Below are 57,671 nucleotides of genomic sequence, written 5' to 3' on the forward strand. Positions count from 1 at the left end.
GTGCCCTCTATCAAAAACGCGGCGTACAGTTAAAACCCGATAACACCAAAAAAGCGGACGACCCTTGGGGCGATGCCTTCGATATTACCGGTACCGCATTGGATGGCCGCGCCTTACCCACATTCAACATTGAAAAGAAGATCAAATCCCAGGAAGTTGAGAGCTATCAAGGGCAACATCCGATTTACACAGTGCCTTTAATGGATCGCAGCGCAGGCGGTTACGGCCTGGAATGGCGCAACGAAATACCGGTACAGGTGCGCGCCGGGGAACTGCTCGGGTTGCGTGAATACGGGCGCAACAAATGGTCTATCGGCGTGGTGCGCTGGGCACATCAAATCAAGGGCGCAACGCAACTGGGTATTCAGATACTCGCACCGCAGGCATTGCCGGTGGGCTTGGCTGTGGTGCACAAAACTGGAGGCTTTGCAGAGTATTTGCGCGCATTACAAATTCCTGAGCTGCGCGCCATCAACCAGCCCCCCAGCCTGATTACTAATGCCATCTCATTCCATGAATACAGCAAAGCGCGGCTTTATGCACAAGCACAACCGGGGGTCAGCTACGAGGGGGACAAATCCATCCAATTAACCCAGCGGCTATTTGCTACCGGCTCCTTCAGCCAATTTGGCTTCCGCGAGTTGGCAACAGCCAAGCCTGAATCCAAAACCAGTAAGGACGATTTTGATTCAGTCTGGGAGTAATTTAGGCAACCACTTGTGAACCAGGGCACAAAACCCTCGACCAGATCGCATAAATGGTATGACAAGTTGAGTGAACCTTGGGATTCAGTAATATAACCCGCATCCGGCTCGGTTAATCAAACCACCACGCCAACGCAAGCAGTTGGCGACACAAGGCTGGCTTTTTTGGATTACTGGCAGGTTTTGGGTGCCCATCAGCACATAAGTTGACTAAAAAGTTGCTGCAAACCCACCCCAAACCCTGTGTAAACGGACTCATATGCAAAAAAACGCGCTATAGTCAAAAACACCAAGCGCAGACTATCGCCTTAGCCAATTAGAAGATATATGACCACCACCGAAACAATCCGACTCTTGATCCTCAACAACCAGCGCTCAGAAGCCGAGCGGCTGATTAGTATGTTGCATGCATCCGGCCACCCTTGCCGCGCACAACATGTCGAAAGCGAAGAGGCACTGGTAAAACTCCTGCAAGAGCAAAGCTGGGATTTGTTAATTGGCCATAGCAACACCACAGCGCCAACACCCCAAACTGCCATCAAACAAATCCGCCGCCTGAATAAAGATGTCCCTGTTATCCTCCTCTATGAAGAAGATGAAGACGAAAGCCCGTTTGCCGTAGTAGAAGGACTGCGCATGGGCGCAACCGATGTGATTAATCTGGACGATGACCAGCATTTGCTGCTGGTGATTGACCGCGAGCTGGCTAACCGCGAACAGCGTCAGGCGCGCCGCAACACCGACCGCCGCTTTCGCGAGGCAGAGCGCCGCAGCCAGCAATTGCTCGATAGCTCGCGCGATGCGATTGCGTTTATTCAGGATGGTCTTTATCTCTACGCCAACGAATCCTTTGCCGAATTATTTGGCTATGAAGACAGAGACGATATTGAAGCCATGCCGATCATGGACATGGTGGCCAAAGGCGATCAGGCAAGACTGAAAAATTTCTTAAAAGATTTCACCTTCAAAGGTGAAGAAGCAGAATCCAGTTCGTTGAGTTTTACCGGCATCACCCAAGAGGGTGAAGAGACCCATATCGATCTGGAAGTGTCACTGGTCACCTATGATGAAGAGCCGTGCATACAATTCCTTGCGCGCGCTGCAACAACGGTTATCGCCAACCCCAACAACGAAGAACTGGAAGCGCAGCTCAAGCAAATTAAATGGCAGGATTTGGTCACCGGCGTTTACAACCGCCAGTACTTGATCAACCAGCTCGACCACATCATCGATACTGTTGATGAAAAACAGTATTACTGTTTGTTTTACATTGAATTGGATAATTTCAGCGAGCGCGTGAAAAACACCTTTGGTGTTGCCGGTGCCGATCTGGCCTTGATTGATATAGCGACGTTATTGCGCGCCAAAGTGAATACCAGCGATACCATTGCCCGCTTGGGTGACTCCACCTTCGCCATTATCGCGCCCAACGTAAAAGCCGATGCCGCAGTCAACCGCGCACAACAGATTTGCAAAGATCTGGAAGCGCATATCATCGATATCGATCACAAAACCCTGCAGATCACCTGCAGCATTGGTATTTCACTGATTAACGAAAATACCACCAGCACCAACACAGTGATTGAACAAGCGCGTGCGGCAATGGAAAAGGTGCTCGCCGCAGAAGGCAATAGCGCCCAGCTGTTCGAGCCGGATGCCCCCAAAATCGATCTTAAAATTGATATTGCCAGCGCCATTCAACATGCACTGGACAATGACCGTTTCCGTTTATTGTTCCAACCCATTATCAGCCTGCGCGGCTCTGACGAAGAATATTACGAAGTCTATTTGCGCATGGTGGATGAAAACGGCAACGAAATTTCACCTAACCACTTTTTGGAAGCCGCAGCCAATATGAGCGCTGCTACTAAAATTGATCGCTGGGTGATTTTGGAATCAATAAAAATGTTGTCGCAGCATCGCGCCAAGGGCAACAAAACCAAGTTGATCGTCAACATTGGCCGCCAATCGCTGTGCGATGAATCACTCGTCCCTTGGCTGGGTGTTGCCTTCAAAGCGGCAAAACTCAGCGCCGATTCAATCGTGTTTCAGGCTCAGGAAATTGATGTCACCAACCACTTGAATGCAGCCAAGCACTTTGCAGAAGGGCTGGAAAAAATAAAAACGCATTTTGCGATCAGCAACTTTGGCTGCTCACTCAATCCGTTCAATACCCTTGCACATGTTCCCGCCAACATGATCAAGATCGATGGCTCTTTCACTACCGATATCCAAAACAATAATGAAAGCCCGGAAACGCTGATCCAACTGATTGAAAAATTGAACGGTGAAAGCAAAATCACCCTTGTTCCCTTTGTGGAGAACGCCAGTGTACTGTCTACCTTATGGCAAGCCGGTGCGCATTACATTCAGGGGCATTATTTGCAAGAGCCAAGCCACGGTATGAATTACGATTTCAATATGGAAACCTAAGGTGTTAACAGATAGAAGCCTCAGTTCTTAGCAAGCAAAACTGAAATCGTTACCCCAAAAAAAACAAAAGCCGTATTGGACATCCAATACGGCTTTTTAATTGGTGTGCGTTTTAAATTAATTAGACAACACACTGTCGCGCTCGCGGAAACCCAACAGATACAAAATCGCATCCAAGCCCAAATTAGAGATTGCATGTTCTGCCGATGCTTTCACCAAGGGTTTTGCACGAAAGGCGACACCCAAACCAGCGACGCTCAACATCGGCAAATCGTTGGCACCATCGCCCACGGCGATGACTTGTTCTAACGTAATACCTTCCTGTTTTGCCAACATCGCCAATAATTCTGCTTTGCGCTGGCCATCGACAACAATACCTTTTACTTCGCCAGTGACCTTGCCATCGACAATATCCAACTCATTGGCATAGACATAATCAATACCGAGTTTGGTTTGCAGATAGCGACCAAAGTAATTAAATCCACCCGATAAAATCGCGGTTTTGTAACCGAGCTTCTTGAGCGATGAAATTAATTTCTCTGCGCCTTCGGTGATACGCAATTGCGCTGCAATACCTTCCAATACCGATTCATCCAAACCTTTAAGCAACGCCATGCGCCGCGCAAAACTTTGTTTGAAATCCAATTCACCGCGCATCGCCGCTTCGGTAATTTCCGATACCTGATCGCCCACACCGGCAGCTTTGGCCAGCTCATCAATGACTTCGGCTTCAATCAAGGTGGAATCCATATCGAAGCACACCAAGCGGCGGTTGCGGCGATACACCGTATCGCGCTGAAAAGCGACATCGATATTCAAACGCGCGGACAGCTCCATGAAATCAGCGCGCAAGGCAACTAAATCTGCTGGTGCTCCGCGCACCGAAAACTCAACACACGCGCTGCCTTTGTGTTCATCGCCCGCATCCAGTGCCGCAAGCGACACGCGGCCAGACAAACGGCTGATGCTGTCGATATTCAACCCATGTTTGGAGGTGATAGAAGTCAGCTCGGCAATCATGTCGGCATCTATCTGGCGCGCCAGAAGAGTCACAATATGGCGAGTCTTGCCTTGCTGTTCTGTCCAGTGTTCGTAGCTTTCAGCCGTAACAGTTTGGAAACGCACCTGAATACCCAGAGGCTGGGTCGCCTGTTGGATTTGCTCCAGCAATTGCGCGCGCTTTTCTGCTTCTATGCGCAATTCAACCAAAATGCCGAGTGCGAGGGTATCGTGGATTACCGCTTGGCCAATATCGAGTACACGCGCACCGTAATGGGCAAGTACATGGGTAATGGCACGGGTAACGCCGGGTTGATCCTGACCTGAGGCGTTAATCAGTAAAAGTTCGTTCACAGTTTTCTCTCATGACCGGGCATATCCGGATCAAAATGGGCGGAAGCCAGATAGAATACGGGCGCGCTTGCGCAAAGACGCGCATTCTAGCGGAATTAACCGCCGCCCACAGCAGCTTCTGCCAGCTGTTTTTTGCCGCGACAAGGCGCTGGATACCACTGCAGCGCGGCTTAGCACACCCATAGAACTTAGGCTAGAATGCGATTCCACACGACAACCGCCAGCAACGATAAAACTGCAGCGGTTTGCAGCCACTGACTCTGGCAGGAACTGGAGTTACACCATGAACGCACAACAAGGGCACGGACTTAACAAACAATGGCATTGATCAAAACCTACCGCACTTATCCGCAGCTGACACTCTGCAGCCTGCTACTTATCGCTCTGGGCGCATTTGGCGCATGGGCTTATCTTCACAACAGCGAGCAAAACCAGCGCGAACAAATCGAGCACTATGGTCAGGTACTGGCCAACAGCGCTGCACGCCAGGCCGTTAATGCGACTCTGCAACAGGATCTGGTCAGCTTGCAAGCAATTCTGCTGGAGGTGGGGCAATACCCTAATGTGATCGGCACGACTATCCACAGCGTGGAAAATAAATTGCTGGTGCAAAACGGTTTCAAACCCAATCAGGTAATTAAAGGTCGCCGCTACGATTTTTCTGCGCCAATTGCGCTGCACAATAACGTTGCCGGTTATTTGGAAGTAACGCTGGATGTGCCGCGCTTCAGTGAGCGCGATTACCGCTTTTTTATGTTGTGGATGGCCGCGATATTTTCATCGCTGCTCGTGATTTGGTGGTCAATCCAACGCCAGTGGTGGTCGCAGTTAAAAGATAAATTACCCACCACCAGCGAGATAGTAACCGCAGTGGTAGAAAAAATGCCCACCATTGCCGAAGCCCCCGAACCAGAGCCCGAATTGCCCAAGGAAGTCTCTGTGCGCTTGAGTCTGGATATCGTGAATATGGGCAAGTTGTATCAGCAATTAAACAGTGAAAGCTTCGCCAATGTTTTGCGCCGTTTTGAAAAACAATTGCAGGGCGTACTCAATTTATACAGCGGCCAGCGACAAATGTTATCGGGCGAAACCCTGATTATCGATTTCACCGGTGAAGCTTTTTATGAGTGCAGCTTCCGCGCCGTGTGCGCTGCGCAATTATTGCAAAATCTCACCACCAAAAACCCCAGCCCACGTTTGCATTTGGCTGCCGCAGTGCACGAGCTATCGGCACCGGTTAGTTCTAACAAATCACTGTTAAAAGATTTTGTGGTGCAGCACAACAACCATTTAAAACCCGACAAAGGCGAAATTTTAATTAGCCAGCGTTTGATTGATAACGACCTGCAAGAGCACTTGGACATCGTCAGCGACAGCGGTAAATTAATCGGTTTAAAAGCACCTTATGCTTCGCTTCTTGCCAAGCAAGAAGAGCAGCTGGTAACCGCCGCCGCAGGAATCTAAAACACACCGGGATACGCTGTGAAGGATGACCAATGAATAACGCACTTTGCCCTACAGTAAAAATTGAACATTTATTGGTGCATAAATTAGTGCGTAACACGCAGCAAGTTGTTCTGAACAACATCAACCTGAGCGTATATCCGGGGCAAGTAATTGGTTTTATCGCTGCAGCTCACGTCCATCAACAACCCAAAATACTTTGGTGGGGTATCTCTACCCTATTTCTGTTTTATGCAGGGAGCCTTCTTCAAGGCTGGCAGGGATCTATAGGTTTTAAAGAAAGCCATTAATAAAATCAAAAGCTGGATTCCTGCTAGCGGGAATGACGACGGATAAAAAAATTCAGCTTCGCTCACTGTCACACACCTGCAACATTTTCATCACATAACCGTCACCGATTAGTCATAGCCTTGCAGTATCCCCCATCGCAAGGTTGTGACTGCCATGCTTAATATCGAACACTCCATCACTACCAAATTTCCCGGGTTTACCCAGCAATCGCCCATTGTGCGCAACTCAACGCTCAGTATTTTGCGCAAGCTCACCCACGAGAAAGAAATCAATGCCTTTTTGCGCGAGCACGAAGGTAATCGCGGCATTGATTTTATTGACCGGATTTTTGAGTACTTCAATTTCAGTTACAGTATTTCCCAGCGCGAGCGCAATAATATTCCCGCACAAGGGCGGGTGATTATCATCGCTAACCACCCAATTGGTTCACTCGATGGTTTGGCCTTGGTGCGCTTGGTAAGCGAAGTGCGCAAGGATGTCAAAATCATCGCCAACGATATGCTCATGGCGTTTGAGCCGCTGCACGATTTATTGTTGCCGCTCGACAATATGACCCGCGCCGCTTACAAACAAAGTTACAAAAATATCCTGCAAGCACTCAATAACGACGAAGCGATTATTATTTTCCCTGCAGGGGAAGTATCGCGCGCAAGCCCTACCGGTATTAAAGATGGCAAATGGCAGGCGGGATTTCTACATTTTGCGCGCAAAACCAAAGCGCCACTGTTGCCGATATTTGTCTCTGCCAAAAATTCTATGCTGTTTTACAGCGCCTCTATGATTTTCAAACCCCTGGCGACAGCTCTGCTTGCCCACGAAATGTTTAACAAGCGCTCGGCAGAAATTAAATTCCGCGTGGGCGAGTTAATTCCATACCATGCACTGGAATCAGACCAGCTCGCCGATAAAGCCTTGATCAAGCGCTTGAAGAAACATGTTTATAAAATCGGTAAAGGCAACGCATCCAAAAAAAATCGCACGCCTGTGTTTGTGACGGAAAAAACCATCGCCCATCCGGAAGACCGTGCAGCACTGAAAAAAGAATTAAAAACAGCGCAAGTGATTGGTAACACACGCGACAACCATGTGATTTATTTGTGCGATTACAACCAGCACCCTGTTGTGCTGCGCGAAATTGGCCGCTTGCGCGAGCAAACATTCCGTTTGGTGGGTGAAGGTACGGGCAGCCGCCGCGATCTGGATAAATACGACCACTACTATCGCCATTTGGTATTGTGGGACGAAGAAAAACTGTGCATTGCCGGTGCATACCGTTTAGGTGAAGCGCACAAACTCATCAAAAAGAAAGGTGCCAATGCGCTCTACACGGCCGAGTTGTTTGACTTTAATCCGTCGCTCACACCTTATCTGGAACAGGGGTTGGAATTAGGGCGCAGTTTTGTTCACCCGGATTATTGGGGCAAAGCCAGTCTTGATTATTTATGGCAAGGTTTGGGCGCGTACTTATCGCATCACCCACACGTGCGTTTTGTGTTTGGCCCAGTCAGCATGAGTGCGCACTATCCAAAAGTGTTGCGCGATTTATTGGTGTTTTATTACGAGCGCTACTACTCAGTAAAAAACATCAATGATGAGAGCCTTGCGGAAGGTAAACACCCGCACGAAATAGAAGAAGATATGTTAATTGAATTGCAAAACCGTTTTGCCAAATTAGACAGCGAACAAGGCTTTGATGTACTGCAAGAAGAATTTAAAAAACACGACTGCAAAATCCCTGTATTGTTTAAACAATATGCAGGCTTATATGAAGAAGGCGGCTACCATTTGCTCGGTTTCAGTGTGGACTCTGAATTTGGCAATTGTGTAGATGGTTTGTTTATGGGCGATTTAAGTTGCATGAAAGCCGCTAAACGCGCGCGTTATTTTTCGGTGCCAGATCAATCGCCTGCAAGCGAAAAATCACCCGGCTGAAACCAATAGCGTGCATTTTTTTCATCGGCAAAATCGGGCAGGTAATGATTAGGAACGACCAGCAAGCGCTTGACCACTGTTGCTTGCAGTGGAAAAGCGCGGCGGGTATGTTCATGCTGCTGCATATAGGCTAACAATTCGCCATCATCAATCATTTTTTCCAAGCCATCCTGTAACCATTGCGCCAATTGTTTGTTGCGTGGATGCACATAAAAATACGCGGCGAACGGGTAATACAGCATTAAGGGCTCATACACCATCAGCTCTGGATACGTATCGGTGCGATTGGCCAACTCAATTTTTCCCTGATGAAAACCGCGCGGATAATAATCACAGCGCCCCGCCACCAACAATTTAAATAAACTTTCGTAATTGACGCTGGTAACTAATGGCAGCTTGGCCGTACGCAATATTTCAGTATCGCCCCACTGCGCGCCCTGGCATGCTTTAAACTTGCGCAGATCAGCAAGCGTGTTGATCGCATCAAACTCAGCCACACGGGATTTGCGAATAATAAATTGGCGATACCCCACCAATCCGCGCTCAAGCGGGATAGGCACAACCAATAAATTGCGCGCGCGTTCCTTGCTGCCACCCAGCCAAAGAATATCAATGCGCCCGGCTCTGAGCTCACGCACCATGCGGTCTTCTGCCATCGCAATGGTTGTGACTAACGGCGGTACTGCGCGGCCATTCGCTGTTTTTTGCAGCGCTTTTTGCAGCAGTCCGGAAAAATAAAGATACGCGGGGTCATCCATCGCGCGCGGCTTGGCAATGCGCAATTCGCTCAACTCTTCCGCTGAAAGCAGTAGCGGCAATAGCAAGATCAACCCACAGATTCTGACAAGCCAAGGCTTCATAACATGGTCCACAGTATTGGCAGTGGTTATACAACATCGCTTTCACACTGCTCATTATTATCAAGTGTTGCAATCGTCCGGAAAGTATAGGTTAATCCGTGCCATTCACTCGAACATTCCTCTAAAAAGACAGAGCAACTTATGCATATCCATATTCTCGGTATTTGTGGCACCTTTATGGGCAGCCTTGCACAACTCGCCAAAGAACTTGGCCACCGCGTCACCGGCAGCGATGCCAATGTTTACCCGCCCATGAGTACACAACTTGAACAAGCGGGCATTGAATTGATTCAGGGATTTGACCCAATTTATTTGCAAGCACCACACATGCAAACACCGCCCGATCTGGTGATCATCGGCAATGCCATGAGCCGCGGCAATCCGAGTGTGGAATATGTACTCGATAAAGGTATTCCCTACACCTCCGGCCCGCAGTGGCTGCGCGACCATGTGCTCCAAGGCAAATGGGTATTGGCAGTAGCAGGCACACACGGCAAAACCACAACCTCTTCAATGCTTGCGTGGATTTTGCAATACGCCGGCATGGAACCCGGTTATTTAATTGGCGGCGTAACCAAAAATTTCCCCACCTCTGCACGCTTGGGCGGCACACCGTTTTTTGTAGTGGAAGCCGATGAATACGACAGCGCCTTTTTTGATAAACGCTCCAAGTTTGTTCACTACAATGCGCGCACGGTGATTTTAAATAATCTTGAATTTGATCACGCCGATATTTTCCCCGACCTCGCCGCCATCCAAAAACAATTCCATCATTTGGTGCGCACCGTTCCCAACAATGGTTTATTAATTTCGCCAACCAATGACAAAGCCCTCGCTGAAGTAATCCAACAAGGCTGCTGGACACCGCAACAACAATTTGCGGTGATTGATAACGAACAAAATGAGCAAGAAAATGCTGCCGAATGGCAAGCAAAATTACTGGCAGCAGACGGTTCATCATTCGCTGTGCTGCATAACGGCGAAGAAGTCGCACAAGTACATTGGGCGCAAACCGGCATCCACAATGTCAATAACGGACTCGCCGCAATAATTGCCGCACGCCATGTTGGTGTAACACCGGAACACGGCGCAAAAGCACTTGAGCAATTTGCCGGTGTAAAACGCCGCATGGAAATATTGGCCGATGTGCACAGCGTAAAAGTCTACGACGACTTCGCTCACCACCCTACCGCCATCAAAACCACCCTCGCCGGTTTACGCGCAAAAGTCGGCGACGAAAAAATTATCGCCGTCATTGAACCCCGCTCCAACACCATGCGCATGGGTGTTCACAAAAACGCCCTCAACCAAAGCGTGACCGATGCCGACGATGTTCTGTGGTATCAACCCGCCAACGTAGATTGGGCAATGGACGAAGTCGTCAACAAAAGCCCCGTCCCCGCAAAACTTTTGCGCGATTTAGATGAATTAATTCACTGCGCGATTTCACTGAGTGAGGCCAATACACATATTGTGATTATGAGTAATGGCGGGTTTGGTGGGGTGCATCAGAGGTTGATTGAGCAATTGAAGAAACATGTGTTGTGATTGAATTACAATTTGTATGGTGGGTGGAGCGTTAACGATACCCACCGATTCATTTGAACAATATGGATATCACATGAAAAACGAAGACAAAACCACACCCCTTGAAAAGTTAGGTTATGGATTGAAATATACACTCGCAATTATTGTTGCAATTCTAGCCATATGTGCTCTTTGCTTTATATTTATAAGTATCACTACGTACTTCGCACCTCCATTACAACCCATGTTCGATCAAGAACGGTTAGGGCAGCTTGGAGACTTTTTAGGCGGAACTCTTAATCCAATTTTTGGATTTGCAACTGTATGCCTACTGCTGTGGTCGGTATTTATTCAAAGAAAGGAACTATCGTTAACGAGAGATGAACTCAAAAAATCAGCTGGCGCACTAGAAAACCAATTTAAATTAGCCACCGAAGAATATAACAGGAAGCAACTTGACGACCTACTCAAGAGGAAAAAAGAAGAGGATGTTAGATTACGAAATTTAAAATTCAAACCCTTTGGCATCAGCATAAAAATAAATGAAAACGATACCATTCACTACACCTTCTCCGACATTGGCTCACTCATCAATTCGCAATCAGTTGGAAAAACGACTTTTGAAAAATTTACTCCTCTCATCATAGAAAACATGATGAAAGAAACAACGAAAAGCCATGAACTTATTGATAGGCGGAACATATTCTTGAGTTTTAAAGAAAACACAATGAATCTAATTGCGATAGAAATTGAGCTATTGAGAATCACAAACATACAACCAATAAAAGATCAATTGAGACATGATGCAATTCAAAAAGCAAGAGACCTGCAAAAAATCCATCTCTTAGATCACAATGACCTTCGAGAAATTAGCCTTACAGTAGGAAAGGTGCACTCAGAAAAAAAACATATAATTTCTTCATGCTGATATTGGTTTTTCTTATTCTGCATACCTTCATCATCTACGGTTATGTTATTGGAACAAGCATTGATGGGGTTTAAAGATAAATATCCCATCAAATAGGGCGCAGCAAGCAGCGCCCCTACGGGTGCAATGTTATTTGTAGGGGCTCCACTTGCTGCCCCTTGTCATTAAAACCACCCACTCCCTTCAATTCCCCCTCCTCCCCCTATATCATTACCACTTCTGCAAAAGATCGGTCATTACCAGCAACAGTGCCAAAGAGCCTGATTTAAAACCCGTTGTTTATTTTTAACAGAGAGCTTTTGCCATGAAAATTGCATTAATGAACGAATTCAGCCAAGCCACTAAAAACGCGATTGTGTTGCAACAGTTGAATGAGGTTGCGGCCGTACAAAACCACAGTGTATTTAACGTGGGCATGTGCGATGACAATGACCATTACCTGACTTACATTCATTTGGGCGTGATGGCCAGCTTGCTGCTTAATTCCAAAGCCGTTGATTTTGTGGTGAGTGGTTGCGGTACTGGCCAAGGGGCGATGATGTCGCTCAATGCTCACCCGGGTGTATTCTGCGGTTACTGTATAGAACCTACCGATGCCTATTTGTTTGCGCAGGTGAATAACGGCAATGCTTTAGCACTGCCCTTTGCCAAGGGTTTTGGTTGGGGTGCTGAACTGAATATCCGCACTATTTTTGAAAAAGCATTTACCGGTGTGCGCGGACAAGGTTATCCGGCGGAGCGCCGTGAATCGCAAGTGCGCAATGCGGGAATTCTTACCAATATTAAAATCGCCACTGCAAAAAACTACTTGGATGGGCTGCGCGCCATTGATCCGGAAATTGTGAAAACAGCAGTCACTGGCGAGCGTTTTCAAGCGTGCTTTTTTGAAAACTGTCAGGACGACAGCATCCGTGCATTTGTGAACGACGTATTAGGAAAATAAATTCCTCTGCAAACCTCCCCCTTTGTAAAAGGGGGAGCAAGGGGGATTCTCTTTTTCTGTAAACATATCCACCACAATCTGAGGCGCATGACATGACTCAATTAAAACCACGCTCAGTGACTCTCGCAATTACCGGCGCATCCGGTGCGCAATATGGATTGCGTTTACTGCAGTGTTTGCTCGCAGCAGATTGCAAAGTCTTTTTGATGATTTCCAGCGCCGCTGAAGTGGTGATACGCACCGAAACCGATTTGGATTTGCCACGCGATTTGGAAGACCAGCAGGCAATGCTGTGCGATATGTTTGATGCCGATGAAGAACAATTGCAATTGCTCGCCAAAGACGATTGGTTTGCTGCAGTGGCATCGGGTTCAAGCTCGCCCAGTTCAATGGTGATTTGCCCTGCAAGTGGCGGCACCCTATCGGCCATTGCCCACGGTGCCAGCAATAATTTAATCGAACGCGCGGCAGATGTCGCACTGAAAGAGCGGCGTAAATTAATTGTAGTGCCGCGTGAGACTCCCTACTCTGAAATTCATTTGGAAAACATGCTTAAGCTAACGCAAATGGGTGTAGTGGTATTACCGGCGAGCCCCGGCTTTTATATGCAACCGCAATCCGTTGAAGAGCTGGTGGATTTTATTGTCGCGCGCATTTTGGATCAGCTCGGCGTACCGCAAGATTTAATGCCGCGCTGGGGCGAAGACTAATATCATGATTAATTTACCCAAAAAAGTCCGCATTGTTGAAGTTGGCCCGCGCGATGGTTTACAAAATGAAAAGCAAGCGATTCCCACTGCAGCCAAAATCCAACTGATAGAAAATCTTGTCGATGCAGGATTGAATTACATCGAGGCCGGTAGTTTTGTAAACCCGAAATGGGTACCGCAAATGGCTGATAGCGGCGAGGTGTTTTCGGGTATCGCGCGCAAACCGTATGTAACTTACGCAGCACTCACGCCGAATTTACAAGGTTATGAACGCGCTGTTGCGGTAGGCGCGAATGAAGTAGCCATTTTTGCAGCGGCATCAGAAGCCTTTAGCCAAAAAAATATTAACTGCTCTATTGCAGAAAGCATTGCGCGTTTTGAAGCGCTGATTAACACAGCAAAAGCACAACACATTCCTGTGCGCGGTTATATTTCCTGCGTACTTGGCTGCCCCTATTCAGGCGAAGTTGATGCAAATCAGGTTGCCAGCATCGCAAACGAATTGCTCGCGCTGGGCTGCTATGAAATTTCACTCGGCGATACTATTGGCGTTGGTACAGCGGGGCAGACTAAAAAACTCATTGAAGCCGTTGCGCGCAACATTCCCATCCAAAAAATTGCAGCACATATGCACGACACTTACGGCCAGGCACTCGTCAATATTTATGCGGCATTGGAAATGGGCGTAAGCGTGATCGATTCCTCTGTTGCAGGCTTAGGTGGTTGCCCCTATGCAGCAGGTGCAACCGGCAATGTCGCCACAGAGGATTTGGTTTATTTATTAAACGGTCTCGGCATTGAACACGGAGTTGATTTGGATAAATTAATTTATGCTGGCAACACTATTAGCGCAGTATTAAATAAACCGACTAATTCAAAAGTTGCGAAAGCAAAAAGCAAATCCCCCTAGCCCCCTTTTTCAAAGGAGGAATTGTTACTCCCTCCTTTTTGGAAAGAGAGGGTCGGGGAGGGATTAAAATATCGAGGTAAACATGACAAACGAAATTGAACACGAAATCAACTTACAAACCGCCCAAATCCCATGGCATGAACTGCAACGCTTTTTCGCCGGCGGCAATGCTATCGCCGTTGATGCCAACTTGGATTTAACTCACGTCGCGGCACAAATCGTCGCCGATAATACGGCACAAATTAAAGAATGGATGGAGGCAGGTTTGGTTGACGCGGTAAAGGATTCACAGGCACAACAATGGTACGAGCAAGGTGCCCTGGTATGGGCAGTGGTGATAAAACCTTGGGTGCTGGTGCAACCTGTTCGCTGAATAAACAATGCATATTCAAACCACTTAAAATGTGCTACGTAAAAGCAGCTATAGTGAATTCATAGACTAATAATAAACGCGACCAGACAACAAAGAGGACACGGAAAAATTGAAAAAGGGCCCAACACAAGCTGAGTTAGAAAATCTCATACAGCTCATTAACAATGGACGCAATATTGACGCCGAAACAAAAGCACACGAGCTCAGCAAGCTACACCCCAAAGCAAACATAGTCTGGAAAATATTAGGGGTTGCCCGCGCAAGGCAAGGCCGAACTACCGATGCAATCCCTGCTATGCAGAAAGCTACCCAACTGGAACCAAAAGATGCAGAGGCGCAACGAAACCTTGCCCACCTCTTTCAATCAACTGGCAACCTTAGCCAAGCCGAAATACACTTCAGCAAAGCAATTACACTAAACCCGCAGGATTTTGATTCCAGCATCTCGCTTGCAAAAATATTACACTCGCAACAAAAATACAGCGATTCTGAAAAAGTATGCAAAAAATTCATCACATATAAATACGACAGCCCGGAAGTTCATTTTCAATTAGGGCTTGCATTACTCATGCAAAAAAAACCTCACGACGCTGAAAGCAGCTTCAGAACTACAATACTGCTCGCTCCATCAATGGCCGAAGCACATAACCATCTTGGAATTTCATTAAATCATCAAAAAAAATATGCGGAAGCAGAAAATAGCTATCGCCAAGCAATTCATTTAGATCAACACCTTACCAGCGCTTATTGCAATCTGGCCTTTAACAGCGCCGCTCAAGACCGTTTTATCGAAGCCGAAGAGGCTTACCGCAAAGCAATAGAAATCAACCCGGGCGATGTTGTAGCAATGAATAATCTGGGAATTATTTTGCAAAAGCAGGAAAAACCGGAAGATGCCAAAATAGTAATAGAGAAAGCGCTTAGCCTAAATCCACAATGGCCTCATGCACACAATACTCTAGGCAACATCTACAAAGATCTTGGCGACATTGAAAGTGCACTGGAGCACTACAAAAAAGCCATTACTATTTCACCAACCGTTTCGCTGGCACATTACAGCAACTATTTACTTTTCACTGGCTATCACGCCAAACTTTCACCCGAAGAATTTTTGCAAGAATCTATCCAATACGGAAAATTAGCATCTGCCCAAGCCAAACTAAAATACACCTCATGGTTGTGCAAAAACCCAAATAAAAATGCAGGATCAAAGATTCGAATAGGTTTTGTATCGGGTGATTTCCGCAGACATGCAGTCGCATCGTTTTTAGAAAACATGCTTCGTCATTTCGACAAAGATAAATTTGAATTAATTGCTTACCCGTCCCACCATAAAGAAGATGATATTACTGAATTGCTAAAGCCTCATTTCATCAAATGGCAGCCAATCCATGCAAAAAGTGACCTGGATGCAGCCAAACTGATTCACCAGGATGCACCGCATATTTTATTCGACCTATCCGGGCACAGTGCACACAATCGCCTGCCCATGTTTGCTTATAAGCCCGCTCCTATTCAAGTGACTTGGGCTGGATACCCTGCTACAACAGGCTTGCCGGAAATGGACTATATACTCGGTGACAAAATTGTAATTCCTGGCGGATCCGAGCATCAATTCACTGAAAAAGTATGTCGTTTCCCGGAGATTGGCGGCTGCTTTTCTCCACTGATCGAAGATATTCCTACTGTAACACCACCCGTATTAGCGAATGGTTACATTACTTTCGGCTGTTTTAATAATTTAATAAAAATGAATGATAATGTTGTCGCCACCTGGGCGAAAATATTGTTCTCAGTACCAAATTCAAAACTTCACCTTCAATCACAGCAATTAAGCGAAGAGTCCGTCATACAATCTACTTATCGCCGCTTTGCTATCCACGGGATTATTCCACAGCAACTCATTTTAGAAGGCAAAACATCGCGCCAGGATTATTTTAGGTCCTACAACAAAATAGACATAGCACTGGACCCATTCCCCCGAACTGGCGGCACCACGTCTGCTGATACTTTATGGATGGGAGTCCCTGTTCTCACACTAAAAGGATATGATTATTGGTCGAGATTGGGCGAATCAATTACACACTGCGTCGAACAATCCGAATGGATTGCAGATAGCACTGATGACTATATTAATAAAGCCATTTTTTTTGCTGGCAATCTGGATTACCTTACCAAAAATCGTGAAATATTAAGGGATAAAGTAATCGCATCACCATTATTTGATGCACCCAGATTCGCACGAAACTTTGAAAAAACCATGCTGCATATCGTTGATAACCACTATTGCAACATCAATGTATAGAGGCAACGCTATCCCTCATGAACAACGTTGATTGATTTCAAGAAAGTAATAATGGATTATTTTGCTCAATAACATTAATACACCTCAGTTTTACTTACAAAGGAATCCGCTATGAACCTGACTGCTTCCGGTGTCGCCCTGCGATTTTTATTTGCCTTACTGCTCGTGTTACTAAGCTATAACCCGAGTGGATATTCTTTTTTTCATTGGGTGTATAACAGTATCCATCACATTACTCCTTATATTGTTATTGCCGGGCTTATCCTACTGATTGGCTGGGGGGTTTACATCAAAGCAACACTCAACTCTCTTGGTATTGTCGGCATTGTTGTATTGGCTGCGTTATTTGCGAGTTTGATGTGGCTATTTATTTACTGGGGCTTTTTAAGCGTTTCCGATATTTCAGCAATGGCTTGGGTGATTGAAGTTTTACTTGCAGCACTGCTTGCAGTCGGTATGTGTTGGTCGCACTTCACTCGCCGCATGAGCGGGCAAGTGGATGTAGATGAGATTGAGGAAAAGTAAAAAACCGGCGAAAGCCGGTTTTTTTAACGATTAAACATCTCCCAGTTTTCCTGTTTTTTCTTTTCGCTTTTACGCAACAACACATAAGTTGCGCCCACCCAACCGTGGCGTTTTTGTGCGGAGTGAAAAGCCATTACTTCATTTAATTGCGGCAACCAATGCGCGATGCAACTTTTTAATTGCGCCGGTTGTTCGCGCCCTTCGCCTTTGCCGTGGGTAATCAACGCGCAGCGTATATCGTTGGTCATGCAGTCTTTGATAAATTGAAAAACGGCATTACGCGCTTGATCGACCGTCATGTTGTGCAAATCAAGGCGCGCATCAATTTGATATTTACCCATGCGCAAACTGCGGTAGACGCCGTTTTGTACTCCATCGCGCTTGAATTCAATCACCGCGAGTGGGTCAAGCGGTTCTATGTATTCGCCCGAGAGAAAATTTTTATCTTTTTCCAGTTCTGCCGTCGCGGCTTTGCGGCGGGGTTCAATGCTGGTTTTATCCTGATGCGGGGAAGCGAGCACCACTTTTTCTTCCACTTTAATGGGTTTCACACCCTTCATTTGGGAGAGGAAAAAATCGGCATCTGACGGGTTATTGGTAGACATAAGCGGACATCTGAACGGCGATAAAGGGTTGAAATTGTAAAACAAAAAGCCGCCCTTGTGAGGCGGCCTTTGTTTTACGCATCCCGGATCAATCGGGATGAATTCTATTGCACTGACGATTACTTATTGGCGCGATTGGCAATAAGCTCATTCACTACCGCTGGATCTGCGAGCGTTGAAGTATCACCCAGTGAATCCAGTTCATTGGCAGCGATTTTGCGCAGGATGCGGCGCATGATTTTGCCGGAACGGGTTTTTGGCAGGCCGGGTGCCCATTGGATAACATCCGGACGGGCAATGGCACCGATCTCTTTCACCACCAACGCCAGCAATTCTTTTTTCAATTCATCGCTCGGTTGCTCTCCTGCCATCAGGGTGACATAGGCGTAGATACCTTGGCCTTTGATATCGTGCGGGTAACCGACTACCGCAGCTTCTGCCACTTTGTCATGCAGCACCAGCGCACTTTCCACTTCCGCAGTGCCCATGCGATGGCCAGACACGTTGATTACATCGTCTACGCGGCCGGTAATCCAGTAGTAGCCATCAGCATCGCGACGCGCGCCGTCGCCAGTGAAGTAGTAGCCGGGATAGGTGCTGTAGTAGGTGTCGATGCAGCGTTGATGATCGCCAAATACCGTGCGAATCTGGCTTGGCCATGCGGCCTTAATGCAGAGATTGCCCTCGCCCGCGCCGACCACTTCTTTGCCTTCGGCATCCAGCAATACTGGCTGTACGCCAAAGAAGGGAACCGTGGCTGAGCCGGGTTTGAGGTCAATCGCGCCCGGTAATGGCGTGAGCATGTGTGCGCCGGTCTCGGTTTGCCACCAGGTATCCATAATCGGGCAACGGCTGTCGCCCACTACGCGGTAGTACCATTCCCACGCCTCGGGGTTGATGGGTTCGCCCACGCTGCCGAGGATTTTCAGGCTGGCGCGCGAGGTCTTGGTGACAAACTCATTACCTGCGCCCATCAGTGCACGAATCGCGGTGGGCGCGGTGTAGAAGCTGTTTACACCGTGTTTGTCGATCACTTGCCAGCAGCGTGAAGCATCGGGATAAGTGGGCACACCTTCAAACATCAGCGTGGTCGCGCCATTGGTGAGCGGGCCGTAAACGATGTAACTGTGGCCGGTCACCCAACCGACATCGGCGGTACACCAGTAAACATCGCCTTCCTGATAATCGAACACGTATTTATGAGTCATAGCCGCTTGCAGCAGGTAGCCACCAGTGGTGTGCAATACGCCTTTGGGTTTACCAGTAGAACCTGAGGTGTAGAGGATAAACAGCGGATCTTCCGCATCCATCACTTCCGGTTCGGATTCATTTGATTGACGCTCAACCAGATCTTCGTACCAGAAATCGCGTTTTTCATCCCAGGCGATATCGCCACCCGTGCGCTTCACCACGATGCATGTATGCACGCCAGGGCATTGTGCCAAGGCGACATCGGTATTCTTTTTCAAAGGAACACGCTTGCCACCGCGTAGACCTTCGTCCGCCGTAATCACAACCTGACAGTTGGCATCCTGAATGCGGTCTTTCAATGCTTCAGGCGAGAATCCACCGAATACGATGGAGTGGATGGCACCAATACGGGTACAGGCGAGCATGGCGTAAGCCGCTTCGGGGATCATAGGCATATAAATACAGACGCGATCACCCTTTTTCACACCGCGCTCACGCAGTGCATTGGCGAGGCGACAGACCTGATCATGCAACTCTTGATAGGTAATAAATTGGTCTTCGGAAGGGTCATCCCCCTCCCAGATAATCGCCGTCTGCTTGGCACGCGCCGGTAAATGACGGTCGATACAATTCACGCTGACATTCAGCTTGCCATCAACAAACCAGGCCACTTCACCTTTTTTGAGATCGCTTTTGGTGACTTGCGACCAAGGCTGCTGCCAGGTCAGGAAGGTTTTTGCCTGCTCCGCCCAGAAAGTATCGGGGGCATTGATTGATTGGTCGTACATTTCCTTATAGCGCGCCAGATTGATTGCCGCCTTGGATTTAAAACTTTCAGGAACCGGATACAAGTGAACGTCTGACATGCTTATCTCTCTTTGCCTTTATCTTGTTATTACATCAGGAGGGCAGTAACGGATGAAAACCGGGACAGCTTAAATCCGCACTTTCGATAGAGGCCAAGCTTAGCAGGATTGAGGTTCAAATCTCAATGACAACGTTGTCCAATACAGTGCAAAAAATGAAATTTCCGCACCGGGATGAGGCGTGAAAAATCCCCCACCCACTCGCTCATCATGGCTTTCTGATGCCCGGGCCTTCGCGATCTAACCGCTCCAACTCTTTTGCGTAAGCTTCCATATCTTCCCAATCAAACGCCGTACCGGCGTTGATATGATCCGGTTTCAGCGCACGCTGCTTGGCATTCTCTTGCAGCGTATGCTCTTTTTCCGGCTCGTCATCAGCCTGTTGCAACCCCTCAAAACGCTTGAGGATATCGTCTGCTTTTGTGGACATAAACGCCTCTTTGTAAAATCCAGCACCAAAAAAAAGGCCGCTGGGCGACCTTTTCTTTATACGTAAGCAATCGCCAATCAGGCTACTTGCATGGGAATCGTATTAGATGTTCGGTTCACCGTATTATCTTCGTTGAGATACACCAGCTTTGGCTTGTGGTTGAGCAACTCAGCTTCGGTGAAATGGCCATAAGTAGCGATAATCACGCGATCGCCCACTGCCACTTTCCGCGCAGCAGCACCGTTCATAGAGAAGGTACCTGAACCGGGTTCGGCAAGGATGATATAGGTGTGGAAACGCTCACCGTTGTTAACGTTGTATATATCAATTTGCTCGAACTCACGCATACCGGCAAGAGCCACCAGGTCGGCATCAATCGCACAGGAACCGTCATACCAGAGCTCTGCCTGGGTCACGGTTGCCATGTGTAACTTGGCTTTAAGCATATGTGAAAGCATGGAATCCTCCGGGGAATCACTTGAGTAGCTTGCTAACAACTAGCCAAGAACTACCGAAACGTTGTCAATTAACCGCGCGCCTTGCGTATACATGGCGCCGAGTATAGTGATCTCCCGATCATCGTGTGCCGCCATTTCCAGCGTGCGGCTGTTGCAAATACTGATGTAATCCACCCGAAACCCGCTCGCTTCTATTTGCGCACGCGCTTCGTCCACAAGCACTAAAAAATCGCGGCGACCATCAATTATCGCCTGCTTGATTGCATTCAAACTGCGGTTGAGCAACGCTACTTTAGGGCGTTCATCCGCAGTGATAAAACCATTGCGCGAGCTCATGGCTAAACCATCGGCTTCGCGGAAGATCTCGCCCGCAGTAATTTTAATGGGGATACACAGGTCTTCCACCATGCGGCGGATCACTGCCAACTGTTGGAAATCCTTGATCCCGAATACTGCTTCATCCGGTTGGACAATATTAAACAACTTGGTGACTACGGTTGTCACGCCCTCAAAGTGACCGGGGCGACTGGCACCGCAGAGTACATCGGTCATAGTAGGCACTATGACGCGCGTCTGCTCGGCCATACCATTAGGGTAGATTTCCTTTTCATCGGGGCAAAACAAGTAATCGCAGCTAACCGATTCCAGCTTGGCAGTATCGGCCGCCAGAGTACGCGGATACTTGTCCCAATCTTCATTTAAACCGAACTGCAAGGGGTTCACGAAGATGCTGGTGACCACTACATCGCAATTCTTCTGGGCGATTTTGACCAGTTCGAGATGGGCGTTGTGCAAGTTGCCCATGGTCGGCACAAAACCTATGCGCTTACCGGCTTTGCGCTCGGCAGCCAATTCTTCTCGAAGGGATTGGATATGGTGAAAAACCTGCATATTCATGCCTCACTCTGCCCATCAAACAGGCTGGGATTCGGGCGCGCGATAATACACGCTCAGGCTGGAGAAGTATATTTTGTGGACAAAAAATAACCGCACATTACGGATAAGCGACACCTAGGGGAATAGCCGAACCTGATCCCCCACTTGCGGCAGACGCACCACAGGATCGCCAACGCGCATCACTCCACCTTGAAGAACTTTGGCGCACAGACCACCGTAGCCAAACATCGCCGCTGTACCACCGGCACCCAGTGCTTCATCCATACGCGAACAGGGGTGACAGAGCGCATTGGTTTCAAGGATCACTTCGCCGATTTGCAGACGTTGGTAACGCAGCAAATTCATGTTCATTCCGGAAATCACCAGATTGCGGCGCAGCAAGCATGGATCAATGGTGGCATGACCTGTGTGATGGCAAATCTGCCGGATGTATTCACTGCTGATAAGCGTTACCTGACGAGCAGAACCGGGTGTTTTTTTCATGCGATGGTCGCCCACCAAACCTAGATCCACTACTGCTTCAGCCTGCCCCACTACGACAACTTCGCCGCGCCGCTCGCTGCGTAAACCAATCCATTCCAGTTTACCGGGAGCGATGTTGGTACAGAGCTTATCGAGCAGGCGGGCTTGGCTGTTCATCGGAAAATCCTGTCAGCATTAATAGTGGTCTTGCTGCATGTACTCAGGTGCGAGGTTATCAAAGCGAGTGTATTTGCCGATAAATGCGGCGCGGCAGGTACCGATTTCACCGTTACGCTGCTTACCGATAATCAGTTCGGCGATACCTTTATCGGGGCTGTCTTCGTTGTAGTATTCGTCGCGGTAGATAAACAGGATCACGTCGGCGTCCTGTTCAATAGCACCGGATTCACGCAAGTCGGAGTTCATCGGGCGTTTGTTGGGGCGCTGCTCTACACCACGGTTTAACTGTGAAAGTGCGATCATCGGACACTCAAATTCTTTGGCCATCCCTTTGAGCGAGCGGGAAATTTCCGAGATCTCCTGGGTGCGACCTTCGCCACTGCCAGCCACCGTCATCAACTGCAGGTAGTCCACCATAATCATGCCGGGGTTGCCATGCTCGCGCGCAATACGACGAATGCGGGCGCGCATTTCTTGCGGATTCAAACCGCCGGTATCATCGATAAACAGCAGTTTGTCTTTCAGTTTTGCAACTGCCGACGACAGCTTTGGCCAATCCTCTTCGGTTAGTTTACCGTTGCGCATTTTGCCTTGGTCGATACGGCCAATCGACGACATCATACGCATCACCAGCGCAGACGATGGCATCTCCATACTAAAAATAACAACAGGTTTGGGCTGATTGAACAGCGCGCCTTCGACAAAATTCAGCGCCAGCGCCGTTTTACCCATCGACGGACGTGCAGCAAGGATGATCAATTCACCCGGCTGCCAACCCGAGGTACGCTGGTCCAGCTCGGTCAGGCCCGAGGGTACACCGGTAATATCACTGCCGGAACGAAACAGCTCGTCGATGCGCTTGACGGTCTCTTTGAGCAATTCATTAACACCGACCAAACCACCCTCTTTAGGGCGATCCTCGGCGATTTCGGCAACGCGTTTTTCAGCCAGCTGCAGCAGGTCATCAGAATCCAAGCCCGCGGGATTCATACTGGACTTACTAATGTCCTGCGCCGCAGCGATCAGTTGGCGCAGGGTGGAACGCTCGCGCACGATTTTGGCGTAAGCGGCAATGTTGGCGGCACTCGGGGTGTTGTTGGCCATTTCAACCAAATAGCCCAAGCCACCTACACGCTCCAGCTCATCATGCTTGTGCAGCTCTTCCGAGAGGGTGATGACATCCAGCGGCTGGCCTGCTTCCTGCAAATTCAACATCATGCGGAAGATCAGCTTGTGGTCATCGCGAAAGAAATCCGCTTCTGAAATGACTTCCAGCACGGCATCCAGACGATTGTTATCGAGCATCAAGCCACCCAATACCGATTGCTCGGCCTCGACCGAATGCGGCAATGCGCTATGGCCGGCTAACTCGTTGGCGAGGCGATCCTCAAAGCTGGTGGTGTCGAAACTGGATTCAGGCATAAGTCGTTGGAATACGTATTGGTTTTTATAAAAGCAGGTTATCGGCCAAATCGAGTGCAAAAAAAATCGGGCACTAGCGGCACAACCAAAAGGTTGTCGATAGTGCCCGATTTCACCTTGCTTGTCAGCAAACGCTGACTTGCAACGCTAATGCGCCAAAGAATTACTCTGGAACAACAGCCAATTTAACAGCCTGGATCACTTCAGCGTGCAACTGAACATCGATCTCGTATTGACCGATTTCACGCAGAACGCCTTGTGGCAAGCGAACTTCAGACTTGGCAACAGCAACGCCAGCCGCAGTGATTGCGTCAGCGATGTCGCGAGTACCGATAGAACCGAACAAACGGCCTTCGTCACCAGCGTTGGCAGCGATAGTCACAGCCAACTGTGCGAGCTTCTCAGCACGTGCAGTTGCATCAGCAATTTTTGCAGCTGCAGCCGCTTCCAAATCAGCGCGACGCGCTTCGAAGTCAGCGATGTTTTTTGCAGTAGCAGCAACCGCTTTGCCTTGTGGCAACAGGTAGTTGCGGCCGTAGCCAGACTTAACGGTAACCTTGTCACCGATAGCGCCGAGCTTACCTACTTTATCAAGCAGAATAACTTCCATCTCTATTACCCCTTACTCGTGGCTGTCAGTGTATGGAATCAAAGCCAGGTAACGGGCACGCTTGATAGCAGTAGCCAACTGACGTTGGTATTTTGCTTTGGTACCAGTGATACGGCTTGGAACGATTTTGCCAGTTTCAGTGATGTAGGCTTTCAGGGTTTCAACATCTTTATAATCGATGCGCTTGGTGCCTTCAGCGGTAAAACGGCAGAATTTACGACGACGGAAAAAACGTGCCATGGTTATACCCCCTGCTCTTCTTCAAAGTCTTCAGCATCAACACCGTCTTCATCAGACAGGTCTTCTGCATCGGCATCATCACGACGTTCAGCGCGTGGCGGACGTGCTTTGCGCTCGCGGCCTTCTTTTTCAGCTTTGAGGATGAACGATTCTTCGGTGATCGCAGCATCTTCACGCAGAACCATGCTACGCAGGATGGCATCGTTGTAACGGAAGTTGGTAGTTAACTCTTCCAACACAGCATCAGAGCACTCAACGTTCAACAGAACATAGTGAGCCTTGTGTACTTTGTTGATTGAGTAGGCCAATTGACGACGGCCCCAGTCTTCGAAACGGTGAACTGAACCACCGTCAGCTTTGATAGCAGAGGTGTAACGCTCTACCATTGCAGGTACTTGTTCGCTTTGGTCCGGATGAACCAGGAACACGATTTCGTAATGACGCATTTATAGCTCCTTACGGGTTAAAGTCTCCCGGTATGTTGCAATAACAATCCAGTGAGACAAGGAGTAGCCGGTTTTTGAATGATTTCGCATTGCATACCCCCGGCCGGTTTGGGGTGCGGCATTTTACGGATTTGGTACTAGTGAAGCAAGACAAAAATCATCCAGCGCCTAATACCCCTTCTCTGGGGTTTTCCTGAGTATGTTTACCCAGGCTCGCTCCCGCTTTACCAAAGCCCTGTTAAACTTGCCTGTAGCGAACAGGAGGATTGAGTGATGTCCGCAGAATTTTGGGAAATCGGTAGCTATGTAGTAACCACCTTAGGTTTACCCATGGCGATCTTTGTCTTTTTATATGAACAGCGCAAAGAGCGTGAAAACGAAGAAGAAGAGGTCTATCAGTTACTGTCGGACAACTATCAGGACTTTTTAAAAGTGGCACTGGAACACCCGGATCTGCGCCTCTTTTCCACAACAGGAACCAGTAATCTCAACGAAGAACAAGAAGAGCGACTGCTAATTATATTAAGCATGCTCACATCGCTGTTTGAGCGCGCCTACCTGCTTCTTTATGAAGAGGATATGGAATCCAAGCAGGCGCGCCGCTGGAACTCCTGGGAGGACTACATCATGGAATGGTGCAACAAGCCACATTTCCGCGAAATGCTGCCCAGACTACTGACCGGTGAAGACCCCAGCTTCGCTGCTTATATTGAAAAAATGGCAGCACAAGCCAACCAACAGCCCTCTATTGTTACCAAGGCAGACTGACGCACCGCCAGCCCTCCCTCTTTATCCATCACATCCAACCGTTAAAAAGCCCTCACTCTGCGCGTCCCACTTTGCACTTTCGCTAAGTGGGGCTTCTCAGTTTTATACAACCCGCAAAAAACAGGAGGAACGCCTGCCTGCAGAGGTGAAATATTGCCCAACATGCAGTGGACTGACTGCATCGATAACAAACAAAAACGCTAACAATAATGAATCGAGAGGCAACTATGAAAATCCCCGCCCGCTACGGCACGCTTCCCTATGGACTGAAAACAGGATTACTGACAGTAGGATTGTTGGCACTTGGCCACACCGCACAGGCACAAACCTGTGGCTGGAACCAGGTATGGAGAGATGACTTTGACGGCACATCGCTCAACCGCAACTACTGGTCGCAGGAAGTGAATGGCGATGGCGGCGGCAATGGCGAACTCCAGTACTACACCGACCGCCCCGAGAACATGTGGCTTAGTGGCGGTTTGCTGAACATCAAAGCAATTCGCGAAGCCTACCAAGGCAAGAGCTGGACATCCGCGCGTCTGCGTACCAAAAACGCGCAAGACTGGACTTACGGCAAGATCGAAGCGCGCATCAAAATGCCTAAAGCATCAGGCACCTGGCCTGCGTTCTGGATGATGTCCACCGAATCGCAACGCGACAGCCACGGCTGGCCAAACAATGGCGAGATCGACATCATGGAAGCCGCCGGCACCCATGAAGACATCAGTGGCACTCTGCACTACGGCGCTTACTGGCCCTACAACGGCAACACCGGCTGGCCAAATCCGGACAACCTGATCGCTCCGGAAGCAGGCCGCACCAAGACCGATTGGCATACCTATGCCGTGGAATGGTACGAAGACCGCATGGTCTGGTCGATTGACGGCGTACCCAAAATTTCCAGCTCGCGCAGCAAACTTGATGGCGTAAACCCCGTCCGCTCCAACTGGGATTCTTTCTACAACCGCCCCTTCCACGTCATTTTAAACTTGGCGATTGGCGGCTGGTTCCCCGGCTTCCCCGATGGCAGCGAAGCCCCTGAGCAGTTAATGCAAGTGGACTACGTTGCAGTATTTAAAAACGACGCAAGCTGGTCGATTGAAGGCGATACCTATGTGTATCGCGGCGAAACCTTTAAGAAATACCGCGTCGATGGCCCTGCCAGTGCCAGCTACAACTGGTCGCTCCCTGCAGGCGTCAACATCGTTTCCGGTCAGGGCACACGTGAAATCGTTACCTCTATTGGCAATAGTGCCCGCTCTGGCAATTTCAGCGTCACCTTTAACAGTGGTTGCAGCCTGAAAACCGTAAGCAAGCCTGTCACTATCGAGCAAGGTCGTACCCAAACCCTCGCCAATTATGAGAGCGGGTTAGGGCTTACTCACGTGCAAAACGGCGTATCAATGGCCGCTGGCGCAGTCGTGAATAACCCTGCACCGGGCACAGTAAATACCTCCAGCAAAGTGTTGCGCTACACTCGCGATGCCAGCCAACAGTGGGATAACCTCAAGTTGACCGGCTTTGGCAAACTCAATGCAGGTGAGTTGCGCTCTGGCCGCGCCAAGATTTTTGCCGATATTTATTACCCCGCAGGCTCTCCGAACCTTTTGGGTAAAGAGATCGGCGGTGGTTTGGAAAACAATGCCGTTGTGAGCGTCACCCCAAGCTGGGATGGCAATACCGGCCGCCTTGCCCGCTTTAACGGCACCATCGGCAAAGCAGGTGAATGGCATACCGTGGAGCTGGGCTATACCGGCACACCGGACTCTGCAATTGCGGCAAGCCAGGCGGACAATCTGGTCTTGATGGTAGAGGCAGGCTCAAACCGCCCAGCCGATTTCTATCTGGATAACATCCGTATCGTATGGCCGGACAATGGTTATAGCGTCAAGCAAACCATCGCCAACTTCGATGGCACCAGCAATGGCGCAATCAAAGCAGCGCCTTACACCAGCGGAGTACGCACAATCGTCGCCAACCCTGCACCTAACGCTGTGAATTCTTCACCGAACGTGCTGCGTTATGTACGTGATGCCGGTGCCACTTACGATACTCTCGCATTCAACGGTATTACCGGTATTCCGGATGCCATGGATGCCCAACACGGCATGGTACGTGTCGCGGTTGATGTCTACACCACAGCACCTGTAGGCACCATTATTTCCATGAATCTGGAAAACGAGCTGCAAGTCAGCGCTGTGACTCCGGCTGATTGGCAAGTAGGTCGCCATAGCTTCTACCAAACCGAGACCACTAAAACCGGTCAGTGGGAAACGCTGGAATTCAATTACAACTTCCGCGCAGCGCTGGGTGATTGGGCAAATAACAAAGCTTCTGCACCGTTTACCGGCGTGGATCAACTGATATTCCTCATCACCCCCGGTGTGGCCAGTACTGGCACTTTCTACTTCGATAACTTCCGCGTGATGGAGTACAACAAAGATGCTCCTGCCACAGCGGGCAGCTCGTCTGCGCCGTCAAGTACAGCACCATCCAGTGCTGCACCTTCAAGCACAGCACCATCAAGCGTGGCAAGTAGCAGCAGAAGCTCCGTTGCACCGTCCAGTGTTGCACCATCCAGCACAGCGCCATCAAGTGTCGCACCGTCCAGTATTGCGTCATCTAGTAGCTCAGCAGCCTGTGGCAATTGCCCATCGGTATTGGTATCGCAAGGCCGTCCGGTGACCGCCAGCACCCAAATGACACCTGCTACCAACGCTGTAGATGGCAACCCCGGGACTCGTTGGGAATCCAACCATGGTATCGACCCTAGCTGGATCATCGTTGATCTGGGCAGCAACAAAGCCTTGACCCAAGTCGTGATTGATTGGGAAGCGGCCAACGCGGGTAGCTACCAGATTCAGGGTTCTACCAACGGCACCAGCTGGACCAACCTGAAATCGGTCACTGGTGGGACTTTTGGTACCCGTACCGATACCCATGCAGTGAACGGCAGCTATCGCTATGTGCGCATCTACGGCACCGCACGCAGTGCAGGCAACCAATGGGGCTATTCCATCTGGGAGTTGAAGGTTTACGCACAGGGCACACCGGCCAGCAGCTCTGCTGCCAGCTCCAGCCTTGCACCGGCAGCACCGCTGAATATTGTCGCCGCCACCGCCAGCACCGCCTTAACACCGGCAGCGAATGCGATCGACAAGAACGGTGGTACCCGTTGGGAATCATTCCATGCACTTGACCCAAGCTGGATCACATTGGATTTGGGCAGCGCCAAAACCCTGAGCAGCATTGCGATTGACTGGGAAGCCGCTAACGCCGCGACTTACACCGTGCAGGGTTCGAACGACAACAGCAACTGGACAACCCTGGCCACCCGCACCGGCGGCACCTTTGGCACCCGTACCGATACCCTGAATATCGCCGGTAGCTACCGCTATGTACGTATCCACGCAACCGCCCGCAGTGTGGGCAACCAATGGGGTTACTCAATCTGGGAAGCGCGTGTATTGGGCTGGTAGTAAATGCCCTCCTCCCAACCTCCCCCCAGAGGGGGGAAGGGGTAAAGAACCACTTTCTTACTCCTCCTCCCTCTGGGAGGAGGGAAACAAGCTCCCTCAATCCGTGCCCGCAGACCCGCTGGGCACGGATACCTTCTCACCCGGCATTGCCAGCAATGCCAATGCCGGGTGATTTTTTAGAACCGGTTTATGGATGTAAGCAAACAGGCTGATAACGGATCAGCTAACGGAAAAACGACAAGGCAAGACAGTGTTAACAATAACAAGCCAATTGATGTGAAAACTGCAGGCAAAACCTGGCTGCGATGTAAGTAAAAAACACAAATAACGAAGTGCGATTTTTTATCACTCCACCGAATAAAAAATAATTCCCTTGGAGGAACTATGCATTTACTACTACAACTCTCTTCTTTGAAGAGGAAACCCCTTGCTGCAACCCTGCTTGGCCTCGGCCTGTGTGCAGGCACAGCACAAGCCCAAACTGCCTACAACGATCCTTGGTGGGCCAGCCCTAATAACAACACCAGCTTTGTCGATCAATTCGATGGCGTGAGCATCGACCGCAATAAATGGCTGGTGGAAAAAAATATCTTTGTAAACGGCGAAGATATTGATTACCAGGACGTGGAATACCCCGCTGCTGACTGGACCTTCCGTGTCGGGCAGCCGGACGCTGGCGCAAGCGATGGCAAGGTGCTGAACCTGAAAGCCCGCTATATGGACGGCCAGATCCAGGACTACTACGGTGGCAATGCCGGACAAGGCAAGCCGCTGTTTATCCGCGCGGGCCGGATTGAATCGCAAATTACCGACGATTCGACCTTCGTCTACGGTAAGTTTGAAGCGCGCATCAAAATGCCGCCGGCGCGCAATGGCGAATTCCCCGCCTGGTGGTTATTAGGAAACTTCCCGGATGTGGGTTGGACCGCGTGTCAGGAGCTGGACATTATCGAGTTCACCGGTGCCAACGCGAGTAAAGCCCCGCAAACCCACTGGTCGGCACCCTACCCTGCGTACGGCGGCAACCCATTCGGTACCACTTACGCGCAGCTGGGCATTAACCCGAGCGACCAGTACATCACCTATGGCGTGATCAAAACCCCTGAGTCGGTTGAGTACTACGTCAACGGCGTGAAGACCTATACCTGGACCAAAGCCGAGCGCGGCGACCAACCCTGGCCCTACGTGACCCCGATGCGCATGATCCTCAACCACGCCATCACCCACGTGGAATGGCCGGATGTAGGCAACTACAACAAGTTCAGCACCGACGCGAACGTGGCCAACAAAACTGGCTACACCCGCACCACCAATGGCGTGACCGAGTATGAGTACATCGATACTGCAGCCATGAACACCAATATCGGCCGCACCGGTACCGATTTCCTGGTGGACTATGTGGCGCATTGGCCGCTGCCGACTACCGACAGCTGGCACAAGTACATCGACGAGAGCAAATACAGCTTCTTCCGCCCCACCAACAACACCAAAGGTTTCTACTCGCTGAAAGGCTGGATGGCACCGGTGTCGGTAACGGCAGATGCTTACTTGCAGGAAGGCGATAACGCCTACCGCGACAACAGCGCCAAGAACGCAGCGGACGGTTATGTTGGCTCCAAGTGGGCAACCCCACGCGATGACAACATGCACTCAGTCACCATCGATTACGGTGTGGACAAACCGATCAAGTACTTCTGGATCGAGTGGAGCTGGAACCTGCCCAAGTCCTACGACATTTACGGCAAAACCTCTTCCGGTAACTGGGAATACATCCTCAGCTCTGACCAACAGAGCGTAGGTTGGGCAACCCATACCTTTGATGTGAACAAGACTTACCGTTACGTCAAACTCGTTACCAAAGGCCGTATCGATAAAGCCGAGCCGATCTGGCTGCTGGAATTCAAAGCCTTTGAAGATGTGGCCAACGTTTATCCAAAACCGGCTGGCACTGCGCAAGTAGATCGCAGCATCAATGTGCTGGGTAACGGCGCGTTCAACGATGGTTTGGCCGGCTGGCAAGGCGAGAACTACGACGGTTCAGGTGCAGCCTATGCGGTGATTAATGGCGAAGCGCGCATCACTGCGGCGGCACAAGGTACCGGCTCAGGCTCATACCAGCTGCACACCTCGGGCTTTGGCTTAAAACGCAATTATCGTTACCAAGTGAGCTTCCGCGCTCGCGCGGCATCGCCACGCAACATTCAGGTGCGTTTGTCCGAAAACCAACTGAACCCATCCACCCCTGGCACCTATTTGCTGCAAACAGTCGCACTGGGTACCACTATGGCGAACTACAGCTTCAATGTGGACTTTACCGCGGGTGATAACGCAGGCCGCCTTGCGTTCCTGTTCGGCAACATGGGCAATGCGACCACCTTTATCGATGATGTGGTAATTCGTGAAATTGCTTACATCGGTTCCGGCGATCCATTGGTTCCAGCCATCAGCGCAACCAACTTTACTGGCGCAAGCTCAGGCTGGGAAAGTGAATGGTGGGGCGTTGCCTCACGCGCGGTCGATGGCTCAACCGGCAACAAAGCCAGTGGCCGTCCGGGTGTGGCAGATAATCAAGACCTGTGGGTCAGTGTGAATATCGACCCTGACTTTGAAGTAAAAGAAGTGTTGGTAGCAGGCGATAAATCGGCACCGCGCAGCCTTGCCCAGTTCAAAGTGGAATACGGCACCGCCAACAACACCATGATCGACTGGACCAACAGCAACACCGATGGCACTTATGAAGGCTTCACCGGCTTCAGCGCTTATCCACCAGCGAATGAACGCAACTTCCGCTTCTGGTTCCGCCCACCGGCAGGTCAGGTAGTTGAAGTGGCCGATGTACAGTTGATGGCAGTGGATCTGAAACCGCACCGCATCTATGCCATCAATTTGGACGGCGTAGGCAGCATCAGCCCGGCCGGCACCATCCGTTACAGCAAAAACAATACGGATTCCGCGACCTATACCTTCACACCACCGGCGGGTAGACAAGTTGCGAACGTGATTGTGGATGGTGTATCACTCGGCGCATTGAACAGCTACACCTTTAATGCGATTTCAGCGAGCCACACCCTTGCGGTGTCCTTCACCGGATCTGCACCGGCTTCATCAGTCGCCAGCTCCAGTGCGCCTTCATCAACACCGTCCAGCGTGAGCAGTTCAAGCGCACCGGCCTCGGTATTGGTATCACAAGGTCGTCCGGTGACTGGCAGCACCAACATGATGCCAGCCGCTAACGCCGTCGATGGCAACCCCGCTACCCGCTGGGAATCCAACCACGGTGTAAGCCCAAGCTGGTTGATGGTTGACCTTGGCAGCAGCCGTGCGTTGACCCAAGTGGTTATCGATTGGGAAGCCGCCAACGCGGCGAACTATGAAGTGCAAGGTTCTACCAATGGCACCAGCTGGACCACACTGAAAACCGTCACTGGCGGCGCATTCGGCAACCGCACCGACACCCATGCCGTGAGCGGCAGCTATCGCTATGTACGTGTATATGCCACTGCACGCAGCACCGGCAACACCTGGGGTTATTCGATCTTTGAATTAAAAGTGTATGCACAGAATGCAGCGGCAAGCAGCAGCTCCGTATCAAGCACTGCAACACCGGCATTGTTAACACCCGTGAGCGCAACCGCGAGCACGGCCTTAACACCGGCAGCGAATGCAATCGATAAAAACGGTGGCACCCGTTGGGAGTCAGCGCATGGTATTGACCCAAGCTGGATCACACTCGACCTGGGCAGCGCAAAAACCCTGACCCAAATTGCCATCGATTGGGAAGCCGCTAACGCAGCGAACTACACCGTTCAAGGCTCAAACGACAACGCCAACTGGACCACCATCGCAACACGCACTGGCGGTACCTTTGGCACCCGCACCGATACCGTTACCCTCAGCGGCAACTATCGCTACGTGCGCATTAACGGCACCACGCGCAGCACTGGTAACCAATGGGGTTATTCAATCTGGGAGGTGCGTCTGACCGGATACTAATTAAAAAGTATGACCGTTATTCGGTGACACCATTAAACCGCCCGCGATTTTTTGCGGGCGGTTTTTTGAATTCACTGCGATGTGAGTTTGACGTTGGATTTTATGTTTCGAAACCGTCAAGTCAGGGACGACTTGACGGAGCTACATGGATGTATTTATGCGTTTTCGAAACATAAAATCCAATGGCAAACGAATGCCGGAGTGATATCTACCACATAAAAAAGCGTTATCAAAAATCAACTAATGGACACGACCATGAAAAAATCTCACTCACTCTTTTTATCATTATTGTTATCACTGTGTTTAAGCGCCGCCGCAACAACCCAAGCAGCGGTCATCACCTTTGACGATTTGCCCGCAACCGAACTCGATGTAATTCCAACCGGTTATCACGGATTTAACTGGGGAGAATCCTTCTTCTCTAATGTCTCGTACATCCATAAAGATACAGCGCCTGACAGTGGTTATGAAAATGGCGTGATATCCGGTGACTATGCAGCATTTAACTTTCTCGCATCCACCAGCCTAATCAAAACTACCGGCGGTGAAACGTTTGATTTCAACGGTGCCTCTTTCGCATCGGCATGGAAAGACAACACCAATTTAATGGTGACCGGATTTTTAAATAACGCCGCGTTATTCACCCAAACCGTCATCATCAACACCAGCGCAGCACAGTGGTTTGATTTTAATTTTCTCGGAATTAATGCGCTCGAACTGAAAGTTTGGAATTACACACCGAATGATGGCAACGATTATTATGTGATGGACAACTTCACCTACAACCAATCCACTTCAGTTTCCGAATCCTCCTCACTCGTATTATTACTGCTCGGCGTAGCAGGCGTATTGTTAGGCCGTAAAAACAAAAAAGCCTAATCACACCACCGTCACAGCATCCCTGCTTTGCCGCTACCAAATCATTGGTAGCGGCATTTTTGTTTTTGGGGTAAAGCCAAACCTCATCCGTAGCCCGTATGGAGCCTAGCGAAATACGGGGGCTTTCCCCACATGGAAATATCTCCCCGCATTCCGTTACACTCCATGCGAGCTACGCGAACAATCACCTACAGACCTGAATACACGCACCTACAATTATCAAAGGATGTTAATAAATGCGCATAACACTCATAATGATACTGATGCTGTTTATTGCCGCCTGTAGCAGTACAAAAATTCATGTTTATACAGTGGGTGTTGATCAACACACCCAGCAACAATTACTTCAATCATTAAACACAGCAGACTTCAGCGCTTATCAAAAGACAATTCCACTACCGCCGTTAAAAGAAGGGGCTTACATCATTTACACGCCCGGCTCCCGCTCAACACACATCAATCAACAGATTGAACAAATATTGGAATCGCTGAATTTGCCCGCACCGGAATCCCGTCTGTTTAGTTTAGGAGAGGGAATTAGCGCGCACCGCTACACTAAAGGGAATGTCGGCCTTTATGTAATCAACAATACAGCGCAACAAACCGATAGCTTAAAAAAGCTTCTCGATGAAAGCAGCATATTGGATTGGGAACTTGGCTCTGTGAATTGTTCTGAATCTTATATTGTAGATTTTATGGGGGACGGCAAGTCCTATATTAGCCAGTTGGAAGACGGAAAAGAAATTTCCTCACTCGATTGGAAAATTCACAACAAACAATTGGTAATGACCGCATTGTTCAAACGCTACGTTTATGACATATCGGAAGCAGATAAAACCATAACGCCAAGCCAACAATACCCAGAACCCTACGGCTGCCAATTTCGCAGCAATTTTGAAACCACTGTCCATGTAAAACAGTAACGGGAAAACCTATGATCTATCAAGGCAACTGCCATTGCGGCGCGATAAAATTTGAAGTGGAAGCACCTGACGAGGTGGAAGTGGAAAACTGCAATTGTTCGATCTGCAATATGACCGGATTTTTGCATTTGATTGTGCCCAAACGCAATTTTCGTCTGATCAGCGGTGAAAACAATATCACCACCTACACCTTCAATACCGGCGTAGCAAAACATACATTCTGCAAAACCTGCGGCATCAAACCTTTTTATATTCCGCGCTCGAACCCGGACGGTGTAGATGTGAATTTACGCTGTTTAACCACGCAACCGAAAACCGTAAAGATTGTGAATTTTGATGGGCAGAATTGGGAGCAGTATGCCCACACCGTTGCGCACAAAAGTGTGTAACCTGCGTAGCCCGTATGGAGCCTGGCGGAATACGGGGGTTTCGCACAAGGAAATGTCTTCCCGCATTCCGTTACACTCCATGCGGGCTACGGTCAGGCTTTATGCCCAAGAATCCGCGACGGCAAAAATAACAGTGCACGTAAAAACGCAAATAGCGCATCAAATGTAATGCCTATCAGGCGGAAGGGTAAAGAAATCAGCCACACAAGCGGCCACAGTACCAACGCCAAAAGCGCCAATGGCCAACAAATTACCCATAGCAACAACCACAAAATAAACGTCAACATATTCCCCCCTTTTTTTGGACGTCTGTTTTGATTTAGATGCAGATTGCGAAGAATTGGATTCACCCCCCTCTTTTGCCACAAATGCCACACAGCTAAATTTATTGGCGCGACTACGGAAATTGCGCCAATATCTCCCACATTTCACAATTGCACCTGACACTAACGACAAATACGCTAATGGAGCCAGCATGATCATCCGCCCCTGCACGATTAACGATATCACCGCCATTTGTGCAATCTACAACCATTACATCGAAAACACTGTTATCACGTTTGAAGAAACACCTGTCAGTATTGAGCAAATGCGTGAACGGATTGATGCCATTACCCAAACCTTCCCCTGGCTGGTATGTGAGGTTCAGGGTGAAGTTATCGGTTATGCCTATGCAAGCAAATGGAAAGACCGCAGCGCTTACCGGCACACCGCTGAAGTCACCGTGTATTTGCACCCTGACAACACAAGCAAAGGAATTGGCACTGGTCTTTACACAGAATTAATTGCACAACTCAAGCAACAGGGAATGCATATGCTGCTGGCATGCATTGCATTACCCAACACCGCCAGTGAAAACATTCACGAAAAATTTGGTTTTGCGCAAGCCGCTCATTTTCCGCAGGTGGGATTCAAATTTAACCACTGGATTGATATTGGCTATTGGCAGAAAGCGCTGTAACGATGCAAAAAGCGCACTACAATGATTATCGATTCATACGCAAATCAATTGCACCACTCACCAGGAGGTTATCGATGAAATACAAATTAGCGATATTGGTATTATCTGCAGCAACTGGATTTGGCTGCAGTCCAAAAGAACCAACCGCCACCGACACAGCGGCAACCACATCAGTGGCAGCTTCTGTGGCGGCATCAGCAACACTAACCAGCACTGAATCTACTTCATCAGCCGCGTCGGAAAATGCTTCTGTTAGCCTCATGAATACCTATTGGAAACTGGTTGGATTGAACGGAAAAGATGTTGTGGTCATCGATCAGCAACGCGAACCCCATATTGTGTTTGGCGAAGACAATCGCGTAAGTGGTTCAGATGGCTGCAATCGCTTCATGGGCGGCTATCAACTGACAGATACAGCTGTAACTTTCTCGCAGATGGCAGGCACACGCATGGCATGTATGGAAGGAGGCGAACAAGCGCAAGCATTTACTGATGGGTTATCACAAGTTTCCCACTATCAATTGCAGGGGGAATATTTGGATTTGAAAGACAACACCGACAAGGTCTTCGCGCGCTTTATTGCGGTAGCGCTGCCTTAGTGTTAATTACTATTGAATCAATAACAACTAACCAACTGTTCATCAACAAACCCTGCGCGATAAACACTGATACATAAAAAGCCAGCCCGCAAAAGCGGGCTGGCAAAAAAAGAAAACAAACAAAAAATAAAATATTATTGCAAGGTCAAACTACCCTGCATAAGAGCGATGTGCCCGGGAAACGAACAGAAATAAGTGTAGGTCTCACCTGCGGTCAGTTTGCTTACCGGGAAAGTCACCGATACCGTCTCACCACCACCAATCAAATGTGTGAATGCAATTACCCGCTCATCACCCGCTTTGATGTAATGATTATCCACACCGGCAGCCAAGCCATCACTGGCAACACTTTTGGCATCCGCGGCTTTACTCAACACCCAGTTATGTCCCATCACATTTTTAGGCAATTTTCCGGTGTGCACTAAATTCAGGGTGAATTCTTTACAATTACTTTTCACCGCAATCGATTTTTGATCAAACTGCATAGAATCATTGCTGTTCAGAGTAAATGAACACTCATCTGCATGGGCAACTTGAACGCCAGCCAATAATAATGCAGACAATGCAAAAACAGACTTTTTCATAGCCGAGCCTCTCTAATAGTGGATAGTGAATCATGAGCAAAGCGCTACTTTACCCAAAATGCTCTACTTCAATCATTGCTATTAATGCTTAGATTGGTTAATGACGCAGACGTATCTTTACGCTCCTCCTTGTTAAACCGATTGTAGTACGAACCTCCGCAGGGTGGCGCGGTCAAAATTTATCGCCAATTACGCAGAAATTAACAGTTAGCAGCAACCAAGGCCGCTAGACTGGATTGCACAGGATACATCTCACACATTTATACTCGCTTGTAATAACGGGCAACAACAGATTTGGTTTTATTCATGATGAAAGAAACTGCAAATACGTCATTTCGTGTTAAGTATTTTGCCTGGTTATCCTGGCGTCGCCCCTGGGTATGGCTGCTTGGCTTATTGCTCAGTTACAACCTGGCACTTGCTGTTATTGCACCTATGGTCATTAAAAACCGGTTAAATGACATTGTTGTAAATCAATTAAAGCTCAATTTGGATATTGGGGGGATATCCATCAACCCTTATGAATTTACCCTTGAGATAAATGACGCAAAAATCTCCGGGCAAGGTTTGGATCAACCACTGGGGTTTGATCGTCTATTTGTTGATTTGCAATTGTGGAATTCACTGAGCAGTCTATGGCAGTTGGGCGAATGGAAATTCAATGAAGTGAAGCTCACTGGAATTTATGGCGAATTCAAACGCATCAACAGTACCACACACAACTTCACTCAGATTTTTAACAACCTTCAAACCCATTTAGCAAGTCCATCCGATAACAATACAACTGTTGCTGATACACTGAATGATGGCACCAGCGTGTCACCGCTAAAATTGTCTATAGAAAATATTTACGTGCAAGTTGAGCAATTCCACATTGAAGATCAGCTGCGTAAAAACACCTTTAAAACGGATATAGGGCCAATTGATTTTCACATCCAACAATTCAGTAGCCTGCCCAATACCACAGGACAGCAATCCTTACACTTAAAAACGGATCGCGGTGTTGAGCTGAGTTGGAAAGGCAATATTAGTGTTGCGCCTTTTGCCAGTAAGGGCGATGTCACCATCAATGGACCACTGTTAACAACACTGGCAGATTATTTCAGTGAAGAGTTTAGCGTTGCCATCACTACCGGCGATTACCAATCCACCTTTAAATACGATATTCACCAAACAAAAAGATCAGCCATAACGGTTCATATTTTTGATATACAAACCCAAGCGAAAAATATAAAGGCCTCGCAGCTAACCAATAATGCACCATTACTCTCACTTGACGAAATTATCCTGAGTGGAGGCGAATTCAAATGGCCGGAAGAACAGATTCACATACCAGACATCACATTAAGCACTGGCGATCTATGGCTAACGACTACACAAGATGGAACACTCAATTGGGCGCAATTAAGTGCGACAGACGACCATAGCGACGCAGAAAAATCGGCTTGGCAATTCACCAATAATACCCTGTCGGTCACTGGCATAAACTTGCACTATACAGATTCATCGATCCGCACTGCTTCACAAGTCAAGGTTAGCAATATTGCCTTTCAGGCAAAAAACCTGAGCACAAAAGAAAATCAACCCGTAGAAGTGTCTGCCAATTTTTATTTGCAAGGCGGAAAATTTGAATCAGCCGCAAGATTACAGATCAATCCACTCAAGAATGCCGCAGGCACTTACACCATTACAAAATTCCCGATGAAAGCCATTCAAACATTTATTGATGACTATGCATTGGTTGACATTACTGAAGGCGAGCTTTCAGCGGAAGGTAAAATCACTTCAAAAGAAGAGGTCATTCAAATTCAAGGAAATGCACTGATTGACCAATTCACGTTGCAAGAGAAATCATCCGCAAAACCAATACTCACATGGTCACAACTGAGGATTAACCGCATAATTGCCAATACCCAAGATAAAAAAATCAACATCGGACGTATGCGTTTTGATAAAGCGTTTGCAGACTTCAATGTATTCCCGGATGGTAGCCACACGCTATCCAGAGTATTAGTGTTACCTGAAATTCCTGCTGAACCCGCACCTGTGGCAACAACCGACCCCGCCAGCGAATTTACCTATTTAATTGGCCGTATTGATTTTGATGATGCGAGCGGAAAATTTTCCGATGCATCGCTCCCACTGCCGTTCTCGGCTGACATTACCCACATCAACGGCACTATTTCCACATTGGATTCAACCAGCAACACACCCGCCGATGTAAAACTGGAAGGGCAAGTCAGCGATTTTGGTGAAATGGTAATGAGCGGCGCGATTTTCCCGCTGGAGCCAACACAAAAAACGCGCATGGCGTTAGCGTTTAATAATATTGATATTGCTGATTTTTCGCCCTACTCGATTAAATTCGCAGGGCGTGAAATTGCCAAAGGGAAAATGGATCTCGATCTGGAATATGAAATCAATAAAAGCCAAATGCTGGGGAAAAACAATATTGTGCTGCACGATTTCGCGCTAGGTAAAAAAGTCGCGCAACCTGGCGCTGCCGATTTACCGCTCGACCTTGCCATCGCGCTACTAAAAGATAAAGACGGCACCATACGCGCAGACCTGCCCGTGCAAGGGAATATTGACGATCCGAAGTTTGATTACAGTAAAACCATTCGCCGCGCGTTGAGCAAACTAATCACCAATGTTGCCGCAGCACCATTTCGCTTTTTGGCGGGATTGGTCGGCGTGGGCAATAACAAAGATTTAGGTTACATCAGCTTTTTTGCTGGCCGCACCGATTTATCGCCCGCACAAACTGAAAAAGTCCAACAGTTAGGCGAGGCAATGCTCAAACGCCCGGATTTGCAAATTACAATCGCAGGCGTTTACTCGGCAGCGTTTGATACAGACACACTCAAAGAAGAAAAATTTAATGCCGCGTTGCGCGAGCAAATATCCCAAAACCTTACCGATGCCAATATCGGTTCGCGCAAGTACATAGCAACACTGGAAAAACTCTACGAAGAAAAAAACCTCACGCCCAGCCTTGATGAGTTAAAACGCAATGCGCTTAACCAGCAGGATGACGACAATGACAATGTGGATCGCTTGACCTATGTACGCTCAGTGAAAGACGCACTAGTGGCAACGGAAGTTATTACGCATGAGGATCTCATGCAACTGGCAGACAACCGCGCCAAAATAGTTTATGACCAACTGATTAAAACGCCGGGCATCAACATCAACCACATCAAAATGGCAGCCGCTCACGAAGGGCAACTGAACAAAGACAACAAATTAAAACTGGAACTGAAAGCCAGTTTGAAAAAAACCAAAAGCCAAAAAATCGCATCGCAATAAAAAATCCCCGCCAATTTTCATTGGCGGGGATTTTTTGCAAAGGCAGGTTCAAACACCACTAGCCTTTTTGCCGATATTCCGTTGGCGTAATCCCTACCATGCGCTTAAAGAAACGATGAAAGGCTGAGGGGCTGTTAAAGCCGGATTTGTAGATAATTTCAAGAATGGTTTCGTCTTTGAATTCGGGCGCAACGAGCAAACGTTTGGCTTCTTCTACACGGTAACGGTTGATAAATTCAAAGAAGTTGCTCTGGTAATGCATTTTCAAAATCGCGGAAATATCGCGCGGCTTTAATCCTATCTGTTCGGCAAAGCGTTCAAGGTTGATATTGCTCTCCAAGTACAATTTATCTTCATGGATCGCCTTTTCAATAATCTCAACCTTGTGATCCATTTTGCTGGGCTGTACCGGTTTTGCTGCGGGTACAACATGCACGCTAAGCAACTGCCGGGTGTTGATCAGGCCAAATACAAACAGCCCGTTTACCAGAATGACGGTGAGGTAATTGTCGATAATCCCGAGCGTATCGCTCACCGATGCACTTACTAATCCTTCCAATAAATACGCCAGCAATGACCACAGCCAATGCAAACAAAAACCGGCCAGTACTACATCGGCCAATTTCAATTCCGACATAGCAATATCGGAATACAAATGTTTTAGCTGCTCACGCAATTTGTATTCTGCGATCACGCAGGCAATGATGTAACCCAAGGGCGATAGTTTTACCAATGCCCACAGAAATGCCACCACGGCATTTTCCACACCGGTAAGTTCCGTTGCAGGCTGCCATTCCAAACTATCGATACCAAAAGCCACCAATAAAATGACCGCAATAAGCGCCGGAGCGAGGTGCAACAAGTTGCGCCAGCGCAACAGCACAATATGCTGCGAGAGCGAACGCAAGTAGAAATACAACACAGGCCCTTGCAGCAACAGGCAAGCGGCCAGCACAGTGACAACGACAGGTGTGTGATTGATTGCGGCGGTTTTCAAATCGCCATTCCAAACGATCAACGTGGTGGTCAACACAAGCGCAATCAGTACAAAAAAACCCGCCAGAATACGCCGGGGCTGGATATGTTTTGCGGGCAACAGGTTTAATAGCACCGCCAACACACCGCACTCCACTGCGGTGAGCACCAGTACCAGGTCATGAATATTTAGAAAGTTAGTTTTCATCAGGTCTTTCTCTGCGTCTCTCTAGGTCGCTTTCGCTCTTGCTCTCTTACAACGACAACGGAGCATGATGCGTGTCGATTGTGGTTAATCGATCAAGCAATTTTAATAGTTATCTGTAGATCAGGTTAGTGCAAATCACTTGCACTGCTTATCAGCACCCATCGTTATTCAATGCAATTTGAAAAGGCGACTTGGATAAACACTATTTGAATACGCAATGCTTGGCGTAGTCTTTGGCTTCGTTCATGGTGAGTTCGCCCTTGGGTTTTTCTTCAATATTTTTACACCACTCAGGGCTGCCAACTTCAGGCGCGCAGGCCGTCATCAGGGAGGCAGAGGCAATAACCAATAGCAATTTAACGGCGGTTGAAAACGTGTGCATATAGAATCCGGATTATTCGAGTTGTCAGTGGGTTGTGGCTGATAGCGGTGTCAGGCCCCTATCAACAAGCGCACAGGGCAAGGATAGCAGAGCTCTTTGTTAAAGAATGCAGGATTTCGTTAATAAAAAACGCCCGCGTGATAAGCGCGGGCGTTGCGGACGATCGCGAGCGGAATCACAGCGCAGCAGTATCGCACTGCGCTGTACCTTCACTGTTTATCGATCAGGGTAAGCTTTTCAGGTGATTGCCAACCGGTACCGAGAAGATGCGGCCATCTTTCACATCCCAGTTGATTGACCAGGTCATCACACCACGGAAGTCACCATAGGCCGCCAGTGGCAGGTTGCTACCGCAATTGGTGCGTTTAACCAAACAATCGACCGCCTTGTTGATGTCAGCTGTTGTTGCCTGGCCAGAGTTTGCAGCGCGTGGGCCAGATGGTAAACCCAGTGCAACCTGATCAGGGCGCAAACCTCTGAAGGTGCCCGCAGTACCATTTGCCAGAGGGAAACCTTCAATCAACATACGCGCAGAAGCGACCATCATATCCACTGTGCCTGCCTGATAAGGCTGGGCGGCATAAGGTGTTGCCAGACCGCCGTTGTTGTAAAGCTGCACGTGCAACAGATCCAATTCATTGCGCAATTGGTCGATCATCGGCAAGTACGCACCCCAGATTCCGGTGTAGGCCACATAACCACCCTGAACATAAGGATGCTCAGGTGCCATGGACACGTAGAAGTCCGGATACATCGCATTCAATTGTTTGATCGCCGATACCATGTTGTTGATCACTGGCGCACCGTGCATAACACCGGCACCAGATTCCAGATCGATATCGACACCATCAAAACCGTACTCATTGATAATCGATGCAGTACTGTTAACGAAGTTGGCCAGATTGGTTGAGTTATTCAGTGTCACTGTGCCTTTTTCACCGCCGTAAGACAGCACGATGTTTTTGCCTTGCGCACGCTTGGTCGCAACATCCTGAATAAATTGCGCTTTGTTCAATGCAGGATCCAAACGGAATTCCACACTGCCATTGCCCGCATCCTCAACGAAAGCGATAACGATCACATCCCATGCCGGATCAACATCCGCCAAACGAATCACACCACTGCCGTTATCAAAGTTGTGCCAGTAACCCACCAGCGCATGCTTCGGCAGTGCGGCTGCATCACCGGGAACACGGCCATTGCCACTGACACTGGATGATGAACGGCTGCTCACACTGCTGGACGATTTGGAAGACGGTGCAACAGAAGAACTGGAGCTTGGCGCAACACTGCTCGGTACACTGCTGGATGCAGCGCCGCAGGATTTGACCAACGACCAGGCATCTTGCCAATGAGCACCGGTGCCGGGAGCATAAGCCCATGCCGCAGTAGAACCACACCAACCAGCAATGTTACAACGGTATTCACTACCGGCATTTTGCACTAACTGACCCGTTGCATAAGCCGTACCCGCAACATATTGCGGTGATGAACAATTGCCACCGGAAATCGATGAACTGGATGGCGCAACTGAACTGGATGATTTTGAACTGGGCGCAACACTGCTGGGCGCAGCAGACGATGGCGCAACCGAACTACGGATTGAAGAAGAGGCAGCACCATCGCACGTACCCAGTAATGCCCACTCTTGCCATTGACCGGAATAGCTGGCCGGGCTATGACCTTGCGACCACCAATTGGCCTTATATGCCTTGCCTGCCTCTTGTACCTGGGTACCACCACCATAGGCTGCTGCACTATTCCATACCGGCAAACCGGAACAATTAACGGCAAATGCACTACTGGATAACAAGCCCGCGCCTAATGCGGCGAGCGCAATAATTGAACGTTTCATAGACCCCTCACTGTATTTGTTATTTCTGGTTTACTGCGTTGATGTAATGCGTTGATGTAAAAAGAAACGCGACAGACAAAAATTTCAGGCAATAGCAAACCGTAAAGAAATTGCAAAAATTTCTTTTTAGTTAAAAACGCAACGTGATTTTTTTGAGTGGCTCCGGGGATCAAGTACTTGTGCTGCAATTTTTATTTACCCTGCAACACTTGTCCGTACTTTAAGAGACACACCCTTCCTGTTTACAACGCTAATGAGATCCATCCGAGATATTCAAGGTGTAAGCCTTGAACAGCGATCCTGAACTTTGTCCTCGACGGTATACGAGCAATCACCTGCGCGGTTTCTTTTTATATTCCCGCTTATATTCCCGCTTATATTCCCACATGACAACGTTGCCATATATATCACCCGCCAATTGCTCTGGCAATCGGTGATATGACTAAAAGATGACGGATACGCAAATTTTTTATTTCATTAGAATAAAAAATTTGCGTATCGGGAGAAAAACAGAGGGGATATATGATTGGGAAATAAAGGATATTTTACGCGCCACGCGATGCCGTGCTGGCACGCTGGCGAACAGCTTCAAACAAGCATACACCCGTAGCCACAGACACATTCAAACTACTGACTGTTCCCGCCATGGGAATGTTCATCAGATGATCGCAAGTGTCTTGCGTAAGGCGGCGCAAACCATCGCCCTCCGCACCCATCAAAATACCGATCGGGCCGGTCAGGTTGGATTGATAAATAGATTGCGTCGCCTCACCTGCTGCACCAAATAACCAAATACCCTGCTCCTGCAATTTTTTCAGGGTGCGCGCCAAATTGGTCACCGGCACAAACGGCAGTACTTCCGCAGCACCGCAGGCGACTTTGCGCGCGACAGGTGTCAAACCAGTAGATTTATCTTTGGGTGCGATGACCGCATGCACGCCCGCCGCCTCTGCCGAGCGCATGCAGGCACCCAGGTTATGCGGGTCAGTTACGCCATCGAGGATCAACAAAAAAGCAGGCTCGCGCAGGTTTTCCAAAAACTGGAACAACCAGGTTTCATCGTAAGTTTCACCGGGCGTACAGATCGCAATAACACCCTGATGGTTTTCATCACTGACCATATCATCAAGCTTGTTGCGCCCGACTTGCTGGCAGTGAATGCCATTTATTTCGGCGGCATTAACAATTTTTTGCAGCCGCTGGTCATTGCGCCCCTGCAGCAGATAAATCTCAATTACCCGCTGGGGCGCACTTTTCAATAACGCCTGCACCGCATGCAGGCCATAAATAATTTCACGTTTCAAAACAATTTCCCGCTATAAATTTAACGCTCGGAGATGCGCGTTTCACGCTCGCGGATCTGCCGGTCTTTCACGATATAAATTTCACGATCCAGTCGCTCATCCAACACAAAGCTTTCACTCTGCAACCAAAGATTAATCCTTTGCCTTAGCCTTAACCACCGGTCTCTTAGCAGGAGTTTTCTTGGTGTCAGCGACAACCTTGCTTTTAGTTGTTTTCGACGCAGGCGATTGAACTGTTGTTGGCGATGCCTTGTTTGCAACTTTCGCAGTTTTACGGCCATGATCAACCTCACTTCCGGATTTCTTACTCACTACTTTGGTACTGGCAGATTTTGCTGTTGCAGCTCCAACCGCCGGTTTTTTCGCAGCGGCTTTTTTGCTTGCCGCCGCTTTACCGGTGTTGGGTGCAACTGCAGAAGCGGCCGGTTTATTGGCCACTTTTTGCACCTGCGTTTTCTTGCCAGGTGCTTTTGGAGCCGCTGTTTTAGCAGTTGTTTTTTTGGAGTTTACTTTTTTGGAGTCGGCTTTTTTAGGTTCTACTTTTTTAGGCTCGACTTTTTTAGGCTCTGGTTTCGCAATATCTGTTTGCTTGACAGCTACTTGTTTAATGTCAGCACTCTTAACATCTGCTTTTTGTTTAACGTTTGTTTTTTTGGCCGTTGCTGATTTTGCGACTGACTTTTTGGTCGCGGTTTGTTTTGTTGATGCCGCTTTGGTAATTGATTTTTTCGTGGCCGGTTTAGTCGCAGTTGTGCTTGCCGTTATTGCCGGGGCCGTTTTCGTTTTTACTCCCGCACGCTTGGCAACTTTGGGTTTGACGGCCGATTTTGGACGGCGTACAGCACTGGCAGATTCCAATTCAAAATCGATTTTGCGGTTATCCAAATCCACACGTACAACGCGCACCACCAGTTCATCACCCAAACCAAATACCTTGCGTGTGCGCTCGCCCACCAAGCGCTGCTGCGCGGGTTCAAAGCGATAATAATCATGCGGCAAAGAGGTAATATGGATTAAACCTTCAATATACAGCTCATTCAATTCCACGAATAAACCAAAGCTGGTAACAGCACTGACGTGGCCGTCGTATACGGCACCCACTTGGTCGCGCAGATATTCGCACTTGAGCCAACTCACAACATCGCGAGTGGCTTCGTCGGCGCGGCGCTCGGTGCGTGAACACTGCTCGCCAAATACCAACATATCGCTGGGCGAATAAGGATAAATAAATTTTTTCGGAATCGCTTTTGCGCTGTCAACGCGGCGCACATGGGTGCTCGGCTCAGTGCTGCGCACAATCGAGCGAATGGCGCGATGCACCAGCAAATCAGGATAGCGACGGATCGGTGAAGTAAAGTGCGTATACGCCTCATACCCCAACCCAAAGTGACCGTGGTTTTCCACTTGATACATCGCCTGGCGCAAACTGCGCAGCATCACGGTCTGGATTAAATGCGCATCGCTGCGCCCCTGGATCATTTGCAACAATTGTTGGTAGTCACCGGGCGTTGGTTTATCGCCCCCGGCAAGCCCCAACCCTAATTCAGAGAGATACGCGCGCAGGTTAGTGAGCTTGGCCTCGGTTGGACCTTCATGCACACGGAATAAGCCGACGAGATTGTGCTTCTCAATAAATTTCGCTGCGCACACGTTTGCGCAGAGCATGCACTCTTCAATTAATTTATGCGCGTCGTTGCGCTTGATGGGAACAATGCGTTCAATTTTACGATCTTCATTAAATTGGATGCGTGTTTCCGTCGTTTCAAAATCAATTGCACCGCGCTCATCGCGCGCTTTGCGCAAACATTCATACAATTTATGCAGCAACTCCAACTGCGGAACCACTGCTTTGTATTCTTCGCGCAGTGCGTTGCGTGCATCACCTTCACCAGTAAGTATTTCACCCACTTTGGTGTAGGTGAGGCGCGCGTGGGAATGCATCACGCCTTCATAAAATTGATAACCGGTGATGCGCCCTGCATCGCTGATATTCATCTCACATACCATGCACAAACGATCTACATGAGGGTTGAGTGAACACAGGCCGTTGGATAATGCCTCGGGCAACATGGGCACTACATAATCGGGGAAATACACGGAGTTTCCACGCGCACGCGCTTCCAAATCCAAAGCGCTGTCGATCTGCACGTAATGCGATACATCGGCAATCGCCACATACAAACGCCAACCGCCCTTGCGGCGCTCGCACAACACCGCATCATCAAAATCGCGCGCGTCTTCGCCATCAATCGTGACAAAGGGAAGATGGCGCACATCCACGCGGTGCAATTTATCTTTCTCCTGCACCTCGTGGGATAACAGCGCAGCCTCAGCCAACACGGCATCTGGCCAGATACTCGGAATACCATGGGCTTGAATCGCTAATTCGATTTCCATGCCCGGTGCCATGTGGTCGCCCAGCACCTGAATGACACGCCCAGTCGGCAGGCGGTTTTTGTCCGGCTGCTGGGTAATTTCCGCGACCACAATTTGCCCGTGTTTGGCACCACCATAGGAGCCAAACGGAATCATGATGTCATGGGTAATACGCGGATTTTCCGGACGCACAAATTGCACGCCCTCTTCATTAAAAAAACGCCCCGCCAATTGCGTGGTATTGCGGATCAGCACATCAACAATCGCGCCTTCTTCCTTACCGCGATATTGCTCACCCGAAAGCCGCACCAGCACCTCATCGCCATCAAACACCTTGCGCATCTGGCGATTGTGCAAATAAATATCTTCGCCACCATCGGCGCGAATCACAAAACCATAGCCATCGCGATGCCCTTGCACCCGCCCGCGCACCACATCAATTTTATCCAGCCGCACGTAAGCATCGCGCCGGTTGCTAATCAGCTGGCCGTCGCGCGCCATCGCAATCAAGCGGCGGCGCAGGGCTTCAATTTGGTCTTCTCCGGTGAGTTTGAGCATGACGCACATCTGCTCATGGGTAACCGGCTGGTCGGAGCTATCAAGAAGGTCGAGGATGTACTCGCGGCTGGGAATGGGGTTTTCGTATTTTTCGGCTTCGCGCGATGCGAATGGGTCTTTGGAGGGCGATTTACGTTTGCTCAATTGGGCATCCTATGATCAATTTGGCGAATTCCGAACGATCCGGAGGGTATAAAAGGATTATAGGGCAGCAATCATGACAAACCTACAAATAAAACCATAAACCCTGTTGACAGCCCACAGGGTGATATTTATAGTGCGCGGCCTCAGCTGCTTATGCACTGGGAATGCCCAGATGGTGAAATTGGTAGACACGCCAGCTTCAGGTGTTGGTGACGCAAGTCGTGGAGGTTCAAGTCCTCTTCTGGGCACCAAACATGAAAGCCCCGCTATGAAAATAGCGGGGCTTTTTGTTTTGGGCTGCATAATAAAAACGCCAAACAGCCAGAACACAATAATCGCACGCATGCCAGCTTCAAAGTGACACACATAGCAGCAATAATTCCCACCTCCGTATGCGTAAATGGATCACACACTATGCCCAGCTATTGGATTAAAGCCCTGATAACCCTATCGAGCTTGTCGTTATCCGCTGCTATTCATGCGCAGACGTTATTCGCAACACCGCAGGATTTCACACTGAACCAATCCTGCAACGCGTATGACTCCATTAAAAAAGAAAGCAATCCTGTTTTATTACAAGCAGGCACCACCTATCTTTCTTTGGGTGAAAATAAAGCGGAAGCTGCTACCCATGCTTATCTTGACGTTAATGGAAAAAAGAAATGGGTAAAACTGACGTGTGGTTCATACGCAAATAGCAAACCTATGTTTAAAACGGCAACCAATACGCATCAAGCCAATTCACAAAACCAGCACAACTTAAATCGCTCAACGTGTTTGAAATTTTTCGATAACGAAACCAATCCGGTAAAAACCCGAACAGGGTTTAACGATGTTACGCCCCCTGCGCCGCCGCTGAACAAATTCGATAACGATGTTTTGGATTTCTGCGGAGCACCGGGCAATATCACTACGGCTCAGGGCTTCAAGTCTCTGATGAGATCTAACTCCGACGTATTGAAAAGGTTATTTGTATTTACCGACGGAAAAATTTTTCAGGAAAAACCAAAACAAACTGACATCGACCACTATTTAAATGATCTTGCAGATGCCTGGTATTCACTGCATGGATTCGACCATATTTTTTGCGGTGAAAAAAGCGGGCGGAGCATTGGTGGATTGCATTTTCATGGACGCTACCAGCAGCTGGAACAAAACGGCGCAATATGCAGGATGAACAACTTCAGCAGCAATGAAGTGGCAGAAGGTACTGTGTATTCAATGGGCGTTGAAGTGACATTAGCGAATAACGAAGTATTAAGGCATTCAATAAAAGGCTACGGACTAACACTTAATGCAAGCGATATGCTGCTCAGTGCGACCAAAGCCTTCTCTGAAAATCACACCAGCAGCAATAAAAGTGCGCACTGTATTCTCGAATTAAATGACGGCACTGCAAATTACGATATGGTATTTGTCCGTCGCAACAATGGCATCAGAACATACTATCCAGATGCCACACCGGAGCAAAACAGACCTTGTGCTAAAAAAATTGTGCTTCCTAAATAGCAGGCGAGTCACCAGCCGCTGAAATCCTTAACCCATCGAGCATCCATTTGAATGCTTCGATCGCTTTATTAACAACGTCTTCGGGATTATCGCTGGCTGCAACCCAGAGCGCGGCGTTTAGCGCTGCGCCGTTTAACAGGCGTGCGGCGGCCTCGGCGTTTACCGGTTTAATGGTGCCCTCCTCAATCAGTTTATTGATGGTGCTGATGCTCATTTGAAGGCAGTTATTCTGGCTTGGCCATTGCGATGGATCACCGAGGACAGCAGGACCATCCAGCAGGACGATGCGCTGCACTTCAGGGTTAAGGGCCATACGGATGTACGCCTCACCTTCGGCAACCAGGCCGTCCCATAGGCTGTTGGCTTCGGCCGCCGAAGCGTGGGCATGGGATGCCATTTCTGTATCAATTTGATCCACCACCGCCATCAGCAACCCCTTCTTGTCACCAAAGGTGTGGTAGAGCGCGCCACGCGTGAGCCCTACGGATGCGGTGATGTCGTCCATTGAGGCTGCCGCATAACCTTTTTCTGCAAATGCCTTGCGCGCTGCCTGGATAAGCTTGTTGCGCGTCTCTTCAACTTTTTCAGCCCGCTTCATAAAACTGATAACTCCGGTTGCCTTTCTATTTACATACGCGCCGTATGTATTTATTATTAACATACGCAGCGTATGTTAATTGGATCGATCCAGCAACTCAACTTTTTACCTATCTACTTATTCATCTATTTACTGATTTATTTATCGATTTACCCATTTATCTATTTATTCATGAAGCCGATACACCCGCTTCATTAAAGAGGAATTGACTATGAACCATCGCAAAGCCATTTTTCCCGCAGAGCGCCACGCGCTTTATGAGCAACACCGTTATTCCGCCGCTATCCAATCCGGCGATTTGATTTTTGTGTCGGGGCAAGTAGGAAGCCGATCAGATGGCACTCCAGAGCCGGATTACGCGCGCCAGGTGCAACTGGCGTTTGATAATTTGAACGCGGTATTAAAAGCCGCCGGCTGTGGCTTTGAAGACGTAGTGGACATCACCAGCTTCCATACCGACCCAGAGGCACAATTTGAAACCTTTATGGCGGTGAGGGAGAAAAACATTGGTGAAGCACCCTACCCAAACTGGACAGCAATTGGCGTTAACTGGCTGGCGGGATTTGATGTAGAACTCAAAGCAATCGCGCGATTGCCGCACGCGAATTAAAAAATATCGCCTTCACCATAGCAGTGATGAAGGCGATTTATTACCTACAAACTACCTAAAGTAACTCACACCGCCGCGCTCCATTCAGACACACACAACAGGCTCCGCAACTTCCCCCTATTGGCTATCCCCACTGATGTCTTCGATATATACGTCACCATAAGTAACATAAAATGTAAACGGTTACCAATTAATCAATTACATTCTCAATAACAATTAAGATAATTTATGCGCCATAGAAAACAATTAAGCTATTGATTTTTATATATTAAATTTAAAAACAAGGAGTTTTATCGGATTTCTTATCGGACATTTAAGGGAAAATTTACAAATCCTCTCTTTTAAAATGTAATCGATTACAAATAATATTGCACAGGGGATCCAATTCGCCCCATCTGTGCCCCTCATTCATAAGCCCCAGTGCGCACCCGACAACCCTGTTGTTTCCGCACTCGGGAAAGGCACATCAAATACTTATAACCAGACTGGAATCTACTACATCGAGGTGACCCAATGCTCATTTTAAAAACTGTAAAGCGAATAACGCTTTTACTGTTCGCATCACTTTGCCTAAGCCTGTTGAGCGGCTGCGGAGGCGGATCAAAAATCAATAATGATGACGTGAACTATGTTCCCGAAACTCGTCCGTTAGGCATTATCGCCGGTGACAATGCCGAATATGAGAAAGGCCAAACCATTACCTTGTCTGGCCGCTTGGTAGGTACTGTTACAACCCAAACAGTAAAGTGGGAGCAAATTGGTGGTACGCCCATTTCCGGCGTTAGCGATTGGTCAACGCCCAATTTGACTTTCCCATCGCCCGATGTCGATGGATTGGAAACGTTTAAATTCCGTATTTCAGCACGCGATAGCGCGGGAAATATTATTAACGATGCAGACGGCAATCCGCTGGTTGATGAAATTGAAATTCTTGTTTACGACCCTTCGGTCATCATTACGCTTGAAGCAGAAGACGCTGCATTTTCAACACTGGCCGGTGGCGCAACTCTAGTTAGTAATGGCCCCAATTATATTTCCGGTGCATCGGGTTCCCACACCGCCGACATCACCCCCGGCGCAAAAGTGATTTACCAAATTCCGTCAGGCAGCACCGTAGGCGATAAAACCATTGGCGCAGGTTTTTATACGCTGTTTGTACGCTATGCAATTCCCGCTTCTTATGGCGGCAAACAAGCAGTAGTGAAAACAAATGGTGTTGATGCGAATGTGCCATTTCTCGCTACCAGCAGCTGGAACAACGCACGTGTCGATGTCATTAAAATTAATGAGGGTAGCAACAGCATTGAAATTGGCGGCGGTTGGAATTACTACCGTATCGATAGCATTTTATTAATTCCTGCCCCACAACCTGCAAAACCTTTAGCGGTTGCACCCAATTTGGTCAATGCCAATGCAACGGCTGCCACAAAAGATGTGATGGCATTTTTGGTCAGCAACTACGGTGCAAAAACACTGAGTGGCCAAACCGAATTTATGGATTACAACGATCTAGGCAATAAAACCGGCCTGCGCGATTTTAATAAAATCACTGAAATTACCGGCGGTTTGTCTCCTGCAATTGTGGCGTTCGATTTAATGGATTACTCCAGTTCGCGTATTGCCTGCGGTGCAGAACCCGGTGTTCTCAGCGAAGACATGATTAATGAACACAACACCAAAAATGTCATTCTTTCTCCGCTGTGGCATTGGAACTCACCCACTAAATTAAAAGACACCAACTGCAGCGGCAGTGGTAATACCGCTTGGTATTCAGGTTTTTACAGCACCGCCACGGATTTCAATTTAAAAACCGCTTTGGCGGATACCAACAGTGCTGATTATCAAGCGCTGATCTCCGATATGGATGACATAGCTGCAGAGCTGAAAAAATTTGCTGATGCCGATATTCCATTGCTGTGGCGGCCATTGCACGAAGCAGAAGGTGGTTGGTTTTGGTGGGGTGCATCGGATGCGCAATCGTTAACAACGCTGTGGAAAATCATGTATCAACGTTTTACCGATGTGCACCAATTAAACAATTTAATTTGGGTGTATACCGCAGCAGGTTCACTGAATGCAGATTGGTATCCGGGCGATGCTTACGTCGATATCGTTGGCTATGACGGTTACGACGGCAAAAATGCCGACAACCCATTCAAATCAGAATTCACTACATTAAAAGATCGTTTTGATGGCAAAAAATTAGTTGCGCTCACAGAAACCGGCACTATTCCTGATATCGCATTAATGCATCAACAAAACGCGTGGTGGGCTTTTTTTGTTACCTGGAATTCACAAGGCAGCAATGAATATGGCCCACTGAATGCCGATGCAGCTGAACTCAAAGCCAGTTACGAATTTGAAGGCACTCTTAATCTGGATGACGTTCCCGGTGGCCGCGCAAAAATAGAAGCGGGTTTGTACGACGGTTTTGAATTGCCGGTTGCAAGCTGGGGCGCACAAATTAACTGGGGCGATGTACCTGGTGCAGTAGCATCGAACAATTGGTCAGCACTTGGCGGACACGCATTATCAATCACTAAAAATTTAAGCCTTGTGAGTTCACCTACCGGTGTGGTGCTGCAAACCTATCCAGTTGGCGGCATTAATGTTGGCGATGCACAACAACTGACACTCGTTGCACATTCAGCAAATACTGGCGCAGGCACTACCGCAAAACTGTTTGTAAAACACGGTGACGATTGGGCGTGGGTAGATTCAGGTGCAGTGTCTACTGCAGGCGATGTCACCCTGACTCTGGATGTATCGGCATTGGATAAATTGCAGGGTATTGGTGTGCAGTTTGAAGGGTTTGATCCCGCCAGCACCAACGCCACCTTTGCAATCGATAAAGTCATGCTGGGTGATACCTTGCTCTATGACTTTGAGCCAGTCGTTGCACCATGGGAAGCGCAGGTAAATTGGTCAGCAACGCTGGGCGCAACTCTCTCGGGTAACTGGAGCAATACCGGCAAAAGATCCCTGGGCGTTATCAAAGATTTGAGTAAAGAAAATGCCCCCACCAGCGTTGTGCTGCAGGCTTATCCCACTGGCGGTATTGATGTATCCAACAAACAAACACTCACATTGGTTGCGCATGCAGCAAATGCCGGTGCAGGAACCACAGCAAAATTATTTGTGAAGCACGGCGCTGACTGGGTGTGGCTGGACTCAGGTTCGGTATCGGCAACGGGCAGTGCAACATTGCAAATTGATGTCTCTGCGCTCACCACATTGCAAGGTCTCGGTGTGCAATTTGAAGGCTTCGATAGCACCAGCACTGCTGCCGGTTTTTATATCGACACCGTCAAATTGGATAGCGATGTGATCTACGACTTTGAAGGCACTGGCAGCTGGGAATTCCAGAAAAACTGGTCGCCGGAAAGTGGCATTCATTTAGCAAGTGACTGGAGTAAATCCGGCGGCTTGTCCTTGGGCGGAACCACTCAACTGAAAGACGGCGACGACAACATCATCCTGCAAGTTTATCCCACCGGTGGCTTGTTGTTGGGCGATGTAACCAAACTGAAAATTTCCGTGCACGCCGTTAATACCGGCAACGCCACACAAGCGCAGCTATTCGCTAAAGATAAAAATTTCTCCTGGAAAGATGGCGGTGCTGTTGCGCTGGTTAATGGCAGCGCAGAGTTGACTCTGGACATTTCGGATATGGGCGGCGAGCTCAGTGGTTTGGGCGTGCGCTTCATGGGGCCGGTCAACAGTGCTACTGAGTCAAGCTATTACATCGACGATGTCAGCTTCGAATAACTGAATGATTAGCGCACGTGTAGCGCCCGCACCGGGCGCTACTTATCGACGTTGAATTTGGCTGCCCATAGCACGCAGCAAAAAAATTGAACGCCACCCAGCGAATTTACAAACAGGAACGAATTATGTTTTTCCCAAATACAAAACATTTATTTAAAAAAACAGCCTTTAAAAATAATCTGGTTTATCTGGGCGTTGCTCTGGCAACCTTGCACCCATACGGTATTGCCGTTGCACAAGAGTCAGCACAAAACGATGTTGAAGAAGTAGTTGTACTCGGGATGCGCAACTCGGTTATGCAATCGATAGACACCAAGCGCAATGCAAGCTCGGTGGTGGATGCGATTACTGCAACCGACATTGGTAAATTACCCGATGCGACCATCGCCGACTCACTGCAACGTGTTCCCGGTATTCAAATTACGCGCACCGGCGGCGAAGGAACCGGCGTCAATATCCGCGGCAACTCCAACATCACCACCACACTCAATGGCGAACAAATGTTGGCAGCGGGTTCTATTACTACCGTATCGCCTAATTTTGCTGACATCCCTTCCACCATGGTATCGGGCATTGAAGTTTTTAAATCTGCCGAAGCAAAAAATGTCGTCAGTGGTTTGGCGGGCACCATCAATTTGAAAACCAACCGTCCTTTTTTATTGGAAGATGGTTTTACTGCCGTTGGTAAAGTGGAAGTCATTCAAGGCGCACTGGGAGAAGAGACCGATGGTTCTTATTCCGGATTTTTTGGTTACAACAACGACGATAAATTCGGGGCATCGTTAAACCTTTCTTACGGTACCTCTTATCTGGCGGATTATTGGAATGGCTCACAGGGCGGCAACCCCGGCCGCTGGTCAGGTTGGCGCAACCTTGCCAGTGAAGAAACCGGTTATGTGGCCAACAATGTTGACGTTAACGGCGATGGCGATAGCAACGATGTGTATTACACCTTTGAAGGCCATCAAGCCGCCAACCGTTTTATTGACCGCGAAAGAACCGGTGTAAATGGTTCGATGCAATACCAGATCAACGATGCATTCCAACTGACTGGCGATGTGTTTTACACCAAGCTGGATGAGCATATTTATATGCAGGCATTTGTGGCCGAACAGTCATGGCAAAGTATTATCGGCTGGGCCACACCGGATGACGGCGCAACCGAGGCTTACGACAATATTGTGCATCGCAATGGTGAGGCAATTACCTTGCCGGGCAATCTGTACACCATGTCATCGGCGTTGTGGCAAACACGTTTAGCCAAAACCCAAAACCAAACTATCGCGACCGACAAAGAATCGACTAACACCAATATCGAATTGTCATTTGATAACGGTGGCCCACTGACCGGAAAATTGCGTTGGTTGCACGGCGAAGCAGTGGATGACCAAGCCAACAGCACTGTTGACTCAACACTCACCGACGGCTCGCAAATCAATGACAAATATCGCCCTGCAAATGGTGAAGAGTCATGGGCTAACCCCTGGGGCTACGGTAGTTTTAATGCACTGCTGCCGGATGGCACAGAAGTGGATGGCACCGCAATTCAAATTCCGATTCATATCGCCTACTCCGGCGGTAAACAACATTGGGGCTTGCCCGGTACGAATTTACCGATCACCAATCCGGATGGCACCACCACAACCGTCAATGAAACCTTCGGCAGCAATTTGAATCGTTACAGCCCCAAGTCAGCCAACTTGACCGGTACCTATTCAAATGCCGACATGGACATTGTCCGTTTGGATTCCAATTACGCATTCGCTGCACCGCTGCTAAATACCTTCACATCGGTTGATGTTGGTTTGCGTTACGGTGAACGCAATGTTGAAAAAAATGGTTGGATTGGCGGCTTGTTAAGAACCAACGAATACGGTGATGCATTTGTCGCGCGCTGGAAAGATACTGTTTCCCCTGCACCTGTGACTGGCGAGTCTTATGTCGATCCCATTTCATTCACTGATTTAAATGAACAGGGAATGATTAAAGGCATTAGCGATTTTTATGGCACCTCAGGCTTGGGCACGGTTTATTTCATTAACCCGAAAGCGATGGATAATCCGATTGCCTGGCATGAAAAAATGTACGGCCCACATATGTTAGTTGCAGATGCGGCCAACGTGTACGAAGTGCAAGATAAAACCAGTTCGTTCTATATCCAGGGCAATCTGGAAACAGAAGTGTTTGGTAAACCACTGCGCGGTAATTTGGGTTTGCGCTATATAGATACCGAATACACCATCACCCAAAGTGTTGCCGGTTCTGCGGCATCTACCGTGATCAACGGCGAAACCTATTTGCTTGGCCCGGGGATGGTTGCCTCAGTGGGCGAGTCAATTACCACCGTTAACAGCTACGATGAAATACTGCCTGCGATTAACTTGTCGATGGATTTAAACGATGAGCAAGTGTTGCGTTTTGCATTTACCAAAACC

At 48.6% G+C, this 57,671-nt stretch carries 46 protein-coding genes, 1 tRNA gene and 2 pseudogenes (2 of these 49 running past the window's edge); 28 read left to right on the forward strand and 21 right to left on the reverse strand.

What is annotated here, in order from left to right:
- On the forward strand, window positions 1-704 hold the final stretch of the coding sequence (locus VC28_RS11010; RefSeq protein ID WP_049630680.1) for a hypothetical protein. It extends 1,144 nt beyond the left edge of the window; only the last 704 of its 1,848 coding nucleotides appear in the window; the start codon falls outside the window, past its left edge; it ends in the stop codon at window positions 702-704.
- A gap of 327 nt (window positions 705-1,031) precedes the next feature.
- A complete protein-coding gene (locus VC28_RS11015; protein WP_049630681.1) occupies window positions 1,032-3,137 on the forward strand; it encodes an EAL domain-containing response regulator in 2,106 nt (701 codons plus the stop codon).
- Window positions 3,138-3,254: 117 nt separating this feature from the next.
- On the opposite strand, the gene serB is transcribed toward VC28_RS11015, so the two are convergent.
- Window positions 3,255-4,490 carry a phosphoserine phosphatase SerB gene (gene serB / locus VC28_RS11020; protein WP_049630682.1) on the reverse strand — a complete coding sequence of 412 codons (1,236 nt, stop codon included), beginning with the start codon at window positions 4,488-4,490 and terminating at the stop codon, window positions 3,255-3,257.
- 318 nt (window positions 4,491-4,808) lie between these two features.
- Between serB and VC28_RS11025 the strand changes: the two genes are divergently transcribed.
- The 3 genes from VC28_RS11025 to VC28_RS11035 all read left to right on the forward strand — a co-directional run bounded on the left by VC28_RS11025 (window position 4,809) and on the right by VC28_RS11035 (window position 8,177).
- Complete coding sequence (locus tag VC28_RS11025) at window positions 4,809-5,954, forward strand: hypothetical protein (protein WP_049630683.1); 1,146 nt, start codon at window positions 4,809-4,811, stop codon at window positions 5,952-5,954.
- Between the two features lie 32 nt (window positions 5,955-5,986).
- Entirely contained in the window at window positions 5,987-6,244 is a 258-nt protein-coding gene (locus VC28_RS11030) for a hypothetical protein (protein ID WP_049630684.1), read from the forward strand.
- A gap of 154 nt (window positions 6,245-6,398) precedes the next feature.
- Complete coding sequence (locus VC28_RS11035) at window positions 6,399-8,177, forward strand: bifunctional ornithine lipid synthase OlsF (RefSeq protein WP_049630685.1); 1,779 nt, start codon at window positions 6,399-6,401, stop codon at window positions 8,175-8,177.
- Here VC28_RS11035 and VC28_RS11040 read toward each other — a convergent pair.
- The gene (locus VC28_RS11040) at window positions 8,144-9,037 is read right to left on the reverse strand and encodes a substrate-binding periplasmic protein (protein ID WP_053094191.1); all 894 of its coding nucleotides are present in this window, start codon (window positions 9,035-9,037) and stop codon (window positions 8,144-8,146) included. The two genes, VC28_RS11035 and VC28_RS11040, sit on opposite strands and share 34 nt — an antisense overlap.
- Window positions 9,038-9,178: 141 nt before the next feature.
- Here VC28_RS11040 and mpl point away from each other — a divergent pair, with 141 nt between their 5' ends.
- From mpl to VC28_RS11080, 8 genes are all read left to right on the forward strand, one after another.
- Entirely contained in the window at window positions 9,179-10,585 is a 1,407-nt protein-coding gene (gene mpl / locus VC28_RS11045) for a UDP-N-acetylmuramate:L-alanyl-gamma-D-glutamyl-meso-diaminopimelate ligase (protein WP_049630686.1), read from the forward strand.
- 73 nt (window positions 10,586-10,658) lie between these two features.
- A complete protein-coding gene (locus tag VC28_RS11050) occupies window positions 10,659-11,492 on the forward strand; it encodes a hypothetical protein (RefSeq protein WP_049630687.1) in 834 nt (277 codons plus the stop codon).
- A gap of 304 nt (window positions 11,493-11,796) precedes the next feature.
- Entirely contained in the window at window positions 11,797-12,435 is a 639-nt protein-coding gene (locus VC28_RS11055) for an RpiB/LacA/LacB family sugar-phosphate isomerase (RefSeq protein ID WP_049630688.1), read from the forward strand.
- Between the two features lie 92 nt (window positions 12,436-12,527).
- Window positions 12,528-13,145: a flavin prenyltransferase UbiX gene (locus tag VC28_RS11060; RefSeq protein ID WP_049630689.1), complete on the forward strand. Its 618-nt coding sequence runs from the start codon at window positions 12,528-12,530 to the stop codon at window positions 13,143-13,145.
- 7 nt (window positions 13,146-13,152) lie between these two features.
- On the forward strand, window positions 13,153-14,055 hold the full coding sequence (locus tag VC28_RS11065; protein WP_049632350.1) for a hydroxymethylglutaryl-CoA lyase: 903 nt from the start codon (window positions 13,153-13,155) through the stop codon (window positions 14,053-14,055).
- An 82-nt stretch (window positions 14,056-14,137) separates the two neighbouring features.
- The gene (locus VC28_RS11070; protein WP_049630690.1) at window positions 14,138-14,428 is read left to right on the forward strand and encodes a DUF2288 domain-containing protein; all 291 of its coding nucleotides are present in this window, start codon (window positions 14,138-14,140) and stop codon (window positions 14,426-14,428) included.
- A 109-nt stretch (window positions 14,429-14,537) separates the two neighbouring features.
- On the forward strand, window positions 14,538-16,733 hold the full coding sequence (locus VC28_RS11075; RefSeq protein WP_049630691.1) for an O-linked N-acetylglucosamine transferase family protein: 2,196 nt from the start codon (window positions 14,538-14,540) through the stop codon (window positions 16,731-16,733).
- A gap of 111 nt (window positions 16,734-16,844) precedes the next feature.
- Window positions 16,845-17,258, forward strand: a complete 414-nt coding sequence (locus VC28_RS11080; RefSeq protein ID WP_049630692.1) for a DUF6524 family protein — start codon at window positions 16,845-16,847, stop codon at window positions 17,256-17,258.
- 23 nt (window positions 17,259-17,281) lie between these two features.
- On the opposite strand, the gene smrA is transcribed toward VC28_RS11080, so the two are convergent.
- The 10 genes from smrA to rpsF all read right to left on the reverse strand — a co-directional run bounded on the left by smrA (window position 17,282) and on the right by rpsF (window position 25,065).
- The gene (gene smrA, locus VC28_RS11085; protein WP_049630693.1) at window positions 17,282-17,863 is read right to left on the reverse strand and encodes a DNA endonuclease SmrA; all 582 of its coding nucleotides are present in this window, start codon (window positions 17,861-17,863) and stop codon (window positions 17,282-17,284) included.
- Between the two features lie 119 nt (window positions 17,864-17,982).
- The gene (gene acs / locus VC28_RS11090; RefSeq protein WP_049630694.1) at window positions 17,983-19,920 is read right to left on the reverse strand and encodes an acetate--CoA ligase; all 1,938 of its coding nucleotides are present in this window, start codon (window positions 19,918-19,920) and stop codon (window positions 17,983-17,985) included.
- A gap of 208 nt (window positions 19,921-20,128) precedes the next feature.
- Complete coding sequence (locus tag VC28_RS11095) at window positions 20,129-20,350, reverse strand: hypothetical protein (protein WP_049630695.1); 222 nt, start codon at window positions 20,348-20,350, stop codon at window positions 20,129-20,131.
- A 77-nt stretch (window positions 20,351-20,427) separates the two neighbouring features.
- Window positions 20,428-20,808, reverse strand: coding sequence for an aspartate 1-decarboxylase (panD, locus tag VC28_RS11100; RefSeq protein WP_049630696.1), 381 nt, complete (start codon window positions 20,806-20,808; stop codon window positions 20,428-20,430).
- Window positions 20,809-20,847: 39 nt separating this feature from the next.
- A complete protein-coding gene (gene panC / locus VC28_RS11105) occupies window positions 20,848-21,699 on the reverse strand; it encodes a pantoate--beta-alanine ligase (protein WP_049630697.1) in 852 nt (283 codons plus the stop codon).
- A gap of 120 nt (window positions 21,700-21,819) precedes the next feature.
- A complete protein-coding gene (locus tag VC28_RS11110; protein WP_049630698.1) occupies window positions 21,820-22,344 on the reverse strand; it encodes an MOSC domain-containing protein in 525 nt (174 codons plus the stop codon).
- A gap of 18 nt (window positions 22,345-22,362) precedes the next feature.
- Entirely contained in the window at window positions 22,363-23,769 is a 1,407-nt protein-coding gene (gene dnaB, locus VC28_RS11115; protein ID WP_255356016.1) for a replicative DNA helicase, read from the reverse strand.
- Between the two features lie 163 nt (window positions 23,770-23,932).
- Window positions 23,933-24,379: a 50S ribosomal protein L9 gene (rplI, locus tag VC28_RS11120; protein WP_049630699.1), complete on the reverse strand. Its 447-nt coding sequence runs from the start codon at window positions 24,377-24,379 to the stop codon at window positions 23,933-23,935.
- A 12-nt stretch (window positions 24,380-24,391) separates the two neighbouring features.
- Window positions 24,392-24,619: a 30S ribosomal protein S18 gene (gene rpsR / locus VC28_RS11125; protein ID WP_007643439.1), complete on the reverse strand. Its 228-nt coding sequence runs from the start codon at window positions 24,617-24,619 to the stop codon at window positions 24,392-24,394.
- Between the two features lie 2 nt (window positions 24,620-24,621).
- Entirely contained in the window at window positions 24,622-25,065 is a 444-nt protein-coding gene (gene rpsF / locus VC28_RS11130; protein WP_049630700.1) for a 30S ribosomal protein S6, read from the reverse strand.
- A 273-nt stretch (window positions 25,066-25,338) separates the two neighbouring features.
- On the opposite strand from rpsF, the gene VC28_RS11135 reads away from it, so the two are divergent.
- Window positions 25,339-25,833 carry a hypothetical protein gene (locus VC28_RS11135; RefSeq protein WP_197085514.1) on the forward strand — a complete coding sequence of 165 codons (495 nt, stop codon included), beginning with the start codon at window positions 25,339-25,341 and terminating at the stop codon, window positions 25,831-25,833.
- Window positions 25,834-26,294: 461 nt separating this feature from the next.
- Window positions 26,295-27,134: pseudogene (locus VC28_RS20100) on the forward strand (family 16 glycosylhydrolase); the annotation flags it as partial.
- A gap of 1,103 nt (window positions 27,135-28,237) precedes the next feature.
- Here the strand turns inward: VC28_RS20100 and VC28_RS20105 are convergent.
- A complete protein-coding gene (locus tag VC28_RS20105) occupies window positions 28,238-28,615 on the reverse strand; it encodes a pentapeptide repeat-containing protein (RefSeq protein WP_369799057.1) in 378 nt (125 codons plus the stop codon).
- On the opposite strand from VC28_RS20105, the pseudogene VC28_RS20110 reads away from it, so the two are divergent.
- From VC28_RS20110 to VC28_RS11160, 5 genes and pseudogenes are all read left to right on the forward strand, one after another.
- Window positions 28,527-29,312, forward strand: a pseudogene (locus tag VC28_RS20110) (discoidin domain-containing protein); the annotation flags it as partial. The gene VC28_RS20105 and the pseudogene VC28_RS20110 sit on opposite strands and share 89 nt — an antisense overlap.
- Before the next feature lie 384 nt (window positions 29,313-29,696).
- Window positions 29,697-33,305, forward strand: a complete 3,609-nt coding sequence (locus VC28_RS11145; protein ID WP_049630703.1) for a discoidin domain-containing protein — start codon at window positions 29,697-29,699, stop codon at window positions 33,303-33,305.
- Window positions 33,306-33,560: 255 nt separating this feature from the next.
- Window positions 33,561-34,184 (forward strand): PEP-CTERM sorting domain-containing protein, encoded by a 624-nt coding sequence (locus tag VC28_RS11150; protein ID WP_053094192.1) that lies wholly within the window; start codon window positions 33,561-33,563, stop codon window positions 34,182-34,184.
- 236 nt (window positions 34,185-34,420) lie between these two features.
- Window positions 34,421-35,107 (forward strand): hypothetical protein, encoded by a 687-nt coding sequence (locus VC28_RS11155; RefSeq protein ID WP_049630705.1) that lies wholly within the window; start codon window positions 34,421-34,423, stop codon window positions 35,105-35,107.
- Window positions 35,108-35,118: 11 nt separating this feature from the next.
- Complete coding sequence (locus VC28_RS11160) at window positions 35,119-35,496, forward strand: GFA family protein (RefSeq protein ID WP_049630706.1); 378 nt, start codon at window positions 35,119-35,121, stop codon at window positions 35,494-35,496.
- A 92-nt stretch (window positions 35,497-35,588) separates the two neighbouring features.
- Here VC28_RS11160 and VC28_RS11165 read toward each other — a convergent pair whose 3' ends face one another.
- Window positions 35,589-35,783, reverse strand: a complete 195-nt coding sequence (locus VC28_RS11165; protein ID WP_049630707.1) for a hypothetical protein — start codon at window positions 35,781-35,783, stop codon at window positions 35,589-35,591.
- Between the two features lie 188 nt (window positions 35,784-35,971).
- On the opposite strand from VC28_RS11165, the gene VC28_RS11170 reads away from it, so the two are divergent.
- Window positions 35,972-36,457 carry an arsinothricin resistance N-acetyltransferase ArsN1 family B gene (locus VC28_RS11170; RefSeq protein ID WP_049630708.1) on the forward strand — a complete coding sequence of 162 codons (486 nt, stop codon included), beginning with the start codon at window positions 35,972-35,974 and terminating at the stop codon, window positions 36,455-36,457.
- 74 nt (window positions 36,458-36,531) lie between these two features.
- Window positions 36,532-37,056, forward strand: coding sequence for an META domain-containing protein (locus tag VC28_RS19570; RefSeq protein WP_197085515.1), 525 nt, complete (start codon window positions 36,532-36,534; stop codon window positions 37,054-37,056).
- A 134-nt stretch (window positions 37,057-37,190) separates the two neighbouring features.
- Here VC28_RS19570 and azu read toward each other — a convergent pair whose 3' ends face one another.
- Window positions 37,191-37,640 (reverse strand): azurin, encoded by a 450-nt coding sequence (gene azu, locus VC28_RS11185; protein ID WP_049630711.1) that lies wholly within the window; start codon window positions 37,638-37,640, stop codon window positions 37,191-37,193.
- 306 nt (window positions 37,641-37,946) lie between these two features.
- Here azu and VC28_RS11190 point away from each other — a divergent pair, with 306 nt between their 5' ends.
- Window positions 37,947-40,949, forward strand: a complete 3,003-nt coding sequence (locus tag VC28_RS11190; RefSeq protein ID WP_049630712.1) for a DUF748 domain-containing protein — start codon at window positions 37,947-37,949, stop codon at window positions 40,947-40,949.
- 58 nt (window positions 40,950-41,007) lie between these two features.
- Here the strand turns inward: VC28_RS11190 and VC28_RS11195 are convergent, their stop codons facing one another.
- The 5 genes from VC28_RS11195 to rnr form a co-directional block, all read right to left on the reverse strand.
- Entirely contained in the window at window positions 41,008-42,132 is a 1,125-nt protein-coding gene (locus VC28_RS11195) for an AraC family transcriptional regulator (protein ID WP_049630713.1), read from the reverse strand.
- Between the two features lie 202 nt (window positions 42,133-42,334).
- Window positions 42,335-42,514, reverse strand: a complete 180-nt coding sequence (locus VC28_RS11200; protein WP_049630714.1) for a DUF3012 domain-containing protein — start codon at window positions 42,512-42,514, stop codon at window positions 42,335-42,337.
- Between the two features lie 223 nt (window positions 42,515-42,737).
- Window positions 42,738-44,369 carry a chitinase gene (locus tag VC28_RS11205; protein WP_049630715.1) on the reverse strand — a complete coding sequence of 544 codons (1,632 nt, stop codon included), beginning with the start codon at window positions 44,367-44,369 and terminating at the stop codon, window positions 42,738-42,740.
- Window positions 44,370-44,914: 545 nt separating this feature from the next.
- Window positions 44,915-45,673, reverse strand: a complete 759-nt coding sequence (gene rlmB / locus VC28_RS11210) for a 23S rRNA (guanosine(2251)-2'-O)-methyltransferase RlmB (protein WP_049630716.1) — start codon at window positions 45,671-45,673, stop codon at window positions 44,915-44,917.
- 132 nt (window positions 45,674-45,805) lie between these two features.
- A complete protein-coding gene (rnr, locus tag VC28_RS11215) occupies window positions 45,806-48,751 on the reverse strand; it encodes a ribonuclease R (RefSeq protein ID WP_049630717.1) in 2,946 nt (981 codons plus the stop codon).
- A gap of 166 nt (window positions 48,752-48,917) precedes the next feature.
- On the opposite strand from rnr, the gene VC28_RS11220 reads away from it, so the two are divergent.
- Window positions 48,918-49,002, forward strand: a tRNA-Leu gene (locus VC28_RS11220).
- A 163-nt stretch (window positions 49,003-49,165) separates the two neighbouring features.
- Entirely contained in the window at window positions 49,166-50,260 is a 1,095-nt protein-coding gene (locus VC28_RS11225; RefSeq protein ID WP_049630718.1) for an EndoU domain-containing protein, read from the forward strand.
- Here the strand turns inward: VC28_RS11225 and VC28_RS11230 are convergent.
- Complete coding sequence (locus tag VC28_RS11230) at window positions 50,253-50,858, reverse strand: TetR/AcrR family transcriptional regulator (protein WP_049630719.1); 606 nt, start codon at window positions 50,856-50,858, stop codon at window positions 50,253-50,255. The two genes, VC28_RS11225 and VC28_RS11230, sit on opposite strands and share 8 nt — an antisense overlap.
- A gap of 211 nt (window positions 50,859-51,069) precedes the next feature.
- Here VC28_RS11230 and VC28_RS11235 point away from each other — a divergent pair, with 211 nt between their 5' ends.
- From VC28_RS11235 to VC28_RS11245, 3 genes are all read left to right on the forward strand, one after another.
- The gene (locus tag VC28_RS11235) at window positions 51,070-51,468 is read left to right on the forward strand and encodes a RidA family protein (RefSeq protein ID WP_049630720.1); all 399 of its coding nucleotides are present in this window, start codon (window positions 51,070-51,072) and stop codon (window positions 51,466-51,468) included.
- 513 nt (window positions 51,469-51,981) lie between these two features.
- The gene (locus VC28_RS11240) at window positions 51,982-55,236 is read left to right on the forward strand and encodes a glycosyl hydrolase (RefSeq protein WP_049630721.1); all 3,255 of its coding nucleotides are present in this window, start codon (window positions 51,982-51,984) and stop codon (window positions 55,234-55,236) included.
- Window positions 55,237-55,361: 125 nt separating this feature from the next.
- Window positions 55,362-57,671, forward strand: partial view of a TonB-dependent receptor gene (locus tag VC28_RS11245; RefSeq protein WP_049630722.1) — the 5' portion only. Its footprint extends 840 nt past the window's final position; 2,310 of the gene's 3,150 nt are visible here — the first part of the coding sequence; the start codon lies at window positions 55,362-55,364; its stop codon lies beyond the right edge, outside the window.

The sequence above is a fragment of the Cellvibrio sp. pealriver genome (assembly GCF_001183545.1).
In the GTDB taxonomy this organism is placed as follows: Bacteria; Pseudomonadota; Gammaproteobacteria; order Pseudomonadales; family Cellvibrionaceae; genus Cellvibrio.

Excerpts from the sequence above, each read along its gene's own strand:
- azu (WP_049630711.1), bottom strand. The coding sequence starts at position 37,640 with ATGAAAAAGTCTGTTTTTGCATTGTCTGCATTATTATTGGCTGGCGTT.
- VC28_RS11190 (WP_049630712.1), top strand. The coding sequence starts at position 37,947 with ATGATGAAAGAAACTGCAAATACGTCATTTCGTGTTAAGTATTTTGCC.
- VC28_RS11195 (WP_049630713.1), bottom strand. The coding sequence starts at position 42,132 with ATGAAAACTAACTTTCTAAATATTCATGACCTGGTACTGGTGCTCACC.
- VC28_RS11240 (WP_049630721.1), top strand. The coding sequence starts at position 51,982 with ATGCTCATTTTAAAAACTGTAAAGCGAATAACGCTTTTACTGTTCGCA.
- VC28_RS11235 (WP_049630720.1), top strand. The coding sequence starts at position 51,070 with ATGAACCATCGCAAAGCCATTTTTCCCGCAGAGCGCCACGCGCTTTAT.
- VC28_RS11070 (WP_049630690.1), top strand. The coding sequence starts at position 14,138 with ATGACAAACGAAATTGAACACGAAATCAACTTACAAACCGCCCAAATC.
- rplI (WP_049630699.1), bottom strand. The coding sequence starts at position 24,379 with ATGGAAGTTATTCTGCTTGATAAAGTAGGTAAGCTCGGCGCTATCGGT.
- smrA (WP_049630693.1), bottom strand. The coding sequence starts at position 17,863 with ATGTCTACCAATAACCCGTCAGATGCCGATTTTTTCCTCTCCCAAATG.
- VC28_RS11040 (WP_053094191.1), bottom strand. The coding sequence starts at position 9,037 with ATGAAGCCTTGGCTTGTCAGAATCTGTGGGTTGATCTTGCTATTGCCG.
- VC28_RS19570 (WP_197085515.1), top strand. The coding sequence starts at position 36,532 with ATGAAATACAAATTAGCGATATTGGTATTATCTGCAGCAACTGGATTT.
- VC28_RS11025 (WP_049630683.1), top strand. The coding sequence starts at position 4,809 with ATGGCATTGATCAAAACCTACCGCACTTATCCGCAGCTGACACTCTGC.
- VC28_RS11035 (WP_049630685.1), top strand. The coding sequence starts at position 6,399 with ATGCTTAATATCGAACACTCCATCACTACCAAATTTCCCGGGTTTACC.
- VC28_RS11030 (WP_049630684.1), top strand. The coding sequence starts at position 5,987 with ATGAATAACGCACTTTGCCCTACAGTAAAAATTGAACATTTATTGGTG.
- VC28_RS11050 (WP_049630687.1), top strand. The coding sequence starts at position 10,659 with ATGAAAAACGAAGACAAAACCACACCCCTTGAAAAGTTAGGTTATGGA.
- VC28_RS11170 (WP_049630708.1), top strand. The coding sequence starts at position 35,972 with ATGATCATCCGCCCCTGCACGATTAACGATATCACCGCCATTTGTGCA.
- VC28_RS11225 (WP_049630718.1), top strand. The coding sequence starts at position 49,166 with ATGCCCAGCTATTGGATTAAAGCCCTGATAACCCTATCGAGCTTGTCG.
- VC28_RS11205 (WP_049630715.1), bottom strand. The coding sequence starts at position 44,369 with ATGAAACGTTCAATTATTGCGCTCGCCGCATTAGGCGCGGGCTTGTTA.
- mpl (WP_049630686.1), top strand. The coding sequence starts at position 9,179 with ATGCATATCCATATTCTCGGTATTTGTGGCACCTTTATGGGCAGCCTT.
- VC28_RS11080 (WP_049630692.1), top strand. The coding sequence starts at position 16,845 with ATGAACCTGACTGCTTCCGGTGTCGCCCTGCGATTTTTATTTGCCTTA.
- VC28_RS11155 (WP_049630705.1), top strand. The coding sequence starts at position 34,421 with ATGCGCATAACACTCATAATGATACTGATGCTGTTTATTGCCGCCTGT.
- acs (WP_049630694.1), bottom strand. The coding sequence starts at position 19,920 with ATGTCAGACGTTCACTTGTATCCGGTTCCTGAAAGTTTTAAATCCAAG.
- VC28_RS11135 (WP_197085514.1), top strand. The coding sequence starts at position 25,339 with ATGTCCGCAGAATTTTGGGAAATCGGTAGCTATGTAGTAACCACCTTA.
- VC28_RS11200 (WP_049630714.1), bottom strand. The coding sequence starts at position 42,514 with ATGCACACGTTTTCAACCGCCGTTAAATTGCTATTGGTTATTGCCTCT.
- VC28_RS11060 (WP_049630689.1), top strand. The coding sequence starts at position 12,528 with ATGACTCAATTAAAACCACGCTCAGTGACTCTCGCAATTACCGGCGCA.
- dnaB (WP_255356016.1), bottom strand. The coding sequence starts at position 23,769 with ATGCCTGAATCCAGTTTCGACACCACCAGCTTTGAGGATCGCCTCGCC.
- VC28_RS11055 (WP_049630688.1), top strand. The coding sequence starts at position 11,797 with ATGAAAATTGCATTAATGAACGAATTCAGCCAAGCCACTAAAAACGCG.
- VC28_RS11110 (WP_049630698.1), bottom strand. The coding sequence starts at position 22,344 with ATGAACAGCCAAGCCCGCCTGCTCGATAAGCTCTGTACCAACATCGCT.
- panD (WP_049630696.1), bottom strand. The coding sequence starts at position 20,808 with ATGCTTTCACATATGCTTAAAGCCAAGTTACACATGGCAACCGTGACC.
- panC (WP_049630697.1), bottom strand. The coding sequence starts at position 21,699 with ATGCAGGTTTTTCACCATATCCAATCCCTTCGAGAAGAATTGGCTGCC.
- VC28_RS20105 (WP_369799057.1), bottom strand. The coding sequence starts at position 28,615 with ATGATCCAGCTAGGGTCGATACCATGGTTGGATTCCCAACGAGTCCCG.
- VC28_RS11150 (WP_053094192.1), top strand. The coding sequence starts at position 33,561 with ATGAAAAAATCTCACTCACTCTTTTTATCATTATTGTTATCACTGTGT.
- VC28_RS11160 (WP_049630706.1), top strand. The coding sequence starts at position 35,119 with ATGATCTATCAAGGCAACTGCCATTGCGGCGCGATAAAATTTGAAGTG.
- VC28_RS11230 (WP_049630719.1), bottom strand. The coding sequence starts at position 50,858 with ATGAAGCGGGCTGAAAAAGTTGAAGAGACGCGCAACAAGCTTATCCAG.
- rpsR (WP_007643439.1), bottom strand. The coding sequence starts at position 24,619 with ATGGCACGTTTTTTCCGTCGTCGTAAATTCTGCCGTTTTACCGCTGAA.
- VC28_RS11165 (WP_049630707.1), bottom strand. The coding sequence starts at position 35,783 with ATGTTGACGTTTATTTTGTGGTTGTTGCTATGGGTAATTTGTTGGCCA.
- rpsF (WP_049630700.1), bottom strand. The coding sequence starts at position 25,065 with ATGCGTCATTACGAAATCGTGTTCCTGGTTCATCCGGACCAAAGCGAA.
- VC28_RS11095 (WP_049630695.1), bottom strand. The coding sequence starts at position 20,350 with ATGTCCACAAAAGCAGACGATATCCTCAAGCGTTTTGAGGGGTTGCAA.
- VC28_RS11145 (WP_049630703.1), top strand. The coding sequence starts at position 29,697 with ATGCATTTACTACTACAACTCTCTTCTTTGAAGAGGAAACCCCTTGCT.
- VC28_RS11015 (WP_049630681.1), top strand. The coding sequence starts at position 1,032 with ATGACCACCACCGAAACAATCCGACTCTTGATCCTCAACAACCAGCGC.